47 protein-coding genes and 6 pseudogenes (2 of these 53 cut by a window edge) are annotated in these 57,671 nt (G+C 28.7%); 44 read left to right on the top strand and 9 right to left on the bottom strand.

Going from position 1 to position 57,671, the window contains the following annotated elements:
- Nucleotides 1–235: the 3' end of a DHA2 family efflux MFS transporter permease subunit gene (locus CDLVIII_RS26430; RefSeq protein WP_009172560.1), read on the top strand. 1,310 nt of this gene lie to the left of the window's left edge; only the last 235 of its 1,545 coding nucleotides appear in the window; the start codon falls outside the window, past its left edge; it ends in the stop codon at nt 233–235.
- 106 nt (nt 236–341) lie between these two features.
- Here the strand turns inward: CDLVIII_RS26430 and CDLVIII_RS26425 are convergent, their stop codons facing one another.
- Nucleotides 342–734, bottom strand: coding sequence for a MerR family transcriptional regulator (locus CDLVIII_RS26425; RefSeq protein ID WP_009172559.1), 393 nt, complete (start codon nt 732–734; stop codon nt 342–344).
- A gap of 379 nt (nt 735–1,113) precedes the next feature.
- Here CDLVIII_RS26425 and CDLVIII_RS31655 point away from each other — a divergent pair, with 379 nt between their 5' ends.
- From CDLVIII_RS31655 to CDLVIII_RS26415, 4 genes and pseudogenes are all read left to right on the top strand, one after another.
- Nucleotides 1,114–1,260: a hypothetical protein gene (locus CDLVIII_RS31655; RefSeq protein ID WP_009172558.1), complete on the top strand. Its 147-nt coding sequence runs from the start codon at nt 1,114–1,116 to the stop codon at nt 1,258–1,260.
- A gap of 222 nt (nt 1,261–1,482) precedes the next feature.
- Nucleotides 1,483–1,908, top strand: coding sequence for a hypothetical protein (locus CDLVIII_RS26420; protein WP_009172557.1), 426 nt, complete (start codon nt 1,483–1,485; stop codon nt 1,906–1,908).
- A 157-nt stretch (nt 1,909–2,065) separates the two neighbouring features.
- Nucleotides 2,066–2,203, top strand: coding sequence for a CPC_1213 family protein (locus CDLVIII_RS31650; RefSeq protein WP_009172556.1), 138 nt, complete (start codon nt 2,066–2,068; stop codon nt 2,201–2,203).
- Nucleotides 2,204–2,594: 391 nt separating this feature from the next.
- A pseudogene (locus tag CDLVIII_RS26415) lies at nt 2,595–3,266 on the top strand (serine protein kinase); the annotation flags it as partial.
- 321 nt (nt 3,267–3,587) lie between these two features.
- On the opposite strand, the gene CDLVIII_RS26410 reads toward CDLVIII_RS26415, so the two are convergent.
- The 4 genes from CDLVIII_RS26410 to CDLVIII_RS26395 all read right to left on the bottom strand — a co-directional run bounded on the left by CDLVIII_RS26410 (nt 3,588) and on the right by CDLVIII_RS26395 (nt 5,671).
- A complete protein-coding gene (locus tag CDLVIII_RS26410) occupies nt 3,588–3,932 on the bottom strand; it encodes a hypothetical protein (RefSeq protein WP_009172554.1) in 345 nt (114 codons plus the stop codon).
- Between the two features lie 190 nt (nt 3,933–4,122).
- Nucleotides 4,123–4,323 carry a hypothetical protein gene (locus CDLVIII_RS26405; RefSeq protein WP_035301936.1) on the bottom strand — a complete coding sequence of 67 codons (201 nt, stop codon included), beginning with the start codon at nt 4,321–4,323 and terminating at the stop codon, nt 4,123–4,125.
- A gap of 172 nt (nt 4,324–4,495) precedes the next feature.
- Nucleotides 4,496–4,864, bottom strand: a complete 369-nt coding sequence (locus CDLVIII_RS26400; protein WP_050816295.1) for a hypothetical protein — start codon at nt 4,862–4,864, stop codon at nt 4,496–4,498.
- A 384-nt stretch (nt 4,865–5,248) separates the two neighbouring features.
- Entirely contained in the window at nt 5,249–5,671 is a 423-nt protein-coding gene (locus CDLVIII_RS26395; protein ID WP_186005529.1) for a hypothetical protein, read from the bottom strand.
- A 1,104-nt stretch (nt 5,672–6,775) separates the two neighbouring features.
- On the opposite strand from CDLVIII_RS26395, the gene CDLVIII_RS26385 reads away from it, so the two are divergent.
- The 4 genes from CDLVIII_RS26385 (at nt 6,776) to CDLVIII_RS26375 (ending at nt 8,922) form a co-directional block, all read left to right on the top strand.
- Complete coding sequence (locus CDLVIII_RS26385; protein ID WP_009172552.1) at nt 6,776–8,077, top strand: tetratricopeptide repeat protein; 1,302 nt, start codon at nt 6,776–6,778, stop codon at nt 8,075–8,077.
- Nucleotides 8,078–8,162: 85 nt separating this feature from the next.
- Entirely contained in the window at nt 8,163–8,315 is a 153-nt protein-coding gene (locus CDLVIII_RS31645; RefSeq protein WP_009172551.1) for a hypothetical protein, read from the top strand.
- 193 nt (nt 8,316–8,508) lie between these two features.
- Entirely contained in the window at nt 8,509–8,649 is a 141-nt protein-coding gene (locus CDLVIII_RS26380) for an aspartyl-phosphate phosphatase Spo0E family protein (RefSeq protein ID WP_009172550.1), read from the top strand.
- A 69-nt stretch (nt 8,650–8,718) separates the two neighbouring features.
- Nucleotides 8,719–8,922, top strand: a complete 204-nt coding sequence (locus CDLVIII_RS26375) for a hypothetical protein (RefSeq protein WP_009172549.1) — start codon at nt 8,719–8,721, stop codon at nt 8,920–8,922.
- A 166-nt stretch (nt 8,923–9,088) separates the two neighbouring features.
- Here CDLVIII_RS26375 and CDLVIII_RS26370 read toward each other — a convergent pair.
- Nucleotides 9,089–10,328: pseudogene (locus CDLVIII_RS26370) on the bottom strand (site-specific integrase).
- An 898-nt stretch (nt 10,329–11,226) separates the two neighbouring features.
- Here CDLVIII_RS26370 and CDLVIII_RS30930 point away from each other — a divergent pair.
- The 20 genes and pseudogenes from CDLVIII_RS30930 to CDLVIII_RS26295 all read left to right on the top strand — a co-directional run.
- Nucleotides 11,227–11,343, top strand: a complete 117-nt coding sequence (locus tag CDLVIII_RS30930) for a transposase (protein ID WP_144005394.1) — start codon at nt 11,227–11,229, stop codon at nt 11,341–11,343.
- 408 nt (nt 11,344–11,751) lie between these two features.
- Nucleotides 11,752–12,105, top strand: a complete 354-nt coding sequence (locus tag CDLVIII_RS26365) for an IS3 family transposase (protein ID WP_050816294.1) — start codon at nt 11,752–11,754, stop codon at nt 12,103–12,105.
- A gap of 378 nt (nt 12,106–12,483) precedes the next feature.
- Entirely contained in the window at nt 12,484–12,612 is a 129-nt protein-coding gene (locus CDLVIII_RS32690; protein WP_278245884.1) for a hypothetical protein, read from the top strand.
- Nucleotides 12,613–12,829: 217 nt separating this feature from the next.
- A pseudogene (locus CDLVIII_RS32390) lies at nt 12,830–12,886 on the top strand (hypothetical protein); the annotation flags it as partial.
- Between the two features lie 39 nt (nt 12,887–12,925).
- Nucleotides 12,926–13,339, top strand: coding sequence for a reverse transcriptase domain-containing protein (locus tag CDLVIII_RS32385; RefSeq protein WP_242835806.1), 414 nt, complete (start codon nt 12,926–12,928; stop codon nt 13,337–13,339).
- Between the two features lie 45 nt (nt 13,340–13,384).
- Nucleotides 13,385–13,621, top strand: a complete 237-nt coding sequence (locus CDLVIII_RS32380; RefSeq protein ID WP_242835805.1) for a hypothetical protein — start codon at nt 13,385–13,387, stop codon at nt 13,619–13,621.
- Between the two features lie 316 nt (nt 13,622–13,937).
- Nucleotides 13,938–15,185, top strand: a complete 1,248-nt coding sequence (ltrA, locus tag CDLVIII_RS26355; RefSeq protein WP_009172547.1) for a group II intron reverse transcriptase/maturase — start codon at nt 13,938–13,940, stop codon at nt 15,183–15,185.
- Nucleotides 15,186–15,250: 65 nt separating this feature from the next.
- Nucleotides 15,251–15,712, top strand: coding sequence for a group II intron maturase-specific domain-containing protein (locus CDLVIII_RS26350; protein WP_242835804.1), 462 nt, complete (start codon nt 15,251–15,253; stop codon nt 15,710–15,712).
- Between the two features lie 253 nt (nt 15,713–15,965).
- Nucleotides 15,966–16,231, top strand: a pseudogene (locus CDLVIII_RS32375) (IS3 family transposase); the annotation flags it as partial.
- 211 nt (nt 16,232–16,442) lie between these two features.
- A complete protein-coding gene (locus CDLVIII_RS26345; RefSeq protein ID WP_009172546.1) occupies nt 16,443–17,969 on the top strand; it encodes a response regulator in 1,527 nt (508 codons plus the stop codon).
- On the top strand, nt 17,962–19,692 hold the full coding sequence (locus CDLVIII_RS26340) for a sensor histidine kinase (RefSeq protein ID WP_009172545.1): 1,731 nt from the start codon (nt 17,962–17,964) through the stop codon (nt 19,690–19,692). The genes CDLVIII_RS26345 and CDLVIII_RS26340 overlap by 8 nt, the downstream gene beginning before the upstream one ends.
- A gap of 218 nt (nt 19,693–19,910) precedes the next feature.
- The gene (locus CDLVIII_RS26335) at nt 19,911–21,587 is read left to right on the top strand and encodes an extracellular solute-binding protein (RefSeq protein ID WP_009172544.1); all 1,677 of its coding nucleotides are present in this window, start codon (nt 19,911–19,913) and stop codon (nt 21,585–21,587) included.
- Between the two features lie 169 nt (nt 21,588–21,756).
- Nucleotides 21,757–22,647, top strand: a complete 891-nt coding sequence (locus CDLVIII_RS26330; RefSeq protein ID WP_009172543.1) for an ABC transporter permease subunit — start codon at nt 21,757–21,759, stop codon at nt 22,645–22,647.
- A 12-nt stretch (nt 22,648–22,659) separates the two neighbouring features.
- Nucleotides 22,660–23,541 carry a carbohydrate ABC transporter permease gene (locus tag CDLVIII_RS26325; protein WP_009172542.1) on the top strand — a complete coding sequence of 294 codons (882 nt, stop codon included), beginning with the start codon at nt 22,660–22,662 and terminating at the stop codon, nt 23,539–23,541.
- Nucleotides 23,542–23,668: 127 nt separating this feature from the next.
- Nucleotides 23,669–26,062: a glycoside hydrolase family 31 protein gene (locus CDLVIII_RS26320; RefSeq protein WP_009172541.1), complete on the top strand. Its 2,394-nt coding sequence runs from the start codon at nt 23,669–23,671 to the stop codon at nt 26,060–26,062.
- Nucleotides 26,063–26,115: 53 nt separating this feature from the next.
- A complete protein-coding gene (locus tag CDLVIII_RS26315; RefSeq protein ID WP_009172540.1) occupies nt 26,116–27,759 on the top strand; it encodes an alpha-glucosidase in 1,644 nt (547 codons plus the stop codon).
- A 75-nt stretch (nt 27,760–27,834) separates the two neighbouring features.
- Complete coding sequence (locus tag CDLVIII_RS26310; protein ID WP_009172539.1) at nt 27,835–28,776, top strand: ROK family glucokinase; 942 nt, start codon at nt 27,835–27,837, stop codon at nt 28,774–28,776.
- A gap of 323 nt (nt 28,777–29,099) precedes the next feature.
- A complete protein-coding gene (locus CDLVIII_RS26305) occupies nt 29,100–32,525 on the top strand; it encodes an N-acetylmuramoyl-L-alanine amidase family protein (RefSeq protein ID WP_009172538.1) in 3,426 nt (1,141 codons plus the stop codon).
- 20 nt (nt 32,526–32,545) lie between these two features.
- On the top strand, nt 32,546–35,380 hold the full coding sequence (locus CDLVIII_RS26300) for a glycoside hydrolase family 66 protein (RefSeq protein ID WP_009172537.1): 2,835 nt from the start codon (nt 32,546–32,548) through the stop codon (nt 35,378–35,380).
- 438 nt (nt 35,381–35,818) lie between these two features.
- A pseudogene (locus CDLVIII_RS26295) lies at nt 35,819–37,159 on the top strand (alpha-glucosidase); the annotation flags it as partial.
- Here CDLVIII_RS26295 and CDLVIII_RS26290 read toward each other — a convergent pair.
- Nucleotides 37,158–38,432: a hypothetical protein gene (locus CDLVIII_RS26290; protein WP_009172535.1), complete on the bottom strand. Its 1,275-nt coding sequence runs from the start codon at nt 38,430–38,432 to the stop codon at nt 37,158–37,160. The pseudogene CDLVIII_RS26295 and the gene CDLVIII_RS26290 overlap by 2 nt on opposite strands.
- Nucleotides 38,433–39,052: 620 nt before the next feature.
- On the opposite strand from CDLVIII_RS26290, the gene CDLVIII_RS26285 reads away from it, so the two are divergent.
- The 12 genes and pseudogenes from CDLVIII_RS26285 to CDLVIII_RS26230 all read left to right on the top strand — a co-directional run bounded on the left by CDLVIII_RS26285 (nt 39,053) and on the right by CDLVIII_RS26230 (nt 51,885).
- On the top strand, nt 39,053–40,546 hold the full coding sequence (locus tag CDLVIII_RS26285; protein ID WP_009172533.1) for a hypothetical protein: 1,494 nt from the start codon (nt 39,053–39,055) through the stop codon (nt 40,544–40,546).
- A 102-nt stretch (nt 40,547–40,648) separates the two neighbouring features.
- Nucleotides 40,649–40,873, top strand: coding sequence for a hypothetical protein (locus CDLVIII_RS26280; RefSeq protein WP_009172532.1), 225 nt, complete (start codon nt 40,649–40,651; stop codon nt 40,871–40,873).
- 87 nt (nt 40,874–40,960) lie between these two features.
- Nucleotides 40,961–42,496 (top strand): recombinase family protein, encoded by a 1,536-nt coding sequence (locus CDLVIII_RS26275; RefSeq protein ID WP_009172531.1) that lies wholly within the window; start codon nt 40,961–40,963, stop codon nt 42,494–42,496.
- Between the two features lie 1,036 nt (nt 42,497–43,532).
- The gene (locus tag CDLVIII_RS26270) at nt 43,533–44,909 is read left to right on the top strand and encodes an AAA family ATPase (protein ID WP_009172530.1); all 1,377 of its coding nucleotides are present in this window, start codon (nt 43,533–43,535) and stop codon (nt 44,907–44,909) included.
- Between the two features lie 113 nt (nt 44,910–45,022).
- A complete protein-coding gene (locus CDLVIII_RS26265; protein ID WP_009172529.1) occupies nt 45,023–45,955 on the top strand; it encodes an AAA family ATPase in 933 nt (310 codons plus the stop codon).
- 2 nt (nt 45,956–45,957) lie between these two features.
- Nucleotides 45,958–46,476 (top strand): hypothetical protein, encoded by a 519-nt coding sequence (locus tag CDLVIII_RS26260; RefSeq protein WP_009172528.1) that lies wholly within the window; start codon nt 45,958–45,960, stop codon nt 46,474–46,476.
- A gap of 86 nt (nt 46,477–46,562) precedes the next feature.
- Nucleotides 46,563–47,828 (top strand): annotated as a pseudogene (locus CDLVIII_RS26255) (serine protein kinase); the annotation flags it as partial.
- A gap of 8 nt (nt 47,829–47,836) precedes the next feature.
- On the top strand, nt 47,837–49,009 hold the full coding sequence (locus CDLVIII_RS26250; RefSeq protein ID WP_009172526.1) for a YeaH/YhbH family protein: 1,173 nt from the start codon (nt 47,837–47,839) through the stop codon (nt 49,007–49,009).
- A 4-nt stretch (nt 49,010–49,013) separates the two neighbouring features.
- On the top strand, nt 49,014–50,384 hold the full coding sequence (locus CDLVIII_RS26245) for a SpoVR family protein (protein WP_009172525.1): 1,371 nt from the start codon (nt 49,014–49,016) through the stop codon (nt 50,382–50,384).
- Between the two features lie 166 nt (nt 50,385–50,550).
- Complete coding sequence (locus tag CDLVIII_RS26240) at nt 50,551–51,093, top strand: rubrerythrin family protein (RefSeq protein WP_009172524.1); 543 nt, start codon at nt 50,551–50,553, stop codon at nt 51,091–51,093.
- Nucleotides 51,094–51,107: 14 nt separating this feature from the next.
- A complete protein-coding gene (locus CDLVIII_RS26235; protein WP_009172523.1) occupies nt 51,108–51,461 on the top strand; it encodes a hypothetical protein in 354 nt (117 codons plus the stop codon).
- Nucleotides 51,462–51,540: 79 nt separating this feature from the next.
- On the top strand, nt 51,541–51,885 hold the full coding sequence (locus CDLVIII_RS26230) for a hypothetical protein (RefSeq protein WP_009172522.1): 345 nt from the start codon (nt 51,541–51,543) through the stop codon (nt 51,883–51,885).
- A gap of 96 nt (nt 51,886–51,981) precedes the next feature.
- Here CDLVIII_RS26230 and pssA read toward each other — a convergent pair whose 3' ends face one another.
- The gene (gene pssA / locus CDLVIII_RS26225) at nt 51,982–52,509 is read right to left on the bottom strand and encodes a CDP-diacylglycerol--serine O-phosphatidyltransferase (RefSeq protein ID WP_009172521.1); all 528 of its coding nucleotides are present in this window, start codon (nt 52,507–52,509) and stop codon (nt 51,982–51,984) included.
- Between the two features lie 315 nt (nt 52,510–52,824).
- Between pssA and CDLVIII_RS26220 the strand changes: the two genes are divergently transcribed.
- Nucleotides 52,825–53,703, top strand: a complete 879-nt coding sequence (locus CDLVIII_RS26220) for a YegS/Rv2252/BmrU family lipid kinase (protein WP_009172520.1) — start codon at nt 52,825–52,827, stop codon at nt 53,701–53,703.
- A gap of 51 nt (nt 53,704–53,754) precedes the next feature.
- On the top strand, nt 53,755–54,408 hold the full coding sequence (locus CDLVIII_RS26215; protein WP_009172519.1) for a hypothetical protein: 654 nt from the start codon (nt 53,755–53,757) through the stop codon (nt 54,406–54,408).
- Nucleotides 54,409–54,555: 147 nt separating this feature from the next.
- On the opposite strand, the gene CDLVIII_RS26210 is transcribed toward CDLVIII_RS26215, so the two are convergent.
- Nucleotides 54,556–56,565 carry a YgiQ family radical SAM protein gene (locus tag CDLVIII_RS26210; RefSeq protein ID WP_009172518.1) on the bottom strand — a complete coding sequence of 670 codons (2,010 nt, stop codon included), beginning with the start codon at nt 56,563–56,565 and terminating at the stop codon, nt 54,556–54,558.
- Between the two features lie 475 nt (nt 56,566–57,040).
- On the opposite strand from CDLVIII_RS26210, the gene CDLVIII_RS26205 reads away from it, so the two are divergent.
- Nucleotides 57,041–57,671, top strand: the 5' portion of a protein-coding gene (locus CDLVIII_RS26205) for a CBS domain-containing protein (RefSeq protein WP_009172516.1). Its footprint extends 620 nt past the window's final position; 631 of the gene's 1,251 nt are visible here — the first part of the coding sequence; the start codon lies at nt 57,041–57,043; the stop codon falls past the right edge of the window.

Genomic DNA, 57,671 nt, shown 5'->3' with positions numbered 1-57,671 from the left:
AGCAGCAAGTGGAGTTATTAATCAAATTATAGGCTTATATACTCAAAACGCATATTCACAAGTTGATGCAAATAGCACAACAATATATACAATTATTCAATTTATTTATAGGCAGGCTTATGTTGATGGGATAGATTATGCTATTTCAGGAGCAACTGTTGCAACTGGAATTGCATTGCTATTAGTTGTATTTATGAGAAGTAAACCAAAAGAAAAAATAGAAGCCACATTTTAGTGGGGGATTTTTACTGAAGCATATTATATTATATTATATTCTTTGAAAAATAACACAATATAATATGCTTCAATATATTTTTTTATTTTTAAAGGTGAAAAAAATTTTACTTAGCTGCTCTTTGGATGACTTGTCTGTATTTATTGTAAACAGAATCATAATGATCAATTTTACAGTTAATTTTATCAAGATTTTTCTGTAATTCAGCCATTTGATTTAAGACGTCTTCTCTATGTTTTAGAAATATCTCTCTACGAATTTCAACAGTACTATTACCTTGGATGCATAATTGAATATAGTCTTTAATTTTCTTTAATGGCATTCCTGTATTTTTTAGGCAGCAAATAAGTTCTAACATTTCTAAGTCTTCTTCTTTAAAATTTCTGTTACCTGAATCACTACGTTCTACAAAAGGTAATAAGCCTTCTTTTTCATAATATCTAAGTGTGTGTGGTGTTAGATGAGTCTTTTCAGAAACTTCAGCAATACTGTATCCCATGATTTATATTCCTTTCTTTCATTTTATATTTTATATGTTAGAGTATACTCTAATAGTTACGAATTGTAAATTCAAATTGAAGGTTATGTAAAAAGCAATTTTGTATTAACTTCAGAAGAATAAGGTATAAGGCACAATCAAATAAATAACAAGTCCATTTGCCAGCCTATTTTCCATCATCCTACGGCAGCAAATTGACCTAATAGGCCAATTATGAGGGCAATTTGCTTTCTTGCCTGATGAAAAATCCATGTCAACTTTGGACTTGTTATTTATTTTCATGTGCCTAAAACTAATTAAACGTATTTTCGTAAAAATAATAAGGAACATAAGTATAAAATAAGATGAAATGTATAACCTAATGAATGAGGTGATGCAAATGGATAATAACAAAAATAGAATGAAAGATAGACCTAAATCCAATGCAGAAAGAAGAAAAATGGATCCAAAAGGCAATTCTGATCTTGGAATTATTGATGGTAAAAAAATAGGTGCACCTCCACATAAGGAAAAAGATCACTTATAAAAAATAGAAGAGGATATATCAAAAAAATATTTGATATGTCCTTTTAATATATATTTAAATTTAATATTATTAATATTTTTAGTATTGATAATTAAAATTAATGATTTTATTATTTAAATTCGCTATGATAAATTAATGAGTGTATGAATATTGTGCAATATATTGATTATATGTAAATCTATTTATGATAAAATGAAATATATGCTAAATTAGGAGGTTAAGATGGAATTAGAATTAAATGTGTATGAATTAGGTAAAGCTTTAAAAAAATTAGAAGAAAGATATAAATTAACTGTATTGATTAAACTTAATTTGAGCGGTGGATGGATGACAATTACTGGTGAAACAAGCATATTAAAAGTTCCTGGTGATATAAAGGCTGGCTGCGGAGGAAAAGATAATATTATAGACATAAATATTAAAAACGAACTTAATGAAAACGGAACAATTGTAAAAATCACTGGAAGTAAGGATAAAAAATTTAGTGTAAATATATCAAGCACAAGATATAAGGAACTTCGTTCCAATAATTTAACTATTAATCAAATAAAGATAAATGAAAATGAAAGCAAATTAAAAATTGATGAAGATATTATTTTTACAATAAAAGCTCCAATAGATGAAATAAAAAAAATAATAGAAGATTAAATTTTAGAAGAGTATTATTTCGTATAAAATAATATTAAAAGTACATACTATTATTTAGATAGCTGATAAAGTCAACATAAAGAAGCTATAAATATGGTTATTTATAGATAGTATATAAGTTCATATTAAGATTTATAGGATTAGGAGTGTGATATAAATGGATAATGGTATGAAAAGAAAACATACAAATAAGCATAAAACATTAAATCATAATCCACAAGCTGAAAGTGTAAAAGCAGTTTTTGGGGAACCTAAGGCTAAAGATTCTGAATTCATTCCAAAAACTTTTGATTAAAATGATAATGGTATAAGTAAACTTATTATTAATAAAATCATTTTTTGTATAGTCCTATGCAGTGTGCATAGGACTTTTTGCGTTTAATAAGTTTCTTATATAATATTTAAGGTAATAAATAAGAAATAATAATTGGTTTGTTTTTAGTAGTCATCTATCGTGTACATAGACTATACGACAAAAAATTAACATTTGCATGCAATGCTTGAAATAAAATTATAATACAAATAAAGTGCTCAATGAAATAGATGCTGTAGATGTAAGAATATTCTATAGTTATTATTATTATACATATATATTTGATGCAATAAAAAGGAAGTATTTAAAAAAAGTAGTCATAATGACTCCGATTAAGTGAATATATTTTAGGTATAAAGGAGGAGGAGTGTTTATGAGTATGAACTTTAAAGAATTTATAGAAACAGATAGAGAAAAGTATAGCACCCAAAAGTTTGAAGGAAGTTTTCTCGATTATTTAGATATTGTTAAAGAAAATCCAGAAGTAGTTAAACTTGCTCATAAAAGGATTTATGACATGATTGTAAGCAAGGGAGTAGAAGAATTAAAAGCTGATGAAAATCCTAAAATTCGAAAAATCTACGGAAATGATTTAATAAGAAAATATGGATTTTTTAAGGATGATTTTTATGGTATTGATAAAGTTATAATGAAATTAGTTAGTTACTTTAAATCTGCAGCAATGAAAGGGGAAGAGTCAAGACAAGTTTTATATCTTGTAGGACCAGTTGGTGCTGGTAAGTCTTCAATAGTTGAAAGCTTAAAGTCTGCATTAGAAGAGTGTGAATCAGTATATTCATTAAAAGGCTGTCCAATGCATGAAGAACCCCTTCATCTTCTTCCAAAGCATTTGAGACCAAAATTTCAAGAAATGCTTGGAGTACAAATTGAAGGGGATTTATGCCCTATATGCAAATATAAACTTACCCATGAACTCAATGGTGTATATGAAGACTTTCCAGTTGAAAGAACAGAATTTTCTATTAGGTCACGAAAGGGAGTAGGAGTAGTACCACCAGTTGATCCTAATAATCAAGATACTTCTTAATTTACTATTTAGGTACTAATTATACAATTATATAAATGAGGGATACTCGGATTATAACATAGAATGATTATAATTCGAGTATTTTTATTATGTGCTTTAGCGTGAAAAAACCATCTGCTAAGCGTAACACCAACAACTTAGCATAATTGTAATTTTTTTTATTAACTCTAACAATAATTTATATTGTTAGAAAATTTGCACTACTCTATTAAGCAAAGAAAAGAATCAAAATTTTTTCTTTGCTTAATATTTAAATTTATAATATTTAAAAACTTGATTTCAAATTAAGACTATACTTATTTGATAGATTCTTAATCATTACGTTTGAAGGTTTTTCAGGACGACTTCAGAAATGTATTTTAACATCTCTGCAATTAGTTTTATATATTCATTACCCCGTATTGTATCATTTACTGTCATCATTATTTTTATTAACTTTTCTTTTAAAAGTCCTATTGAATTATTTTTATTTATATTCTTATTATTTTTATAATTCTTATTATGCATCACTTGTTTTTTATAAAGTATTTCTTTTAGCTTAGAATTAACTAAATGTAATGCATATTGCAAAATATTATATATGAACATTTGTGCAAAAAAATCTTGATAAACAAAACTAGGGAGAAATCCTGCAAATGATTCTATTTTAATTTTATTTTTCAAAGTATTATAAGATATTTCAATGCCCTATATTCTTCCATATAATTGCGAAATATCGTTAGTATTAAATTCTTCTTATAACAAATTTGTCAATAACACTTCATATGTTTTATCACTAATTTTTACCTTAACCATTCTTAATGTAATGCTTTTTTAGGTTTTATTCTAGAACAAAACTCTGGATATTTTCTTTTTAATTTACTAAGTCATCATCATTACTAAAGAAAAATTGTTCTTGTTTATAATCAGTTTTTTTGATTCTAACAACAAATTTAATATTATTATTTTCTAAGAAATCAAAGAGTTCTATAGATGGGTAATTACGATCTAACATAACTAGTATTTTTTTATAATCAATAATTTGTTTTAACTTTAAAATATTTTCTTTTGCCATTTCAATTTAACTTGTTTTATAAGGTTTAATTGAAATATCAACAAAAAAATCATTTTCTAAATAATGCATACCTGATGCAGTAGCTCGTGCTGTATTTTGCGTTCTCCCATTAGCACTTCTTCCAAAGTAATCGCTATTAATTTTAGTATTCGGAATTTCAAAATCAGTACCATCAATTGCAAAAAATTAGATATCCTTTAAATTTCTTTACTTCATTTTTGCAACAGTTATAAAAGTTTGAAATATAATAAGCGTTTAAAACTTTAAACATTTCTGGATTTAACTTTCTTCTTTGCTTTAAGTAAGCTTCTTTTGTTATATTTACTTCATTTAGACCTTTTTGAAATATAAAATATTTTCTTAATTCAAAATCAGTATTTAATCCTTGTTTATTCAAAGAATATAATAATATATCAGATAATGGCATAAGTCTTTTTCTTTGAAAAATATTAGGATTATTTCCTCTACTAATAGTCTTCATTTCTTCAGAAAAAATTAATTTATATGAAGTATCTAGTCTTTTTACAAAAGTATTAACCATAATCATATGCCTCCTTAAAATAAAATTAGGATATGCATGATTGTTACTTTTATTATAATTCGTTTCAAAAGGAATTTACTATTAATTTCTTAAATTGTTGGTGTTACGTTTTGCGGGTGGTACTGACTGTATTTAAAATAATGTATAAATCATACAATTTAGCTTGAAATTGAGTCTTAATGTACTAAAATAAGTGCCATATTATTTTAAAAATGATAGACTTTATCACTTATATATTTATGCTCCCACAGTCTAATTTAAATCTAGTAGTAACGCATCAATGCTTTTAAATTGCTTTGCTCGTGCATCACCTAAATATCTTCTGATTAAAGTTACACCAGTTTTTCCATCTTTGGTCCAGGTGTCTCTGCTTTTTGAGTATGATCATTCTAGAATAAATGCAATTTGAATTCCTATATCACTTAAGTCTAGCATTTTTGTAGTAATAGCAGTATCAGCAAATGCTTTCCTTAGGATCGATAGCCTATATAGTTTCATCACCCCAGAGTATAAAATTGGGTCTAAAGTGTGCGATATCTGCCTCATATATTGGTATAGGAATACTGTAGCCTTTAGATGTGCTTGGCTATACCATATGTTATCGGTTTTATCAAGTGCTTCAGCAACTTCAAATTCAAATAGATTCATATCATTATATTCAGTATATATAGAATTAATATATTTATGAACTTTATAACGTAATTCTTTTGACTCTACAACATCACAGGTATTAGGATTTACGAAATTATCAATTGCAGGTTCAAGTAACGTAATAGCAGGACTTCCCCACTGAACTTTTTCTAACATTTTAGAAGAAGTTTTAACTTCATGGGTGAATATGTTCCCATAATGGTTAACAATTCGAGAATCTATTCGTTGTAATCTCGACGACACAAAATCTCAAACTATAATGCTACCACTGGAATCTCTTTTTTCTTCTTTTTTAATGAAATATGTTCGCCTTTAGCAACATCATATACGCGTGTTTTAATACTGCCTTCAGCAGTACATTCAGATGGATCAAGGAGTCTAATGTATTTTAGTATTATATTACTATTATTTTCAGGCTTACCTCTTAGTAAATATACTATAGGTATTTCGTGTAGAGCATTTGCAGGAACTTCTCTGATACTAGGAACATTTATTTTACTACTAAGATTTATAACTTCATGTCCCTCTAGTTCCAGTTCTTCTTATCAGATTTGTGAATTGTTTTTGTGACAGTCAAACAGATATATCAATTTATAATAATTATTCATGGGATCAACTAGTTTATAGATTTTGTAATTCCATTGATCCAAATATACCGATTGAACCAACTACAGATAACTAAAAAGGTTACATAGTTACGAACTATTTACCGCCAGATTCATCAAATTATGATGGTGTTAATAAAATGTGTCTTGAAGTATTTTCTAGGGGTTACGTGTTACGTGAGGGCAATAATAAAGGTATGTGGATTGAGACTCAATTCTTACCATTAAGTAAATGTAATGAGTTAAAAAATACGTTAGGATCATGGTTTTTTGATACCAAAAAATAGTTATTTTATAGAGGAGTTATTGAATAGTAATCTCCAATAATGTAGTATACTTATATATAGAAATATATGTTAAATATTGAATTATATTTAAATGATGTTTTGTTAATTTACTCCATAGATATTTTCTAGCAATACGAATAATGAATTTAGTATGAAACAAGTTTTTAAAAAATAAATAATAAACTCTGCAATGTTAGACAACCAAATCAAGTCATTGCAGAGTATAAAGAGAACTAACAACTGAATGCTAGCAATGTAATTGTATTACATTTATGTAATAATGTCTACGATATAAAATAAAATTACATGATGTGTAAATTTTTCGTTTAGTTTTTAGCATCTCTGTAAAGAGAGAGGGGAAAACATAAATGTTTGATAATGAAATTCTATCACCTAATGAAAGAATAAAGAAATACAGAATAAATATACTTGGGGCAACTCAAGAGGAAATTTCACAAGGCATATGTACAACAACTTGGCTAAGCAAAATTGAAAATAATAAACGGAATCTAACAGTAGGCTTAGCTATAGGAATTGCTGAAAATTTTAATAAAATTGTGAAAAAGAAAGGAATAAATCTATCATTAATTACGCCAGAGGAACTTATGCAAGATGAATATCAACAAGCAAATCATATTTTGACTAATATTATTAATGAATTAAGAGAAATTAAAGAAATATATATATTTGACGAAAAGTTATTGAAAGCTGAAGAATTAATTGAAAATTATAACATTATGGATAATAATAAGATAGAGTTGTATAAATTATCTGCTGATTTTTACTATTATAAACATAGTTATGCTAAAAGTGATTATATGTGTGATATTGGATTAAAGATAAGTATTAATTCTCAAAATAGTTTCGAGGAAGTGACTTTTTATATATATAAATCCAGAAATAATATATTTACTGAGAATTACGGTAAAGCATTACAACAATTAGATTACGCAGAAAAACTAAATAATCTCATAATGGAAGATAAACTTTCTATAATGATACTGTATTATAAGTCAACTACATATAAAAAACTAGGTGAGTATGATAGCTCTTTAGAATATTTTAAAAGACTAAAGCAATTTGAAATTAATGATTGTAGCATGTTATTAAAAGTGAAAATGAATCATGCTAATTGTTTGAATGATTATCATAAGTTTGACGAAGCAGAAAAAGAATACAAGGAAGCACTAAATATAGCTATGAAATATGATGATAAAAACATTATATCTATGATTTATAGAAATTTATCTGAATTATACGTTAATAAAAAAAATTACAAGTCAGCTTTAATGTATATCAAAGAATCTTTGGAGTATAATCAAAATAATGAAGACCGTGGAGAATATCTATATTTTGCAAGCAAAATACTTCAAAAATTACATGAAGAGTTTGAAACGTATCTTTTACAGGCGTTAGAGATATGTGAACAAAAAGATAGAGAGAAATTAAATTTAATTGAAAAAATAATTTATGAGTTGGTGCTTATTTATATAAAAAAAGATGATAAAGAAAATTTAATGCTAATAGTAGATAGAGCAAAAGAATTAAATATAGATTATTCTTTAATTTATTCAGAGATTGGAGAATATTATAGAAGTCGAAATGAAGAAAAAAGTATATATTTTTATAAAAAATCAAGAGAAAAAATGAAAAATATTAAAAAAATTTAGAAAATATCGCAATTTATATTATTATACGACAATGTTAAACCAAGTGTTTGTCGGATTGATTCAACTTTTGAAGGGGGTGAATTTTGTGAAAAAAATTGTACTAGCAGTAATAGCAATGTCAATGTTATTAACAAATGTTGCATTTGCTTCAACAAAAACTACACATACTAAAAATAACACAGTGTCTAGCATGACACAAAACAATATGTATCATTTAGACACATACGATGCGCAGTAATAATAAGGTAAGTAACAAAAAAATACTACAAAGTTTAATGTAAAAAATGGAAAAAGTTTAACTGAATTCAAGTGGATTTGGTTAAACTTTTTTAAATTTGTGAAAAATTAAATATATCTATATAATTGACCTCGGAACAAGCATTTAAGAAAAATAAGGAGATAATATACGGGGAAAAATGAGGGAATTAAAATTGAAAAATGATGAAGATTTATCTAAGTTTGACCAAGCTATGGAAAAAGCTAGAGCAAATCTACATAAATCAATTGAAATATATGGACTGAGTTCTAACGAGGTGATAATTGCCAGTAAAAATTTAGATATATATATATAAACATGAGTATGAAAAAAGAACAATTCAATACAGATAATTAATAATATTTTATATAAAGGTGGGGCTTGGATGGTAATTAGAGAATCAATCGAAATATATCGCGAAGATACTTTAATTGAAGAGTTTAAAAAGGAAATTGAATTATTAAAAAGTGCTGGGTATAAAGTATTTGAGCAAACTAACGATTACGTACGTTTTTTACAATCTACTACGGTAGTCGATTCAAATTTACTTCATAATAAAAAATTACAAGTAAAAAATTATAAGCAATAATTAAACTATTTACTGTTTTACTAGTATTTTGTCGGAGCTAATTTTTTATTTTATAAGAATTAATAAAAGGGGACACTTTGCAAATATGAGGGGGAATTTAGATAATATTAAATCAATATTGAAATGTGCGTAAACCAAGTAAATATCACATGTAGAAAAACGTAAATCAATATAGATGAACATAGTTGAATATACTTAACGTATCCCGCTGAGAGTACCAATGCACAAGAGAGAATGGCTTAACCGCAAGGGTTAAGCCATTTATAATTTCTAAAAATGGTCTTATTTGGGGATTATATTTGAATATATTATCAAGCAATGAAGCAGTGTTATTTTTCATGTCATTCATTATGTGTGTATATGTGTCTACTGTTTCTGTTATGCTTTTATGACCAAGTCTTTCAGAGACTACTTTTATATTTTCACCATTAAATATTAATAATGTAGCGTGAGTATGTCTAAGAGCATGAAATGTTATTTGTTTTAATTGTCTATAGTTATTTATATTTTTATCTGGGTTAGATTTATTAAATTCTTCTAAAGATAATTTATATTTAGATACTGCACCAGAAAAATTCATTGATAAATTACAAGGATTACACAAAGTTCCATCTCTACTTAAAACTATAAAGTCGGTATCAGTACAATCACATTTGATCGATTTTAGATAATTAGTTAATATATTTGGCAAGCTTATGGTTCTGTAGCTTGTTGGAGTTTTTAATTTATCTGTAAAAATTAAAGTATTATTTACTCTATCATTTACAACTTGATGTTTTACAGTTAAATATCCAGTATTAAAATTAATATCGCACCATCTTAATCCGGTTAATAATTCTATAAAAATAGGAGTATAAATGTAAGTATCTTTAATTTCATTTAAGAAAAAATCAAGTTCATCTTTGTTCCAAAATTCAATTTTAGGTTTTTCAACTGAAACCAGTGGGTAGATTATATATTAATTTATTCTTTTTTGCATACTTAAGACAATTACTTAATGTCTCCATTATTTTTTTAGCACTAGAAGGTTTCTGTCCTTCATTTATAAGGCTATTATAAAAATCTTGAACAATCATATTAGTAATTTTATTCAGCTTGTAATGACCTAATTTGGGTATTATATGAGTATCTGTTCTAGATTTATAATTAGTTCTTGTATTAAGAGATATTGTGTTAATTTTATACTCTTTAAACCATTTATTTATAAAGTCTTTTAACAATATATTGGATTCAGTTGGAGAAATATATTCTTTATTTTTTTGACTCAAAGTTTCTATAACCCATTTTTCAGCTTCTTTTTTATTTTTAAAACCTTGTTTTCGTGTCTTTATTTGCCTTCCATTATCATATCCTAGACTTATGATTGCTTTCAAACTATATTTTGATAGTTGTTCATAACTAGCCATTTTATCAGCTACTTTTATTTACAGTTATATTTTGTAATTAAAATAGCTTTTTAGTAATTCTTCATACACTATATTATATATTGCATTATAATAATAGTAAAATATAATGCTGGGAGAAAGTGAATTTAGATAAGCAAGTCATTTTAAGTTAAATATTTCTAAAATTTAGAAGTACCTGGAGTCGTGGATTTGAATTTTAATGCATTTTATAGCCTCTTCGGAGGCTTTATTTTATGCGGTTTTAAGATTTATTTATTTTATTTCATCATGTAACATTTTAAAAAAATTTATCTGTGTTGTGTTACAGTTGCGTTATTTGTTTGACTAGCAAATTAAGAAGCAATTTGATTTACTAGTTAAGTACAAATTACATATACTGTAAAACTACTGTGTCTGCATTGTAAAATAGAGTAGTTACATAATAGTGTGGAGGCTGATTACGATTCGCCTCCACCATGAAATATGTTAAAATTTGGTAATTGTATTTGTACACTAATATTTACAAAAAAGTATAAAATATCTCCTACTAAGAGTAATAATAATTTTTGGCAATTACTTTGTAGTGTTTAAATAGATTACACTCTAAACAGAGAGTTCCAGCAGCTTTATTTGCATATAGAGCTATATATTAATATGATTAATCTCATATCATAGTATGATAGAATTTAAATTTTATAAACTATTGGATTGTTTTAGTTAATATTTATTCGAATACTATGTGAATGCATGTTATTTTGCATGAATTAGAGTATATTAATTTGATTATAAATGAAATAAGCGCAAATGATAATTACATTTCCTATTTAACAATACAGTGGAAGGTTATGGGTTAAATTACAGGTAAGGAAATTGAACTGGAAGTAGTAAAATAAAGTAGACACCAAGATAAGATAAAAATATGAAAAGGAGTTATGACAAACAATTTAAAATAGCAGCGGTTAAATTAGTTATGGAAGATAATACGTCTGTTACTGACGTGGCGGAAGCATTATTAATTCCTTATGCCGTCAGATAAGTGAATACGAGGAATACGGAGAGAGTGGATGAGACTGCACTCTATTCATGTCAGCATAAAATAAAGAAGCTGAAACAAGAAAATAACGGGTCAAAGAAAGAATTAGAACTATTAAAAAAATACCAAGCCTTCTTGAAGCGAAAGAACAAATAAGATTTCAATATCTAAAAGAAAACCAAGAAAAATATAACATCAAGAAGGCATATAAAACATTAAATGTATATAGAGCTGGATATTATAAATATCTAAATCATAAACCTTCAAACGGAGATATAGAAAATGAAGTATTAGGCAAAGGGATAAAACAAATTTTCGAGAAATACAAAGGTAAATATGGTTTAATAAAGAATAGCCAAAGTTTTAGATCAAAAAGGAATTCATATTAATAGAAAGGGAATATCCCGCTTAATGAGAAATATGAAGCTTTTCCCTAGAGGATGTCGTTATCGTTATAAAAATTACAATCAGAAAGTTAATGCAGTTGAAAGACCAAATTTACTAAATCAAGTGTTTGAATCTAGTGGGCACAATAAGATATGGGTTGGTGATATTACCTATATTTCAGCCAGAAAAGGCACTTTGTATCTTGCGGTATTTATTATATATTCCCGAAAAGTTGTTGGATGGTCTATGAACAATAAGATGAAAGATATTCTTGTAATGGATGCATTTATGCAAGTATACGGAAAAGAACGCCCTGAAAAAGGTTTAATTGTACTACATACAGATCAAGGATCTCAAGTGCGACAAGAAGTCGCGTAATACATTGTCGTTAGACTACCCCATCCATTCTGGGTAACTCTATTGTGACTATCGTAAAGGGTAACTTTTGGGTTAGAAAGCTCACGAGACAATGTGGAAGTTCGAGTAGCCTAAGCTGGTACAACTGCTAGAGTAAGAATGCTATGGAGAACGTAAAGTGAATCATTGTAGGAATCGTTACGCTGGAGAAAGCGAAATAGGCTGAAACGCTTTGAACAAAATGGTAAGGAGTCGAGCAAAGGCCAACTGTTAAACCAATGCGAATGGATAAAGAACTCCCGGTTTAAAGATGACTCTTAAGGCATTTACAATTATGCATTACATTGAACTTGGTAAACTCTATATGTTTCTCCGCCGAGAGGTATTTAACCGTAAGGGGTGAAAAGACATAGGGCAGAAGAAAAGGATAAAAAGCGGATGCTGGCTGATTTTGTAATGGAAACAGATAAAGGTTCAAAATTTGCATTAACTCGAAAGAGTGCCGACTTATCCTATGGTATTTCTTAGCAGGAAAGGATTATATATTTATGAATTTTAGTAATTCAACGACGGATAAAACCGAGAGAGTAAAAGACACGAAATCACTTAAATTTCAATGGGAAACAATTGACTGGACGTAAGTTGAATTCGATGTTAATAGACTACAAACCCGAATCGCTAAGGCACAAAAAATGGGGACAATAATAAATCCAAAAGATTACAATACTTATTAACGCACTCTTTTTCAGCTAAGGCTTATGCTGTAAGAAAAGTAACAACAAATAAAGGAAAGAATACATCTGGAGTAGACAAAAAACTATGGTCTACCTCTGCCTCAAAGATGAAAGCTGCGCTTTCACTTACTGACAAAAACTATAAATCAAAACCTTTAAAACGAGTATATATCGAAAAGAAAGGTAAGAAACAGAAACGTCCATTAGGTATACCAACAATGTATGATAGAGCAATGCAAACATTATATGCATTAGCGCTTGAGCCAATTGCAGAAACAAAAGGTTATTCCATTTCCTTTGGATTCCGCCGTGGACGAAGTGCAAAAGATGCCTGTGAGCAGATATTTTGTGTATTAGCCAGAAAATGTTCTCAAACATGGATACTTGAAGGTGATATTAAAGGTTGTTTTGATAATATTAACCATGAATGGTTACAAAACAATATACCAATGGATAAAACTATTATGAAACAGTTCCTAAAATCGGGATATATATATGAAGAAAAGCTGTTTTCAACGTAAACAGGCTCGCCACAAGGCGGTGCAATCTCAAGTATATATGGAAATATGACATTAGATGGACTTGAAAAAGTGATTCAAGACAAATATCATAGAAATTCAAAAGGTAAAATAGAAAATCACTACAGAGCCAAAACTAAAGTGAACTTGATTCGTTATGCTGATGACTGTGCGCCAAGAATGTGTAGATATGTTATACAGAAGATGATGGAAGGCTCATCGAAATTGCTGTACAGGCAGAGGTTTCAAACCACCTTAAGCTGCTTCAGTAAAAAGTTAAGGTAGTGAGCGTTAAGGAAAAGGCAAAACAAGATTTTGTCAGGTATGTACTATGGAGATGAACAAAAGTGAATCATTGATAAAGTGTCGAAAGCATAGGAATGTCATCAAAACCAAGGGGGAGTCGTTAACTTGGGAACCTACGACCTGATGTTAAGAAAGAAATTCAAGTGGAAATCCCATAAGAATGAGAGTACCAATGCAGGTATAGGGGCGGAACAACTTGTAGTAGCGATGAAGCTTTTGTAATAAAAGTGGAGTGAAGAAGATTGTATTATCTAGTTTTAAGAATTTAGTTAACCAATGAAATGGGAGGAACTATATGAATGAAACAAAGTCGTTTAAAATAAACAAACAGGCAGTATGGGATGCTTATAAGAAAGTGAAAGCAAATAAAGGTTCTGCAGGAGTGGATAATATAACTATAGAAGAAGTTGAAGAAAATCTTAAAAATAATCTATATAAGTTATGGAATAGATTATCTTCAGGAAGTTATTTTCCACCTCCGGTAAGGGCGGTAGAAATTCCTAAGAAAAATGGAGGAATTCGAATATTAGGAGTTCCAACAGTGGAAGATATAATTGCGCAGATGGTTGTAAGAATGTATTTTGAACTAAGTGTAGATAAAATTTTTCATGAAGATTCATATGGATATAGACCGAATAAAAGTGCAATAGGAGCAATTAAAGTAATAAGAGAAAGATGTTGGAGATATGATTGGGTTTTAGAATTTGACATCAAAGGATTGTTTGATAATATAGACCATGAATTATTAATGAAAGCAGTGAAAATGCATACTGATGAAAAATGGATACTTTTATATATAGAAAGATGGTTAAAGGCTCCATTTAAAATGAAAGATGGAACTATTGTAGAAAGAAAATCCGGAACCCCACAAGGCGATGTAATAAGTCCAGTTTTAGCAAACTTATTTTTGCATTATGCTTTTGATAGATGGATGGAAATAAATTTTCCACAAAATCCATGGGCAAGATATGCAGATGATGCAGTTGCACATTGTAGAACCAAAGCACAAGCAGAAATTCTACTAAAGAAACTAAATCAAAGATTTAAAGAATGTGGTTTAGAACTGCATCCAGATAAAACTAAAATAGTATATTGCAAAGATGATTTTAGAAAGCAAAACCAAGAAAATACAACTTTTGATTTCTTAGGATCTAATTTTAGACCAAGAAGGTCTAAAAGTAGAACTGGAAAACACTTTATAAATTTTTCACCAGCAGTCAGCAATAAAGCGTGTAAAGTTATGAGACAAACAATAAGAAATTGTAGAATACAACTAAAATCTGATAAAGAAATATTAGATATATCTAACATGTTCAATCCTATAATAAGAGGTTGGATAAACTATTACGGAAGCTTTTATAAATCAGAACTATATAAAGTTTTAAGACATATTAATAAAGCGTTAGTCCAATGGGCCAAAAGAAAATATAAAAAGCTAGCTAGAGGAAGGACAAAAGCCGAAAACTGGCTAGGAAGAATAGCAAGGAATATCCCAAAATTATTTGCGCACTGGCAAATGGGAATTTTACCAACGACTAGATAATGGGAGCCGGATGAGCTGAGAGGTTCAAGTCCGGTTCTGAGAAGAGCCTAAAGGTGAGGTTCCTTTTGGCTACTTACCTTGTTATTACTGCAAACTCAAAAGAAACTGCTGAAGAACTTAAAACTACGGTTAGTCAATTCCTCCAATCAAGAGGTCTAGTACTATCAGAAGAAAAGACTGCAATTACACATATCGATAAAGGGTTTGACTTTCTTGGCTGGACATTTAATAAATACAGCGGGAAATTAATAGTGAAACCTTCTAAAAGTTCTATTAAAAACATAATTAGGATATGCTCAACAATAATCCTTAAGGATGGCAAAGTTAGCACCCAATCTGACTTAATAAGAAGTCTTAATCAAGTCATAAAAGGCTGGACAAATTACCACAAACATGTTGTTACTAGCAAAGCCTTTTCAAATATTAACAACACCCTTTATCATTTACTACAGCAATGGGCAAAACATAGACACCCAAATAAGAACAAATGGTGGAGATTAAATAAATACTGGAATGAAAAAGGTTGAAAAAGATGGCTTTTCAAGACGGATGAGTACATTCTAATTAATCTGAGACGGATTAAAATCGCCAGACATCCAAAATTGCAGATTACAAAAACACCTTTCATAGATAATGACTATTTTGACAAAAGAAAGATAAAACTGCATACATTTGTTGCTGCCTGAAATGGCGAAGAAATGCTTGAGCCGTATGAGCGGGAAACTCTCACGTACGGTTCTTAGATGAGGGAAAGGGAGCAATCCATTTTTCTTAATCGATTTTACAGGCGGAAGATTCCAGACATTGTTGAAAAGGTATAGATGTTATTCATAGTGAAAGTAGAAAAGGAAATCCTTATAACAATGCGGTAATGGAATCATTTTATAGAACAATAAAGAGAGAACTCATTCAAGATGCTCATTGTGAGTCGCATGAACAAGCTCAAAAGGAAATCTTTAAATACATTGAAATTTATTATAACACTAAAAGAATGCATTCTTCATTGGGATATCTCTCCATCACAATTTGAAGAATTGAATTCATAAAAATTGCTTAACTTTGTGTCTACAAAACATTGACAATTCCAACAGATTTTTTAGATAGAAAGTGGACAAGAAAAAAAATATATGTTACATTAACAGTATAGATTAAACGATTACTGAAAGGTTTTGCTGTATAATATAAATAATGTATGATAGTTATGTACATAAGACAGATAGTTTATTAAAATTTTAAAAGACATATTGGAGTGGAGCTATGTTGAAAATTTTAATTGTGGACGATGAATTTATTGAGAGAGATGGAATTCTATTTCTAATTAATAAATTTTCTTTTAATTTTAGTATAAAAGAGTGTAATGACGGGGAAGAAGCACTAAAGTATTTAAAAGAAAATTCAGTTGATATTTTGTTTACTGATGTAAAAATGCCATTTATGGATGGACTTGAATTATCAAAAAATGCTAAGATAATATATCCAAATCTAAAAATAATAATTTTTAGTGGTTTTGGGGAATTTGAGTATGCAAAGAAGGCAATAAGTCTTGGAGCAAGTGATTATATCTTAAAACCAATAAACCAAATAGAATTTAAAAAGACAATGGAAAACGTTATTAAAGAAGTGAAACGAGAAAAGAAAGAAAAACAAAAAAGAGAAATAAGAAGTTTTACTGAAAAGGAACATGTTCTCTTAAAGATAATAAGCGGAACATCTATAGAAGATCTTAGAGAAAGATTTTCTTTGGATACTCATATAGATTTTATAAATAGGTATAAGAGAATGATTTTAATGGAATTTGATAATGATTTTTTTCATAATCATCAAGAATTTATAAAAGAAATTGAAAATAATATGCAAATTAAAACAGATTATCTAAATTTGAATCCACAACAAAGTATATTTTTTGTGTTGGATTCTATAAATGAAGCTATTTTGAAAAATATTTGTATGAAAATACACAATAAAATATTAGACCAATATGGAGTTGATTCATATTTCGCTATTAGTAATTTACTTACATCACCAGGTATGATTTCTGAGGAATTTTCTAATGTAGAATATATTATGGAACAACGTTTTTTTATATCAAATAAATATATTTTTTCTAAAGATTTAGAGGAAACATTAGAATCTACAGATGAAAAGTTTGATAATACTATGCTTAAGAATATTGAATATGATATAAAAGTTAAAGATTTCTATAGTTTAAGAAAACATGTTGACTTTCTAATAAAAAAATTTTCAGCAAAAAATGTTTTTTCTCAAATATATGTAAAATTTATTCTCTCAAGTATATATCAAAATATATATAAAGAAATGCGGAAGGTAAGTGGAATGGATTTAAATAGAAAAATAGATAAGATTTATTCCTGCAGAACAATACAGGAGATTAATGATGTATTGAACAATATTATAAACAGTATGGAAAAACGATTTTCTAAGGAAGGTATTAATGATAGACATGAGATAGAATTGGTAAAATCATATGTTTATGAAAATTATGGTAAAGATCTGTCTTTAGAAATATTGGCGGAATATGTATATATGACTCCTAGTTATCTCAGCAGTATATTTAAAAAGGAAACAGGAATAGGAATTAATAGTTTTATAAAAAATTATCGTATGGAAAAAGCAAAGGATATGTTAGAAAACACAAATATAAAAATTAAAGCGATTGGTAATATTGTAGGGTATAGTAATATATCTTATTTTTGTCAAAGTTTTAAAGAATTCTATGGATTAACACCTGAAAAACATAGACAAAGAGATGATGCCAATGAATAAATTAAAAAGATTTTTTTTAAACTTAAAATTTCGACATAAAATAATTTTAACTTATTTTTTAGTCAGTATTATTCCAATTACCATTTTAGGCGCATTTTGTTATGAACAAACTAGATATTTACTCTTAAATCAAGAAAAAGAGAATTTAAAAGAATCTTTTTCAGAAGCAGTTGCAGGAATCGAAAACTCGGCCAATGTGTATAATAATTTGGTAGATTACACCACATTTAATCCAATGGTATTAGATGTAATTAATTATAATTATAAGAGTTATTATGAAATGTATGATAAATTTCATAATATATTAGATCCATATATTGATATGTTAAGGTCCCTTCATAATGAGATACAGCAGATAACTGTTTATACTAGTAACAATATAGTAAAGCATTCAGACTATATAATTCCTATGGAAACCATTAAAGATACTAGCTGGTATCAAGAGGTATCAGGTAAATATCAACCACGTTGGTTTGTTACTGATAAAAAAAATGTTTTTGCAGCAGTTCAATTTATTAATAAAGATTATAATGATATAGAAAATATTCTCTATGTGAAAATAAATTTTGAAAGTTTTTTTAAATCTTTATATAATATTTCGAATTCTAATTGTGGAGTCTATGTTATAGATAAAAACAATGAAGTCATATTTGAAAATAGAAATTATGATGGTAAAATTGATTATTTATTGCCAAGTACTGAATTAAATAAAGCAAATGGAGATAGTATAACTTATAACAACACAAAATATATTTTAATAAAAACTGATATAAAAAATATAGGATGGACTGTTTACCTTTATAAACCTGTACACTTAATTGTTGAATCATCTAAAAATATTATTTATACTGTACTATCTATGGTTGGAATTTGCCTTTTTATACTTTTATTTGTAGGTTATTGGCTTTCATATATGATAGTAAATCGTATTGAAAAATTAACTAAGAACATGAAAGAAATGGATATGAATCATTTGGAAGTTACAGTAGAAAGCAATTCAGAAGATGAAATTGGTATTTTAATTAATAGTTTTGATAAACTTATTGTAAAGATAAAGACTCTTATACAAGAAGTGTATAAAAGTGAAATCTCTAAAAGAAAATATGAGATGAAAGCATTACAAGCTCAAATAAACCCACATTTTCTTTACAATAGTCTATCGTTAATTAATTGGAGAGCAATTAGATCAGGAGAAGATGAAATTAGCCAAATGGCTCAATTATTATCAACATTTTATCGTACGTCCTTAAATAAAGGGAGCAATGTAATAACAGTTGAGAATGAACTAAGCAATACAGAAGCTTATATTAAGATTCAAGCTATGATGCATAATTATAGTTTTGATGTAAATTTTGATGTTGATAACAATGTTAAAGAGTATTATATGATTAATCTACTACTTCAGCCTTTAGTTGAAAATGCAATATGTCATGGTATTGATCAAAAAAGAAACCATAAAGGAAAGCTGATGGTGTCTGCAAAACAAGAAGGAAAAGATATTATATTTAAAGTAGAAGATAATGGAATTGGAATGGAACCTGAAATTTGCAAAAAAATTCTTACTACTAAAACAAAAGGATATGGAGTAAAAAATGTCTATGATAGAATCAAACTTACTTATGGAGAAAATTGTGAACTAAATTATATAAGTGTACCAAATGAAAAAACTGTTGTTATAATGCGCATTCCAGCAGAAAGAGATAAAGATAAATTTAATGAATAACTGTAAATTGGCTGTTTTAAAATAGAAATGTGATTTCTATTTAGGACAGCTTATTTTTATGTATATGTTTTCATATTCATAAGAAATTTGTATAAATCTAAAATCTTTGGTATATACGCATAACTAAATAAATTTTATAATTACAATATAAATTAGTTAACCAAAAGCTATTTATAGTTAATATATTACTTATTCATAAAATTAGGAGGTTTAGGGGTATGTTAAAAAGAAATCTAATGAAAACTATGAAAAGGATAACATCTATTGGAATGGCTACTGTTATATTAGCTGTGTTTTTTGCAGGATGTGGAAAGGGAACAGATACAGCGACAACAGAAGCAAAAGATAAATCACAAGCAGCAACTACACCATATGGAAAATATGATAAATTAGTAACCTATACCATAGGCAAAAACACACCGGGAAGTCCACGATTTCCACAGGGGGATAGCTATGAAAATAACGCATATACAAGATATCTAAAAGACGTATTAAATGTTCAAAATCAAGATGCATTTGAAGCAGCTAATGGAGATGCTTATGATCAAAAAGTATCTATGTCAGTTGCAACTGGTGACATTCCGGATATTATGAAAGTCGATGCAACAACATTAAAACAATTAGTAGATGGTGATATGATAGCGGATTTAACTGATGTTTACAAAAATTGTGCTACGGATAAAATTAAACAAATGTATGATTCATATAATGGAAGAGCATTAGAAAGTGCTACATTTGATGGAAAACTTATGGCACTGCCATCTACTCAATGTGCAAATGTGCCTACAATGCTTTGGGTTAGACAAGACTGGATGGATAAGCTTGGTTTACAAGCACCTAAATCAATGGATGATGTGGAAAATATTTTACAACAGTTTGTGACAAAAGATCCAGGCAATAACGGAGCAGGAAAAACAATTGGTCTTGCAGCATCATCTAATATTGGAGGAATCTATGGCGCACTCTTCCAACTAGATAATGTTTTAAGTATTTATAATGCATTTCCAGGACAATGGATTAAGGAAGATGGAAAAGTAGTATATGGGTCTACAACTAATAACATGAAAAAGGGATTGGAAAAGGTTTCAGAAATGTTTAAAAAAGGTTTAATTGATCCACAAATGGCAGTAAGACAAGGTGATGATGTTACCTCACTTATTGTTAACGGACAAGCTGGAGCATTCTTTGGACCATGGTGGTCAGCTGATTATCCATTAAATGATGCTAAGAAGTTAAATCCAAATGCACAATGGGTTCCTTATATAATACCAACAAATGCAGATGGATCTTATACAACTTATACACAAAATCCAGCAAGTGACTTTTATGTTGTTAAAAAAGGATTTGAACATCCAGAACTATTAGTAAAAATAGCAAGTGTTATTAATGACAAGATGGTATATGAGGATTATGGAAAGCAAGAACTTATGGATTATATAAAGCAAGGCGTTGATTCAGGTGTAAGACCAGTGGGTATTCTTATTAATGATTATAATGCAACAATTGATATGTATAAAAATATTGATTTAGCACTTAAAGGAGAAAAAGATCCAGAATCTTTAGGGGCTGATAAAGGAAATTATGAAAAATGTAAGGATTACTTAGCTAATCCAAATTCTCCAAGTGCTGATGCATGGAGTGGTTATACTTCAAGAATGATTGCTCCAAAACTAATGAGTGAGACCAAGATAAATGAAGTTAATCCAGTATTTTTCGGTCAGACAAAGACTATGAAATTAAAATGGACGAATTTAAGGAAGTTACAAGATCAAGCTTTCTTAAAAATAGCAACAGGTGAAGCTTCAATAGACTCTTTCGATGACTTTATTTCAACTTGGAAGAGTACGGGTGGAGATGAAATTACAAAAGAAGTTGAAGAGGCTATAAAAAAATAAATACTAATTTGACAGTTTGGGTGCAAATAGTATTTGCATCCAACTTAGGCATTATCAAAAAAATAACAAGTCAATCCACCTGCCTATTTGAACTTGTTATTTTCTTTCATATGCCTTATTATCGAAGAATTAATATTTAACATTATAAATAAGGAAAGCAGGGGGATTCATGAAAAAAGGGAAAAAACAACTAAGTTATCATCTTATGATGGTACCCGGTATGATATTTTTACTCATATTTAGCTTTATTCCTATGTTTGGTATAATAATGGCTTTTCAAGAATATTTACCGGCAAAAGGAATACTAGGCTCTAAGTGGGTTGGACTTGATAATTTTAAATATATGCTTCAAATACCAGATAGTATGAATATTTTAAGAAATACATTAATTATTGCCATAGGAAAAATTATTTTAAGTACCATAATACCAATTACATTTGCATTACTTTTAAATGAAATAAGAAAAAAATGGGCTAAAAAAACAATTCAAACTATTGTATATTTACCACACTTTCTATCATGGGCAGTTTTAGCTGTAGTAGTAGCTAATATTTTCTCTTTTGATGGTCCGGTTAATGCATTCCTTAAAATGTTTGGATATCAACCAACATTATTTCTAGCAAGTAATACATGGTTTAGACCCATATTAATAGGAACAGATGTGTGGAAAGAATTCGGTTATGGATCAATTGTATACTTGGCGGCATTAACTGGTATTGATTCTGGGTTATATGAAGCAGCTTCTATGGATGGAGCTAATAGATTTAAACAACTGATACATGTAACATTGCCTGGAATAATGCCTATAATTATGTTAATGACAGCAATGAATTTAGGAAATATTTTAAATGCTGGTTTTGATCAAGTATTTAATTTATATAATCCAATTGTTTATCAAACAGCAGATATTATTGATACATATGTATATCGTGTAGGTTTAGTTGGAATGCAATATAGTTTTGCAACAGCAGTAGGACTATTAAAATCAGTTGTAGGATGTATATTATTATTGTCAGCAAACAAATTATCTCAAAAGCTTGCTAATATGCAGATTTTCTAAGGAGGAATAATTATGTTAAAGTCAAAAAGTTTCGGAAGCAGGTTTGCTGATGTTTGCATATGGAGTGTTATATTATTACTTACAGCAGCTTGTTTATTTCCACTTGTAAATATGGTCGCTATTTCTTTTAGTAATAAATCAGCAGCAGCAGGAAATTTGGTAGGATTGCTTCCAGTTGGTTTTACTTTGGACTCGTATAAGACACTATTGAAAGAAAGTCAATTTTGGCGCTCTTTTGGTATTTCTGTATTAAGAGTTGTTTTAGGAACAGCATTAAATTTGATACTGGTGGTATTAATGGCATACCCATTGTCTAAAAGTAAACGAGAGTTTCACTCAAGAAATATCTATATGAATTTTATGATATTTGCAATGTTGTTTTCAGGTGGTCTTGTTCCAATATTTATTACAGTAAAAAACTTACATTTACTAGATACTATTTGGGCATTAATTTTGCCAGGGGCTGTACCAATATTTAATGTAATTTTGTTAATGAATTTTTTTAAAAGTATTCCAAAATCATTAGAAGAGGCAGCAGAATTAGAAGGATGTAGTAAATGGCAAATATTATTTAAAATCTATATTCCAATATCACTTCCAGCATTAGCAACAATCTCATTATTTAGTATTGTAGGACACTGGAATGATTTTTTTAGTGGATTGCTATATATAAATAAAGCAGCAAATTATCCATTACAAACTTATATACAACAATTAACAGTAGATATTACAAAAGTAACAAATCCGGCACAACTACAAAGTATTGCCGATATTTCTAATAAAACACTAAATTCGGCCAAAATTGTTATATCAACTATTCCATTATTAGTTATTTACCCATTCTTACAAAAGTATTTTGTTACAGGAATGGTTGTGGGATCTGTTAAGGAATAGAGTATATCAAGAATTATTTTTAAAATGAATCTAATAATTCGGAGTTTTATAGATTAATAGTTTCCATGTGATAAAAATTTTTGAGATAAGTCATTGAAGTTAAGAGATGGAGAAAGGAAATAATATAATGAAGGAGATATATAAAATTGATACAAGTCCCTCGTGTAATAATAAAAATGTTGTAGAAGGAGATAAGTATAGGTTTACTGTGCTGACTCCTCAAATGATAAGGTTAGAATATAATGATAATGGATTATTTGAGAATAGACCGACCCAGAAAGTAATAAATAGAAATTTTGAAGTACAAGACTTTAAGGTAATTGATGAGGATGATAATTTAGAAATAATAACTGACTGTATTCATTTAATTTATGACAAGAAGAAGTTTTCCCAAAATGGACTAACTATAATGGTAAGAGGGAATATAAGCAATTATCATAGCATTTGGCATTATAGCGAAGAAATTAAGGATTTAAAAGGTACAGCAAGAACTTTGGATGGGGCTAACGGTGCAATTCCTTTAGAAAGAGGTTTAATCTCAAAAGATGGATTTTCTATTATAGATGATAGTGAATCTTTAATTTTAAAAGAAGATGGATGGATTGAAACAAGAGAAAAAAATATAACAGATATTTATTTTTTAGGATATGGTAGAGATTATCTTAAGTGCTTAAAAGACTTTTTTAAATTATGCGGAAATACTCCATTTCTTCCTAAATATGCATTAGGAAATTGGTGGAGCAGATATCATAAATATACTGAAGATGAGTACAAAGAATTAATAGAAAGATTTAAAAGAGAGAAAATACCATTTTCGGTAGCTGTAATTGATATGGATTGGCATCTGGTAGATATCGATCCTAAGTATGGTAGTGGATGGAGCGGATATACCTGGAATAAAGAGTTATTTCCAGATCCAAAAGAATTTATGGAATGGCTCCATGAAAATGGATTAAGGGTTACATTAAATGTCCATCCGGCTGATGGAATAAGAGCTCATGAAGAAATGTATATTGAGATGGCTAAATACTTAGATATAGATTATTTGAGTGAAAAAAATATTAAATTCGATATTTCAGATCCAAAATTTTTGGAGGCTTATTTTAAGTATGCTCATCACCCAAATGAAGAAAATGGAGTGGATTTTTGGTGGATTGATTGGCAGCAAGGCAATAATTCAAAGATAGAAGGTCTTGATCCATTGTGGATGCTTAATCATTATCATTTTTTGGATAATAAACGTAGTGGAAAGCGACCGCTTACTTTTTCTAGATATGCAGGAATAGGAAGTCATAGATATCCTGTTGGATTTTCGGGAGATAGTATTATAACTTGGGAGTCTTTGGATTTTCAGCCTTACTTTACAGCCAATGCATCTAATGCAGGATATGGATGGTGGAGCCATGATATTGGAGGACATATGCTTGGTATAAAAGATGATGAAATGGCATTAAGATGGCTTCAATTTGGTGTATTTTCTCCAATTATGAGGCTGCATAGTTCTTCAAGTGTCTTTAATGGAAAGGAACCTTGGAGGTACAACTCCATTGTTCATGAAACCATGAATGAATTTTTAAGATTTCGACACAGTTTAATACCATATATTTATACAATGAATAGAATTTTTAGTGAAGATGGAATTCCCTTAATACAACCTATGTATTATCATAATCCTGAAAATAATGAAGCTTATGAAGTTCCAAATCAATACTATTTTGGGTCAGAATTAATTGCATGTCCAATAACACATCCAATAAATAAGAAAATTGGCAGAGGAAAAGTAAAGGTATGGCTGCCAGATGGAATTTATATAGATATATTTAATGGAATGATTTACTCTGGAAATAGAAATATTAACTTATATAGAGATATTAAAAAAATACCAGTCCTTGCAAAAGCAGGAGCAATTATTCCAATGATAGATATGAAGAATTGTTACAATCAGATAGATAATCCAAAAGATATTGAAATAAGAATTTTTGCAGGGAATAATGGTACATTTACAATGTATGAGGATGATGGTCAGAGTTTAGAATATTTAAAAGGAAAATATGCGGAAACAGAAATGAGCCTGGAATGGGGAGAATCTATTATTAGATTTATAATAAAGCCTATAAAAGGAGAAAGTTCCATTGTTCCAAAAGAGAGAAATTATGTTCTTAAATATATAGGCTTTAATGATTGTGAAGAAATAACAGTTACATCAAATAATAAAGAAGCAGCATATGAAAAAGAATATAATAATTTAATGAATATGATTGTTATAAAAAGTAATGAAATAAACTCACTTGAGGGCTTAGTTGTTGAATTTAAAGGAAAGTCTCAATTAAGCTGCAATAATATTACTAAACATATATTTGACTTTTTAAATGAAGCACAAATAGAATTTGAAATAAAAGATAAAATTTATAATATCATAAATTCACATGAAACTTCAGTTAAAATTATAGGAGCTTTACAAACATTGGAATTAGATAAAGATTTATTTGGTGCAATTTGTGAGATTATTTTAGCTTATTAACTATATTAAGATGATTTTATTAATAAATAAAAGTATTTCAATTGGAGGTAATTATGAATAAAGAATGGTGGAAAGAAAGTGTAGTTTATCAAGTGTATCCAAGGAGTTTTAATGATTCAAATGGAGATGGCATTGGGGATTTAAGGGGGATAATAGAAAAGTTAGATTATTTAAAAGAATTAGGTATCGATGTGATTTGGCTATCTCCAGTATATAAATCACCAAATGATGATAATGGATATGATATAAGTGATTATGAAGATATAATGGATGATTTTGGAACAATGGAAGATATGGATGAGCTTATTAAAGAAGGAAATAAGAGAGGCATAAAAATCCTTATGGATTTAGTTGTTAATCATACTTCTGATGAACATAAATGGTTTATTGAATCTAAAAAATCAAAAGATAATTCATATAGAGATTATTATATTTGGAGAGATTCAGTAAATGGAGAAGAACCTAATGATTTAAGATCAACATTTAGTGGTAGTGCATGGCAATATGATGAGATTACAGGACAATATTATTTACATTTATTTAGTAAAAAACAACCAGATTTAAATTGGGAAAATGAAGAAATGCGAAATAAAGTTTACGATATGATGAATTTTTGGATTGATAAAGGTATTGGTGGATTCAGAATGGATGTTATTGAACTTATAGGTAAAATTCCAGATGAAAAGATAAAAGAAAATGGTCCAAAGCTTCATAGATATATAAAAGAAATGAATAAAAAAACATTTGGAGATAAGAATTTATTAACTGTTGGGGAAGCTTGGTGCTCTAATCCAGAAATAGCAAAACAGTATTCAAATCCAGATGGCAGCGAGCTTAGTATGATATTCCAATTTGAGCACATTTTATTAGATCAAGAACCAGGTAAAGAAAAATGGGATTTGAAGCCATTAGAACTGTTAGATTTAAAAAAAGCATTATCCAGATGGCAAATAGAATTAGAAGGAGCAGGCTGGAACAGTTTATTTTGGAATAATCATGATGTACCAAGAATAGTTTCAAGATGGGGAAATGATAAAGAATATAGAGTAGAAAGTGCAAAAATGCTTGCTACATTATTGCATGGAATGAAGGGAACTCCTTATATATATCAAGGGGAAGAACTTGGTATGACAAATATAAGATTTGAAGATTTAAGTGATTATAAAGATATAGAAACTATTAATATGTACAATGAAAGAAGAAAGCAAGGCTATAAGCATGAAGATATAATGAATTCCATATATGCAAAAGGTAGAGATAATGCACGTACACCAATTCAATGGGATGATAGCAAAAATGCAGGTTTTACAACAGGAGAGCCTTGGATAAAAGTAAATCCTAATTATAAAGAAATAAATGCTAAAGCACAACTAAATGATGAAAATTCTATATTTAATTATTATAGAAAGCTAATTAAAATTAGAAAAACAAATCCAGTAGTTGTGTATGGAAAATATGAATTGATTTTAGAAGAAAATAAAGAAATATTTGCATATACAAGAACTTTAGAAAATGAAAAGTTAGTAGTTATTTGTAATTTTACAGGTACTAAGACGAAGTTTGCTTTTGAGGATGAAATCGAGTTTAACTCTAAGGAACTTTTAATTTCGAATTATGATGTAGATACAAATAATTCCATAAATAATATAGATCTTAGACCTTATGAATCAAGAATTTATAAACTTACATTAAAGTAAAAAATATAACCTTAACTGACTTATTGTAAGCAGTTGAAATTAAGCAAGGTTATTATCATAGAAGGAGTAGTCCAAATGAAAGAGTATATATTCGGCGTAGATATTGGAGGGACAACCGTTAAGCTTGGTTTATTTGAAGTTGAAGGGAAGTTATTAGAGAAGTGGGAGATTGAAACAAGAAAAGAGAATGAGGGAAAATATATTCTGGAGGATATTGTAGAAACATTAGAAAATAAGCTTAAGGAAAAGAAAATTTTAAAGGATAATGTATTAGGCGTGGGAATTGGTGTGCCTGGGCCAGTTAAAGATGAAGGAATAGTACTTAAATGTGTGAATATCGGCTGGGAAATCTTTAACATAGTAGACGAAGTAAATAAATTAATAAAATTGCCTGTTAGGGCTGGAAATGATGCTAATGTTGCGGCACTTGGAGAAATATGGAAAGGTGGAGGAAAAGGTTATAAAAATATTGTAATGGTAACATTGGGAACTGGAGTTGGTGGTGGAATTGTTATTGATGGCAAGATAATATCTGGGTCTCAGGGAGCAGGCGGTGAAATTGGTCATATTAAAGTTTCTGATAATGAGGAAGAATGTTGCAGCTGTGGAAATAAAGGATGCTTAGAACAATATGCTTCCGCAACAGGAATTGTTAAGTTAGCCAATAAAGCGTTAACCACTACTAAAATAAAATCTAAATTGAGAGAATTTGAATGTTTATCAGCAAAAGATATTTTTGATTCGGCAAAAGACGGAGATGAATTAGCATTAACGTTAGTAGATGACTTTAGTGCTAACTTAGGTAAAGCTTTAGCAAACATTGCATGTGTTATTAATCCAGAAGCATTTGTTATCGGTGGAGGTATATCTAAAAATGGGGATATTCTAATTAAAAATATCATGAAGCATTTTAAAGATAATGCATTTCATGCAGTAAGAAATACTAAATTTGAACTTGCAAGGTTAGGGAATGATGCAGGAATATATGGAGCCGCAAAACTAATTTACAAATATTAAATGATTTTATGCTAATAAGGCATTATCAAAAAAATAATAAGTCAATCCGCCTGTCTATTTTCCATCGTCGTAGGAAACTCGACTTGCATACGCTCGCTGAGTACTCACAGAGTAAGCGACCATCATTAAATCATAGATTCGAGATGTCTGCTTAAGCGATTCACACAGAATCATAGATTGCACTGTGTGAAAGTTCGAGAACCCAAATGTGAAATTTGGACTTGTTATTTTTTTCATATGCCTAGATTAAATAATATAGGATTATTTCAATTCACTTGTAAACGATTAATACTTATTCACTTATAAATAAGGGAGGTAATATTGTGATTAAAAGAACTAATAAAATAATAGCACTAATTATGTGTGCAACAACTGCCTCAACATTAGATTCACCAATAAAAGTATTTGCAGATGATACATTACAGGATAAAGATGGAAGCTTTTATAATGCTGTTGCTTATTCAAATAACAAATATTTATATGATGGTTATAGAGGAAGTAGTGGAGATGAAAAAGCAACATATTATAACAACGGTAAATACACAGAATTAGAGGAGGTAGATGCTTCTGATGAAGCCATAAAATATGGAAGTACAGATGTACAAGTAGATAATGATGGAGTTGAAGAATTATTTAATTTGCAAAAAGGACAGTTTGAAGGTGAAAGTATAAAGGATCAGGAATCACTTATTAAAAACAAACTAATAAGCAAATTAAAAGGTACGAAAAGATACGGAAGTGATGTAGAAAATTACCTTAATTTAGATAAACAAATTGTTACTAATAAAAGTAGTTTTCAGGATGTATGGTATGAATATACAGCAGATTATAATGGCCAAGATATAAAATATGTAACAACAATCGATGTTTCAGCAAAATCAAATGATGATTGGGATAATATTACATTAAAGAAGGGAAGTGGAGTAACTTCAAGCTTTGGAGATAGTTATCAGTTTTGGTTTTCAGTAACAACAAATGATGCTGGTAATAAAGAAAGTGATGGACAGCCCAAAACGTATAATGGAGATGTACAAGCAGCATCAACATATATAGCTGGGAGAATAAAAGATTATTGTGGGTATGATGCAGAAGTTATACAAGAAAATGGAAGATGGGTAATTCAATTAGTATCTGATCAAAAATTAGATGGGGATGTAATAACAGGACATAATGGTGATATTTCAGTATCAACAGAAGAAGTGCCTTCAAGTCATATAAAATATGTAGATGATGGCGGAAATGATGGAAATATAGGAGGAAATACTAATAATACAGGAGGAACTAATACAACTGGTGCCGCAGTAACTCCGGGGGGAACCACTGATAATACAGGGGGAACTACTGGAAGTGATACTGATACAATTACTCAATATATAACAACAATTAATATAAATGCACAAACAGCACATGAGTGGAAAAATATTACATTAAAAGCAGGTGATGGTATAACATCAGACTTTGGCAGCAGTTATCAGTTTTGGTTCTCAATAACAGATAATGATGTTAATAATAAAGAAAGTGATGGACAGCCCAAAACATACAATGGAGATGTACAAGCAGCAACAGAATATATAGCTGAAAGAATAAAAGATTATTGCGGATATGATGCTAAAGTTGTTCAAGAAAATGGAAAACCAGTTATTCAAATAATATCTAATGCAAAATTAGATGAAAGTGTAATACTAGGATATGATGATAATATTTCAGTAACAACAAAAACGCAACAAGTAAGTTCTACATCAACTACAACTGGTGCTGCGGTAACTCCAGGAGGAACTGCTGATAACACAGGAGGAACTACCGGAAGTGATACAATTACTCAATATACAACAACAATTGATATAAATGCACAAACAGCACATGACTGGAGAAACATTACACTAAAAAAAGGCGATGGTATAACATCAGACTTTGGTGGCAGTTATCAATTTTGGTTTTCAATAACAGATAATGACCCTAATAATAAAGAAAGTGACGGACAACCAAAAACATATAATGGAGATGTACAAGCAGCAACAGAATATATAGCTGAAAGAATAAAAGATTATTGTGGATATTATGCTCAAGTTGTTCAAGAAAATGGAAAACCAGTTATTCAAATAATATCTAATACAAAATTGGATGAAAGTGTGATACTAGGATATGATGATAATATTTCAGTAAAGACAACAACACAACAAGTAAATTCTACATCAACTACAACTGGTGCTGCAGTAAATATAACTGGAGGAACTACTAATATTACTGGATCTGCGGGAATTTTACAACAAAGTTTTCCTGATGTTGAAAGTGTTATTGTAGATAATACAAAAGAACCAGTGTATTATGGCGTTGTAAATGATGAAGGAAAATATATGGATATATCGGTGTTTGCTAATATTAAACTTGGATATACAGTTAACGGCAAGACTAAAACAGTTTCCATAGAAAAGTTCGGGAAAAAATATGGTGATGAAAATATTGCAGCTAATTTAAACAGCTTGGAGGTATTGGCGCAAGATTCAAATTATATTTATGCTGAAATTAACGTAAAATTTACTTCAGATAGTGACATAAGCATATTGTATCCAGATGGTACAAACAGCAAAAACTATATCCTAAGGTTCTCTAAGGCTTTAGGAGAAAAAGTTGATGATGCATATACTCCGAAAGAAGCTATTGCATATGAAATGAATTCAGAATCAGATTTTCAATCTTGGCTTCAACCTAAAGTTAGTGATGACTGGTATAACTTGGATGTATTTGCTAAAGACGGGCAATTATATACTGTAAGATTCAACAAAAACAGTCCTAAGAATACTAACGAGATACAATGTCAGGAAATAGCATTTAAATCTTCGGTAGATACTGCTTACAATATTAATAGAAATTCTATAACTAAGGTTAATGACCCATCTGTTCAAACAAGAATGACACATAAAAAAATAGAAACCACAGATCCAGAACAAATTAGAAATTTAATGAAACCATATTATTCAATAGATTCGGAAGGAAATTTATGGGTACTTGGATTGCAAAAAATATATGAATTTAACGGTGGAGGATTTAGTGAAAAATATACAGTTGATTCAGGTATAAATAGTCTGGATGTATATAACAAAGATAATATAGTTGCGTGGGAAGATAGTAACGGTGATGATGACAGTATTTATGTAACCAATATTAATGAATATATAAATGATAATGCTAATCAAGCAAATAGTGCAAATGGTGATACAGATAGTAACGCAGATAATAATTCAGTTTCCAATAATAAAGTTGAAAATAGTAATGGTTGGGTTAAAACAAAATTGGGATGGGAATTTTTTGATGAATCAGGAAAACAAGTTAAAGATTCTTGGATTAAAGTAAATGATAAATGGTATTTAATTAATAAAGATGGAGTTATGCAAACCGGTTGGACCAATATAAATGAAACCTGGTACTACTTACAATCTGATGGAAGTATGGCAACAGGTTGGACCAAATCTGGTGATGATTGGTATTACTTACAATCTAATGGAAGCATGGCAACAGGTTGGTCAAATATAGATGGAAGTCATTATTATCTAAAAAAATCAGGAGAACTATCTGTAGGATGGGTTTATGATACTGGAAATTGGTATCATTTTGGCACAGATGGAGAAATGATTACAGGATGGTTAAAATATAACAAGAAATGGTACTATTTTGATGAAGATGGAAGAATGCTATCAAATACAACTATAAATGGCTACAATCTTGGAAGTGATGGTGCTTTAAGCAATTAATTAAAAAGGAAGGAAAAGTTATGAATAATTCAAGAAAAAAATTAAAGGTTTTATGGAGTATAGCGCTTATGGCAACTACAATTATATCAAATATACCTAGTATTGCATATGGGGACAGTAATTTTGTCAAAATTCCAATAGTAAATACTTCTGAAAAAGGAGCATTTAATCAGAAGCTCTTATTATATGATGTTTCAACAGATAAATCAATGTATAATCCAGGCTCAAATGTAATAGTAAACATAGAATTGGCTAATTACACAGGAAATAAAATATCAAATGGAACTATAGAATTATCAGTAAAACATCTAGATACACAAATTGGAGATACAATAACACAAAGTTTTTCAATTGAAGATGGTGAAGATCAGCAATTGTCTTTGAACTGGACAGCACCTAAGGAGGATTATAAAGGATATTTACTTGAAATTATGTGTAAAGATTCTGACGGGAAAGTTATAGAATCATCATCAACAGCTGTAGATGTATCATCAAATTGGCTTAAGTTTCCTAGATATGGGTATTTAACAAGGTATGGAAATGATGTAAATACAAAAGATGTAATAGACCAATTAAAAAAATTTCATTTAAATGGATTACAATACTACGATTGGCAGAACAAACATGATGATCCTATAGCAAAAGATGGCTCAAATGTTGCAGACAAGTGGCAGGATTTATCAAAACATGATGTATATAAGTCAACAATAGAGGGGTATATAAATAATGGTCATGAAGCAGGAATTGCATCAATGGAATATAATTTAATATATGGAGCATATAAAGGCTACGAAGCTTATGGTGCAAAGAAAGAATGGGGATTGTTCACTGATCCAAGTGGAATTAATTCACCACAATGGATTATGAAAATGCCTGATGGCTGGGAATCAGATCTTTATTTTATGGATCCATCAAACAAGGATTGGCAAAATTACATTTTTGGAAGAGAAAAAGAAGTTTTTGATGCATTCAATTTTGATGGATGGCATATGGATACTGTAGGTGATTTTGGGACAATGTATAAATCAGATGGAACACCAGTATCAATTACAACTACATTTAAAGATTTTTTAGATTCAGCTAAAGAGGCATTTCCTAATAAATATATATTGATGAATCCAGTTGGAGGTAAGGGACATGAACAAGTAAATAGTAGTAAAGTGGATGGTGCATATACAGAAGTTTGGCCATGGGACGGTACTGCAACATATAATTCACTAAAAGGTGTTGTTGATCAAACAAGGACTGAGACAAACGGAAGATCATTAATAGTACCGGCATATATGAATTATAATGTAGGAGACAAGCATAGTGAAGAGAAACCAGGAACATTTAATACTACATCAGTATTATTAACAGGCGCTTCAGTATTTGCAGCAGGTGGATCTAGGCTTGAGTTAGGTGACGATACAAGAATGCTTACTAAAGAGTACTTCCCCAATAGAAATGTTGTTATGAATGATGAGTTAAAAGCAAGAGAAAGAAAATATTATGACTTTATAGTTGCATATGAAAATTTATTAAGAGATGGGCAAATAAATACTAATAACGACATTGAAGTTGATGGATATGAAAGTAGTAATGTAGGAGAAGCAAATAAGATATGGACATATGGTAAAAAAGATGAGAATTATGATGTTATTCAAATGATAAATCTTTTAGGAGTTTATGATAATACCTGGAGAGCTGCTGATGGAATCAAATCTACACCAGCTAAAATACAAAACTTTAAAGTTAAATATTATGTAACACAAGATGTTCAAAGTGTTTTATTGGCATCACCTGATGCTAATGATTGTAAATCACAAAATTTACAATTTACAAAAGGAAGTGATGAAAAAGGAAATTATATAGAATTTACGGTACCATCATTAGAATATTGGAATATGATCTATCTAAAGAAATTAAAGAATGATAATATTGATAAAAATAATGATGCAATAGGTATTCCGGGTAAATTAACTAATCCGGGTTTTGAAGATGGATTAATGGGATGGAATATATCAGGAGGCAGTTATGGTATAGATTCAACAGATTCGGCATCAGGAAATAATAAGTTATTTTTCTATGATAAAAAACCTTATATTGAGAAGCTTGACCAAACAGTATCAGGATTAAAAAATGGAAAATATACAGTAACAGCTATGGTAAAACAAAATACAGGCGTTCCAGATTATGCAGCTATGGAATTAACATCAGGTAATGATACTGAAAAAGTTAATATTAAACATTCTGATGACTATGAGAAAATAGAAGGAACTGTAGAGGTTACAGATGGAAAGTTAAATATAGCATTTAATTATAAATCAAGTGTGAATGGCGAGGTTAATTTACAAATCGATGATATTCAATTATTAGATGAAAATGAAAATGTTGTATCAAAAGAAGCTAAAGTTCTTAAACCAGGTGATGAAGGATATATGGTTTATATACCTGAATCGGTTGGAAAAATAACAAATGGAGGTTTTGAATCAGGTGATGCAACAGGCTGGGCAGCTCTTAATAAAGATGGATTTGGAGTTAATCAGGATGATGCCTATGATGGAAATTACAAATGTTATTTCTGGGCACAAGGAAAACAATCATTACAACAAAAGGTAACTGAGTTGCCTAATGGAAGTTATACAGTAAAAGCAATGGTTAAACAAAATACTGGAACTCCTACATCATCTAAATTAGAATTATCTGGATTTGGAGGAGATACAGCTTCAGTTAAAATTCCTCATGGAGATTCATATGCTGAAATATCTGGGCAGGTTAATGTTACCAATGGTACTTTAATAATTTCATTTATGCAAGATAGTACAGATATGACAAATCTGGAAATTGATAATGTTGAATTGATAGCAAATTAAGGCATATGAAAGAAAATAACAAGCCAAAATATGCCGAGGATATTTGGACTTGTTATTTTTTTGATAATGCCTAAAGTATGTGAATATTAGAAATTGTTAGGGAACAATAAAAGAGACATAGCAATAATTAGTGTGAAAAATAAACTTTTTTACAGCTGAGAGAATATTGCTATGTTTCTGTTATTTATGTAGGTTTTGTTAATTAAGGCACAATCAAAAAAATAACAGACCAGTATGTTTGCCTATTTCGTGCCATACTGCGTCAGCAAATCCTACTAATAGGCCCTGCTATGAGCAGGATTTGCTTCCTTGCCTGACACGAAATATACGGCACATCTTTGGTCTATTATTTATTTTCATGTGCCTAAATTTATGAAAAATCACATCTAAAATATGTTTTGATTTGATAAAATTTATAGAAGATTTAGGAGGAAGTTTATGAATTGGCAAAGAGAATTAGTCGCATATCAAATATATCCTAGAAGTTTTAATGATTCTAATGGAGATGGAATAGGAGATTTGCAAGGTATAATTGAAAAATTAAATTATTTAAAAGATTTAGGAATTGATTTAATTTGGATAAGTCCAATATATAAATCACCAAATGATGATAATGGATATGATATTAGTGATTATAAAGATATACTTGAGGAATTTGGGACTATGAAGGATTTTGATAATTTATTGAGAGAAGTTCATAAGAGAGGGATGTACCTAATTATGGATTTAGTTATAAATCATACTTCAGATGAACATCCATGGTTTATAGAATCAAGAAGCTCAAAAGATAATCCAAAGAGAGAATGGTATATTTGGAAAAAAGGAAAACAATCTATAGATGATGAGGATAATTTTGAACCTAATAATTGGGCAAGTATATTTGGAGGTTCAGCTTGGGAATATGATTCTAAAAGTGATGAGTACTATTTGCATTTATTTAGTAAAAAGATGCCAGATCTTAATTGGGAAAATAAAAGTTTAAGAAATGCACTTTATGAAATGATTAATTGGTGGTTAGATAAGGGGATAGATGGATTTCGCGTAGATGCAATTAGTCATATTAAAAAGTGTGATTATGATGATATGCCCAATCCAGATAATTTGAAATATGTGCCATCTTTTAATAAACAAATGAAACAGCCTGGTATAGAACTTTTATTACAAGACTTAAAAGAACATACTTTTGATAAATATAATATATTTACAATAGCAGAAGCAAGTGGGGTAAAAATAGAGGATTTAGAAGAGTGGACAGGAAAGGAAAAAGGAAAATTCTCTATGATATTTCAGTTTGAGCATATGCATTTATGGAATATGGATGGTATTGAAAAATTTCCTTTAATAAATTTCAAGAAAACTTTATCTAGATGGCAAAATGCTATTTATAAAGACGGTTGGATTGCATTATTTTTAGAAAATCATGATTTAACAAGAAGCGTATCCAAACTTGGAGATGAAAGAAAATATTGGAAAGAAAGTGCTAAAGCATTGGCATTAATGTATTTTATGCAAATGGGAACTCCATTTATTTATCAAGGCCAAGAAATTGGAATGACCAATGTAGATTATAACAGTATTGATGATTTTGATGATGTTGCAACAAAACACAGTTATAAAGAAAGAATAGAGCATGGAATGCCAGAAGAGGAATCTCTTGCGATTGTAAAAGCAACTACAAGAGATAATTCAAGAACACCAATGCAATGGAATAACACAGACAATGGTGGTTTTACTACAGGTACTCCTTGGATAAAAGCAAATAAGAATTATAAAGAAATTATAGTTCTTTAATTAAATTGTACTTAGGATCAGAATTTACGTCTTTAAACAATTTATCCTTTTCGGCATACATATTTTTTTGTATATTAAATATTTCAGAAGCACATTTTTTTAATTCATCTCTTAAGTTCTTTTCAGAATTCAGTTTATCTAAACTATAATTGCCACTAATTAAATCTTTCTTTGAATCTTCAAGATCTTTCTTATGAGCTTCTAACAATCTTTCAAGATAATGATTAAGGCAAATGTTATCAATTTTCAAATTTGATATTTCATTCTTAAAATTAATTGGAATATTACTGCTTATATGAAAATCTTCAGAGCTCATTAAGTTATATGTAGTACAGTAATCATATAAAGTGTTTTCTATTTCAGGGAGTGAGAGTTTTGGATGAATAAGGTTAAAATTGGAAATTTTCTGAGCTTCATTATCGATATCACTAAGGATTTTAGAAAAATGTTCTTTGTTTAAAAATGTGTTTAGAAATTCATGGTACTCTTTTCTAATATAAAAAAGTTCATCTTCATTTGGCTTACGTTTTTTCTTTCCTTTCTTGGAGAGATTTAAGAGCTTGCTTTTCAAATCTTCTGGCAGATCTATTGGTAAATTTGTAGTGTCGTCTCTTAAATGCTCATCAAGACATTTAGAAAGAACAGAATCGATATCATAATTATATTTGTCGTGCAAATGTATATTTTGTAAATCATCAATGTCTAAAATTGGAATATCATAATTTTCATAAGATTTCATCATTTGATCATGCAAACAATAATTATTAATCCAATTATCTAACTGCTTTATTAATTCTTTTAATTGATTTCCAGCAGAAACATGACTTTTTGAAGCTATTAATACAAATAAAGCAGTAAATTTATCTATTAAAATGGGAATAAGTTCCTTTAAATTTTTATTAAACAAATAGCTTGGATTTTTCTTTATATTATATTTAAGATAATCAGGTAAATTTTCGATTTCAGATAGAATTTTATCTATATAATTTAGAGTAAAGTCTGTATTTTTAGTGTCGAGGTTATAGCGTTTGTCATAAAAAGGACTATTCTTAAAATTTTTAAACATTAATGACAAAAGGTCACTTATCTCATATGGAATTTCATAATTACCTTCTTTGTTTGAATCTCTCTTTAGTCGTTCTTTATCTAGGTAGAAATAGTCTAAAAATTTTTCTATGTCATTTTTAAAATCATATTCCTTTATATCGTATTTTTTTATAAATTCATCTTTTGTATAGTCTGCTTCAATATCTTTTCTCATAAAAAACCTCCAAATAGCATTTATTTTTAATTATATACTAGATAAATCTGTTTTTGGATAATTTATAGCAACATATGTTATCCCAATTAACAATTTTATTTGGATAAAAATAAAATAGATATATAAAGAATATACAGTTATTTAAGAGATTATATATTAGAAAGGTGGAAAGCAAATGTATAAATTTATGACAAGATGTGAAAAAGGTGAAAAACGTACTTTTATGAAAAGAATACCTTCAGGAGAAAAAATGAACTTTACGAAAAAATAATGAAAGCGGTGATGAGATATCATTAGTTAACAATATAGAACAGGAAACAGATATACAGATCAATAATAATTTAAAATCAAATTCAGATGATAGTATTCTACAGGTATCAGTTCCTGTTAAATATAATTATCTTATATCAAATAATAGAATTAATATTAATAATGCTATATGTTATGAAGACCATAATTATGGAGTAAAATTATTAATTGACAAAAAAGAAATTCTACTAACCAACTTTATTATTCAAGCTGAGAAAAAACAAATTAAAGATGATGGGATACATAAAGAAACTTTATACGTACTACAGTGTCGCCTAGTAGGACAATTTGGAATTTCAAAAATAATAAAAATGCATTCAAAAGATATAATTAATTCTGATTGGATAAAAAGGTTAGGCATAGAATATAGTATTTATGATAATCAATTATATAAATACTTGGAGATTTATATTGGAAGGCTATTTACTAATAAACAAACTGAGATTAAATATGAACATGTAGGATGGAGATTAATTAATAATAAATGGATTTATCTTCATGGTGGAGGCAACATTGGTGGAAATAATCTCAATATAAAAGGAAAAGAAGATAAAATACTTGAAGTTGACCATAAAATGAATAAAAGGCAAGCTTTAAATCAAGCTTTAAATATGCTGCAAATAGCAGATTATCATAAAACAATTCCTATGTTTTTATATACTCATTTAAGTGTACTAAAAGAACTATTTAATGTAGCTGGTGTAAATCCTAATTTTTTGCTATGGCTAGAAGGCTTAACTGGTAGCAGAAAAACAAGTACTGCAAAAGTATTCTTTAATATTTTTAACAGAAGTAAAGATTATTTATCTGCCACATTTAAAGATACGATAGGATCACTTGAAGAAAAATCATTTCAGTATAAGGACAGTTTATTAATCTTGGATGATTTTTTTCATTCTATATCTAAACAAGAATGGAATTATACACAGCAAGTGGCATCTGAAATGATTCGCAGATATGGAGATAACTTTGGAAAATCTAGATTAGATAAAAACATGGAAAGAGGAAAAGAGTATCCACCTAGGGGAATGTTAGTTATTACAGGGGAATTAACAATAAAAGGAGAATCAACAGTTTCAAGATATTTAAGCATAGGTATTGAGAAAAATGATATTAATTTAGAAGTACTAAAGTATCATCAAGAAAATCCTAAAATATTATCTACACATTTATATCACTTTATTAAATGGGTTAGTGATAATTCAGAGAAAATTATCAAATATATTAGAGATAATTTTAGAAACTTAAGGAATAAAAATCAAGGAAAATATGGACATGGACGATTTCCAGAAGTACAAGCTATTTACGAGATTATTTGCAATATATTTTTAGAATATGCCATAGAATTGGAAATTATAGATATAGAAAAGAAACAGGATATTTATCATCAATGGAACAAATTTATTTATGAAACAATTTCAATTCATGAAAAAGCGAATCTACAACAAGATCCAGCAATAATGTATTTACAAGCGTTGCAACAGTTAATTTGTGATGGAGAGATTAAACTAACTTTTAGAAGTAGACATACAGATAAAAACACTATTGGATATGAGGATGAGGAAAATTATTATTTAAGCTCAGAAAAAACGGTTCAAGAAACAATTAAATATTGGCGAAAATTTTCAATAGAATTTCCAGCAACTAGTGAAATGCTTAATAAAGCATTAGATGTCTTAGGAATAATAAAAACAAAACTTGATAAAGGGATAATACGAAGGACACATAAAATTTCAGGGGATTCAAGAAGATTTTTAATAATCAATAAATTAAAAATGGAAGAAGTACTAAGAAGGATAGATTAATACTTAAAATTAAATAAAGTTTAAGTTTAGATACATATATGTTAAAAAATTGGAATTAAGTCAATTATATGTGAATACATTAAAGTGAGGAGAGTGATGATTATGAATAATATTTTAATGTATATATCAAAAGAAGATTATCAGAAAGCTTGTGGTAGCTTGAAAAGTGGACAAACCATAAATATATACAAAGGAAATAATGTGGAAATAGATATAAAAAAAGTAGGGAGAAAGATATATAATTTTATCTCACATTACGGAGATAATGATGCGAAGGAATGTTTAGAAGATATGTATTTAAGAAAAAGTAATTTATTAGCACTATAGGCAACATAAGTTTAAATATAAACAAGGATTTGTTATTATCCTTGTTTATATTAATAAACTGGATACTGATGAATAGGAGGTTAAAGCATGAAGAGAGTAGCTTGTTTATCAAGGGTATCGACATTAGATCAACATTCATCTATAGACAATCAACAAGAAATATTTGAGAATTGGTTGAAGAGAAATAAAGGTTGCATTATTTATAGAACTTATACAGATGAAGGTATAAGTGGAGCAAAGGGATATAAAAGAAAACAGTGGTTGCAAATGTTAGAGGATGGCAGGAAGAAACAATTTGACATATTATTAGCAAAGTCATATTCAAGATTTGGAAGAAATCAGAGAGAAACTCTTGAAGCTATTGCAATGCTTAGGAGTAATGGCATTAGAGTAGTTTTGCTAGAAGATAGTTTAGATAGTGAAAAAGATGCAAGTAAATTTGGATTGTTTGCTTGGTTAGCGGAACAAGAAGCACAAAAGACAAGTGAGAGAATAAAAATGGTATGGGAAAATTATAATCAGGAAGGAAAGGTTCATGTAACTCTAGCCCCATATGGATATGATTATAGTAAAGAGATAAAAAATTTTATTATAAATCCAATTGAATCTAAAATAGTAAGAAAGATATTTATGCTATATATTCAAGGAAACGGATTTAATAAAATAGCGCAATTACTAAGAGAAGAAGGAATATCAACTAAACGAGGCGGCAAATGGGCAGGAGCTACAGTTAGTGCAATTCTACAAAACGATTTTTATTTAGGCATATTAACTCAAGGGAGAACCCAAACAATTGATGTAACAATGGATACACAAAAGAAAATACCAAAAGAAGAATGGATTAAACACTATGAAAATCATGAAGCTATAATATCTAAGGAACAATTTGAAAAGGTGCAAGAGGAAATAAATAAACGTTCTAATAAAGCTAAAAGGTTTTATACTAAAGAACATGCTAATTTAGCTACAGGAGGAACAAGGCAAAGTAATGCATCATTATTCAGTAATTTATTAGTTTGTGGTGAATGTGGGGCAGGACTTACCATTAAAAGAAAGAAGAGGTTGAAAAATTATAAGCCTCATTATAATTGCATATCTTATGATCTTAAGGGGACTGTAGAATGTGGACATACATCTAATTTTATATGGGAAGATATATTAACAGAATATATTAAAGATAAATTAGATAAGTTAGTTGCAAATAATTACGAAGAATTAAAACAAAGATTGAAGGAAAAAAATTCAGTCAATGATAATAAAGCTTTAGAAAAAGAGCTAAAAGTAATTAAATCAAAATTAGAGCAGCAAGTAACTATATCTACAGCATTGTTAACAAACTTCACAAATGGAATTATTGGAGAAATGCAATTCAAGCTGCAAAATGAAAGCATTGAAAAAAGCTTGAATCAATTAGTAAAAAGGAAGGATGAACTGGAAGAAGTATTGAATAGCAAAGATACTTCTAAAGAAGAAGAGAAAATATTAATAGGAGGAGTCAATGAACTTTTAGAAACGGATATGGAGCATTGGAATAATGCAATGATGAAAGCTATTATAGAAAAAATAACTGTATTTATAGATGGAACTATAAATGTACATTTTAAATATTTAAATTATAAGTAAACAAAATATAATTAGGTAAAGAGAATCAAATAGAGTTTACAACAAGTAATGATCATTGAAATAATGCGGTGTTGAAGGTTACTCATTGAAAATAAAACTGTATTTATAAGGCTTAGTCATGTTAATTAAAATAGGTTTAGAACACTAATTTTGTATTTATATAAAACGTGAAATATTATAAGAACGCAATTATAATACTAGAAGGATTGAAATAGAAAATATTATTAAAAGCAAAACAAAATATAAGATAATTAAGGATAAAGAGCTATAGTCAATATAGGTAGTAAGCAATGTAATAATAAAGAATGTTATTGGAAAAGGTGAATTTATAGGTTGAGAATATTGATATTTAATTATAATAATACTTAAATATTAGTTGTGTGGTATAGATTAAATTAATCTATACCATTAATTTTTGTACTAAATAAATCATTAAGAATCCAAAATACAGTAAAGGTTTGTAAATTGGAACGATATTGAAAATAAAATATAATTAATTAAAGAGAAGCAAATAGAAACAACAACAGGTAATAAGCATAGGAATAATGCGGTATAAAATGCTATTATTGAAAATAAGACTGTATTTATAGAGAAGACTTAGTATATTAAATAAAAATATTTAAAATAAAATTATTGTAGCATAGGTTAAATAAATGAATCTAGGATACTAATTTTTGTAATAAATAGATCATGAAGAATCCAAAATACAGTAAATGTTTGTAAGTAAAACAGTATCAAAAATAAAATATAATTAAGTAAAGAGAAGTAAATATAGATTACAACAAGTAATGATCATTGGAATAATGCGGTGTTGAAGGCTGTTATCATTATGCATGTAATAATAACTATTGAATTCAAGTTATAAATATATGAGCTTTAAACAATATCTATATCATTTATTTTGGGTAAAAGTTTGAAGGGAATTGCAAATTGGTTATAATAAATATATATAAACAAAATATAATTAACTAGAAAATTTAAATATAACATACTTAGCATATAAAAAACAAAATATATAATGATAGGAAGTGATGCTATGCAGGAAGGATCAATATATTTAAAACGTGATGCTTATAATAAATTATTAGAATGGAAAAATAATCATACTAATAAAGTATTATTAGTAGAAGGCGCAAGGCAAGTTGGGAAAACCTACTTAGTGAAAAAATTTGCTAACGAGAATTATAAAGATGTAATTTACATTAATTTATTAGAAGAAAGTGGAGAAGATTTACTTTCCATTTACGATAAAATAAAAGATGAACGCTCAAGTGGAATACTTGATAGAGAAAATACTAATTCTTTAAAGGAAATGTTTAAACGATTTTCAAAGAAATTCATAGACAACAAGGAATGTATAATAATAATTGATGAGATTCAAGAACAATATAAAATATATAATATGATACGACAATTTGCAAGGGAATTTGAAGCTCACTTTATTATGACAGGAAGTTATTTAGGCAGGGTTGTAATGAAAAAGGAATTTTGGTCTCCAATGGGGGATGTGGATTTCCTTGAAATAAAGCCATTATCTTTTATAGAATTTATTAATGCGGTTAATTTAAGCGAAGTATATGAAGCTTTAGACTTATATGGAAAATCTGAAAAGAATAACTATGAACTTATTTATAGTAAATATAAAGACTATTGTATTGTAGGTGGATATCCAGAAGTAGTCTGTGAATATTTAAATAGTGGTGTGGATAACTTAAAAGGATTATTTGAAAAGTTATTACGTATTTTTTGTGAAGAATCTGCAAGATATTTTGATGGAGATATATTAACAGCAAGAATGTTTGAAGATTGTATAAATGCAATAATTCAAATGCTTGCAAATAATAAAAAAGGTTTTAGTAGTGGAAGTTATGCTGAAGAATTGCAACAAATTATAGTAAAACAGTATTCAAGTAATATAAATAAAGAAAATTGTAATAGAATTTTGCAATGGTTTCATACTTCAAAATTTGTTAAAGATTGTGATAAATTAGTAGAATTTGATTTTACTAACATAAAAAAACGTCAAAGATATTTTCTATCAGATATAGGAATGGCAAATTATGTTTTGAATAAATCCAATATACTATTATCAGAATCTAATGGTGTATTGAACGAGACTTTTGTTTATCAATGTCTAGCAGATAAAATATCAACTGTTCCAATGTTTGCTGTATATGGTGATGGGGAATTAGATTTTGTTTATAGAGATAGAAAAAATGGTTATGTTTATGGTATAGAAGTTAAAGCAGGAAAGAACTCAGGAAAAACTATAACTAAGTCATTAAATAATGGAAAGATAAATTTTGCCATTTACCTTAAAGGATTAACAGAAGGTGGAGTAGCAAATAAAATATATACAATTCCAATATATTTATTCCCACGATTTGAGCTTAAAGATATTAAAAACATCTAAGTATCTGAGGAGTTGTAATTAATAATTTAAGTTATGATTAATGTATATGGAAAAGGAATTAAGGTTACGCTAGGTTAAAATTTGTTTCAAAATAATATTAAGGGAGTATGTATATGCCTATTAATAATGTAAAATTGACTAATATAACAGTATTTAAAAAATTAAACTTAGATATGTCACCAGGAATTAATATTATAATTGGTGAGAATGGTACAGGGAAAACACATTTATTGAAAATGATTTATTATATAGATAGTGAAAAATATTATCCACTTGAAGAAAAATATATAAGGAAATACAAGGAGGATAAAAAATGTAAACCAACAGCAGAAATTAAATATGATGACGGTTTAGTATATTGGATAGGAAATAATATGAAATCAGGAAAAGATAATGATGGGAAAGATCCAATATATATTCCAGTTTCAGAAATGTTATCTCATTCAAAAGGCTTTTTGGCTTTATATGATAAGTACGATGTTGCATTTGATTCTACTGAAAGAGATATAATTTCCAATGCAGAGCTGCCAGAAACAAGGGAAGTATCTGAGTTAAATAAAAAAGTATTAGATAAAATTAGTGATATCATTAATGGAAAAGTAGTTTATGAAAATGATACATTCTATATATTAAAAGATGAAGGATTTAAAGTAGAATTTTCAGTAGAAGCAGAAGGCTTAAGAAAGTTTGGATTATTATTCAAGCTAATACGTAATGGACTAATTGAAAAGGGAAGTGTATTATTGTGGGACGAACCAGAAGCTAATATAAATCCAGAGTTAATTCCAGTATTAGTTGATATATTATTAGAATTGCAAAGTGAAGGAGTGCAGATTTTTATATCTACTCACAGCTATAATTTAGCAAAATACTTTGAAGTTAAAAGAAAAGAAAATAACCAAGTTTTATTCCATAGTCTGTATAAGAAAGGAAATGAAGTTCTAGCTCAAACAGAAGAGTATTTCGGAAAATTAAGTAATAATAAAATAATTTCAGCAGATGAAAAATTACTTGATGAGGTTTTTGAGAAGAACTTGGAGGATTAACTATGGAGAAAATATTTTATGATGAGAATAGAAATTATAGTTTTGATTTCACAAAAGCGATAGAAGTTTTTGAACCACATGAATTAGCTCAAAAAACAACAATGCTTGCAGATGTTGATTTTGTTATAGATACAAAAGAAAAAATAATATTTTTAGAATATAAAAATGCCACAGGGAAAAGAGTAAGTAATCCAGATGCAATTAAGGAAAAAATTCTTGGAGATAAGAAGCTTAAATTTTATGAAAATATCTCAAAGAAGTTTTATAGCACGTTATTTATAGTATGGTCATGTGATAAAAATGAAGAAGAAAAGGACATAGAATATGTATTACTTATAGAGCATCCGGAAATTGATGGAAGAGTAAGAAGGAAGTTGAGAAATAAGATAGGTAAACAATTGCCATTTAAGCTTATGGAAGATGAAAGAATTAAACGAAAAATGCTATCTGAATTTAAATTTTTGAATATGGAAGAATGGCATAGTATGTATTGTGAATTTCCTATAAGTGAAATTGACTAATAAAAAAATATTGCTTAAAGTATAGAGTTTACAAGGTAGTCTAAAAAATGGACTACCTTATTTCGTGTACCTAAATTATAAAATAAGATACTTCAATTTTAACAGGGGCAATTGATATATCTAAAATGGACTTGTATTCAGAGGATGATCCAAGAATATTTTCATTAAATGGTGCTTTTGATGTTGGAAATCGTGGTCTTGTAGAGTTTATCGAGGTATTTAAAAATGATGTAGAATATCTTCATACAATAATTACGGCTACTCAAGAAAAGTCTATACCATCTCCAGGAAAAGGTTCTATGATCTATTTTGATGGAGTTATAGTTGCACATTCAAATGAAGCTGAATGGAATAAGTTTAAGTCAGATCATACAAACGAAGCAATATTGGATAGAATAGTAAAAGTAGAAGTTCCATATTGTTTAGAACTGGATGAAGAGGTTAAGATATATGAAAAGATATTAAAAAAGAGTAACTTTAAGGCACATATAGCACCTCATACTATTAAAGTAGCAGCGATGTTTGGAATACTTTCAAGAATAACACCTTCAGCTAAAGCTGATCCTATGACAAAACTCAAGATTTATAATGGAGAAGAAATTGTTGAAAAGGGAACTACTAAAAAGATTGATATTGGAGAACTTAGGGAAGAAGCTGGACAATATGAAGGCATGAAAGGAATAAGTACAAGATTTATTATAAAGGCTATAGATAATGCCCTTGCAGAATCAGAGTATGATTGTATTAATCCGCTTAGTATAATGGAAAGTATGATTAAGTCAGTTAAAGAGCTTGATATTGCAGCAGATGATAAGAAAAAATATTTGGGCTTTATTCAAGATACTATTAGAAAAGAATATAATAAAATTTTAGAGAGAGAAATTACAAAGGCATTTATACATTCATTTAGAGAGCAAGCTGAGAGTTTATTTAATAACTATATAGATAATGCAGAAGCCTATGTAAATAAAACTAAAATAAAAGATATTTCAACAGGTGAAGAACTTAATCCAGATGAAGAATTTATGAGGAGTATAGAAGAGCAAATAGGTGTATATGCTGCATCAGCTAAGGGATTTAGATCAGATGTCACTTCATATATGTTTTATATAGTTAGAAAAGGTGGGAAATTAGATTATACTTCCTACGAACCTTTAAAAGAGGCAATAGAAAAGAAATTAACTCTTTCAGTTAAAGATCTATCTAGAATAATAACTAAATCTAAAGTTAGAGATAAAGAACAAGCAGAAAAATATAATTCTATGGTTGAAGAAATGCAAAATAACGGATATTGCCTTCATTGTTGTGATGTAATCCTAAAATATGCTGCAAATAACTTATGGAGGGATTAGAATAAGTCATGGCGATATTTAGGGATTATACAAATAATCAAATTGATCACGACAGATCCATAGAAGATAGAAGAAGACATAGGCAGCTAGTAGAAAAATCAATAAAGGAAAATTTGGGAGATATATTATCAGAGGAAAGCATTGTTGGAGAAAGTAAAAATAAGAAGTTCAAAATACCCATTAAAGGGATTAAAGAATATCAATTTGTATATGGGAAAAATTCCAGGGGAGTAGCTACTGGAGTTGGAGATGAAAAAAGAGGCGAGAAGATAGGCAGTGGAAACAAGAAACTGGCTAAAGGTAATCAAGGACCAGGAAATGACGAAGGTGATGATGTTTATGAAACAGAAATCACTCTTGAAGAATTAATGGATTATATATCTGAGGATCTAAACCTGCCTAATTTAGATCAAAAAAAATATTCTGAAATAGTAACAGAGACGAGTGGCAAAAAGAGAGGATATCAAACTCATGGAATACGACCAAGACTTGCAAAAAAGAAGACTGTTATGTCAAAGATTGCAAGGAAGCAAGGTAAGAAGAGAGCTTTAAAAGAGTTAGAGAATGAAGAGGAAATAGATAGATTTCCATTTAGAGAGGAAGATTTAAGATATTATAGAGTTAAATTAAAACCTAGAAAAGATAGTAATGCTGTAATGATATTTATTATGGATGCTTCTGGATCAATGGATATAACAAAAAAATATTTGGCTAGATCGTACTTTTTTGTATTAGCTACTTTTCTAAAAAGAAAGTACAACAATATAGCGTTTGAATTTATATATCACACTACTGTTGCAAGACGAGTCGATGAATATGAATTTTTCCATAAATCAGAATCTGGTGGTACCTATATATCCAGTGGAATAAATGAAGCATTGCAATTAATTGAAGAAAAATATCCACCAGCAGCATGGAATATATACAGCATATATGCAAGTGATGGTGATAACTGGTCAGAAGATAATGAAAAGGCAGTTATAGCAGTTAAAAGTATATGTGAAATTAGCAATATGTTTGGTTATGCAGAATTATTACCATCAACATATACGACAACGATGTATCATAAGTTTAAAAAGGAAGTAACAAGTGAAAAATTTGTCCCTGTAATTATAAAAGAGAAGAAGGATTTATGGGAAGCACTTAAGATTATGCTTAGGAAGGAGTTAAAGGAGGAGTAGAGAATTGGAATATAGTTTAAGGGATATTGAAGCTTGGAATGAAAAAATAGAAAAGAAAGTTAAAGAATATGGATTAGATTTTTATCCTCAAGAATTTGAGATTATAAATTTTAATGAAATGATAGGATATGAAGCCTATGTTGGAATGCCATCAAGATATCCTCATTGGAGTTTCGGAAAATCTTACGAGAAAAATAAAACTCTTTATTCTTTTAATCTTACTGGCCTTCCTTATGAAATGGTAATTAATTCTGACCCCTGTTTAGCATATTTAATGAAAGATAATACATTACTGCTACAAATATTAACAATGGCTCATGTATATGGTCATAATGATTTCTTTAAAAATAATAGGTTATTTAAACAGGGAACCAATGCAAGGTACACTTTAGAAATGTTTAATTTAGATTCGAAAATAATAAGAGAATATATAGATGATCCGAGTATAGGATATTCAGAAGTTGAAAGAATATTAGATGCAGCTCATGCTATAAGATACCAATCCCAAAGAAATATTGGGGTTAAGGAGCTATCTAATGATGAAATTAAAGAGAATATATTAAAAGCGTATGAATGTAAAAAGGAAAATTGCGGCTTTCTTGATTCTTATCAGGAAATAAAGTTACCTGATTTAGAAAAATTTCCATTAGAACCAGTAGATGATCTCGTGGGATTTATAATAGAATATGGTCAGCTGAAAGAATGGGAAAAGAATATATTAAATATAGTCAAAAGAGAAACTGAATATTTTATACCTCAAATTGAAACTAAAATAATGAATGAAGGATGGGCGAGTTATACTCATTATAATATTTTAAAGCAATTAGAATTGCCGCAAGAACTGCATCTAGAGTTCTTAAAACGGCATAATGATGTAATAGCACCAGCTGTAGGAGGATTAAATCCATATTATATTGGCTTTAAGATATATGAAGATATAGAAAAGAGATATGGAAAAGAAAAAATATTTGAGGTCAGAGAAATAGAGAGAGATTCTTCTTTTTTAAGACGCTATCTAACCCGAGAATTATGTGAGGAATTAAATTTATTTCAGTATAATGAAAGAACTTTTGATATTGTTATAGAAGAAATCTCTGATAAAACTGGCTGGAAGACAATAAGAGATACATTAAGTTATACAGCAGGAATGGGAAACATACCTTATATTAGAGTTATAGATTTAAACAAGAAAAATTATACTTTGACATTAGAAAATGTATTTGATGGCAGGCCATTAGATCTTTCATATGCTAAAGAAACTTTAAAGTATATACAAGAACTATGGGGACATGATGTTAAATTAATGACTAAATCAAGTGATAAGCAGGATGTAGTTTTAATTTGTAATCAAGAAAAGAAGGTAATTATATCATAATATAATAAATAATGCACAATTCACAATGTTGAGTTGTGCATTGTCGCGCCTTAAAGCTGAGGTGTATTTGCTTAACCCTAATCAGCATTGGATAAAGAAGTAACCAAAAGTTCAGGAATGAATATCATATTTATGTAGGAAAATAATATTTTTGGAGATAATATTAATGAACCTAAAAGGTAGTGAAACTGAAAAAAATTTGTTTAAAACATTTGCAGGGGAGTCAAGAGCGAGAAATAAATATTCTTTTTATGCAGAAAAAGCTAGGTCTGAAGGCTTTATGTATGTTGCAGATGTGTTTGAGGAAACAGCAGGAAATGAGCATGCTCATGCTAGAGAAGTATTTAAAAGATACTTAGATATGATTGATAATACAAAAAATAATTTAACAGAAGCAGCACTTGCTGAGTCAGAAGAAAATAAAGTCATATATAAAGAATTCGAGGAAACAGCACGCTGTGAAGGGTTTGATGAAATTGCTAATTTCTATAAGGAGCTCCAAGAAGTAGAAGGGCATCACAAAGAAAGATTTTTAGAATTAGCTAAAAGAGTCAAAGATGGCAAAATGTTTAAAGCAGATAAGCAAACCGAATGGTTATGTCTAAATTGCGGATATATCTATGAAGGAAAAGAAGCACCAGCGAAATGCCCATTATGTAAATATCCTAAAGCATACTTTAAAGAATTAGAAAATGAAGATTGCTATTAATTGGGGGTAAATATATGATTTATGAATATCCAAAGGAGTTTGTGGTTCCTGTAGTTTATGCTGATGATTTAAGAGATAAACCAATCTATAGAGATTGGGAAGTTGAGTATATCCAATTAGGTGGATTAGGGTCGGAGCTGGAATTACATCAAGATGAAGGATTTATATTAAATGATTATGAAAATAATACTTATGAAAATAATGAAAAGAAATTTTATGAATTTAACATGGACTTGTTACAAGAGCCATATAAAGAAAATATGCTCAGTTATAGCATAGGAGAAGATAATCCAGATGGAAATCATGTGAAAGAAATACTTAAAGATATAGATAATGAATATGCTAAAAGCGAGACTTCAAGAAAATAATTTATAGTCGATAATTAAAAAATATGAAATATTAACTTATAAAAATAGTAATTTAGTAGAAATTTATAGAGGACCAGTTATGAAATTTGAGGATTTAGCAAAGAAACATTATCAAGATATTGATAACTTAAGTGCATTATTAAAAAATTATGTAGATGTTTATAGGTTATTAATTGCAGGGGCAGCAGAGCTATATAGTGTAAATCTAGCAAGTAAGGGTGAAGTTAAAAGTGCATTAGAAAGAGCTGAACAGGTTGGTGAATTAATAGATAAACTAGTAGGTACACTAAGTAAGTGTGAAGGCTCATATTTAAAGTATTGTAAGCTTCAAAATGATTATATCATGACAAGTACAGAGAAAGATAAGATATTTACTGAAATAGATAATGAACTAAAATTCCAAAATTCTGAAAGAGAAGATTAGAAAATGAAAATGAAGTTAAAAAACTCTGTCTTAGATTGAGAGACAGAGTTTTTTTATAAGAAAAAATTACTTCTTTCATTACAGTCTTCAATTCAACTAAAATTTCTTTAATTTAATCTTACTTACCATTAAATATGAACCAAGAGTCATTAAAAGAACAACAAGATAAGGTGAAGGCATCATATTTAAGTTAATCATAATTAATGAAAAAAGAGCCATGAAACACCCAACTATTGTTATAGGTACACCAGTAAAGGCACCATCAAAATTAGTAGTGTTAAATCTAGCTAATCTATATGCACCACAGATTGGAAATAATAATAAAATTACAAATCCCACTAATCCTCTTGGGTGTAAAGTATAAAGATTAAAATATATAAATACTAGTATAGATGGCGCTACTCCGAAAGAAACCAAATCAGCCAAAGAGTCTAACTCTTTACCTAATTCACTAGAAACATTTAAAAAACGAGCTATCCTTCCATCATATCTATCTACCAATCCTGCTAATAGTATGAATGCACCTGCTATCGCATATTTTTCACTCATTACTGATAATATAGATATAATTCCGCAAGATAAATTAATAAAGGTAAATACATTAGGAATACAACTTTTCCTCATAAAATCACTCCTAAAATTATAAAAAATACTTACAAAGAATTATTATAGCATATAAATCAAAATAATATAAGGCATAAATGAATTTTTAGTTTTATTAATGGTTATAGTATGTACATGAAATATGGAAAATGATATAATAAAAGTTATGGCATGGTGAATGCGAAAAGTAATTAGTTAAAAATTTAATGGACAAATAAGTTTTAGAAATCTAGTTTTAGATAAGATTATTTTATTTATATAGAAAACTTTTTATAAGTTGATTTTATATGACGCTGGAATTATAAAGAAAAAGATTTATTGGAGGCAGGTTAATTTATGAAAAAGGTAAGATTCATATACAACCCATACTCAGGAGAAAGTAGTATAAGAAATGAATTAGATACTGTAATAAATTTGCATCAGGAAGCTGGTTTAACAATTGTTCCGTATAGAATTCAAAAAGGAAGAGATTTATCTGAAGCACTAGATATAGTAGATCATACATATAGCTATATTTTAGTGGCTGGTGGAGATGGAACTGTAGATTCTGTTGTAAATGCTATGAAGAATAAAGATATAAATGTACCTATAGGAATATTACCAGTTGGAACTGCAAATGATTTTGGAAAGTTCATAAATATGCCAAATGATGTTAAAGAGGCATGCAGGCAGATATTGGATTCAAAGCCAGTGGCTGTTGATGTTGGTAAGATAAATGATAAGTATTTTATTAATGTAGCGAGTTCAGGACTTTTTACTGATATATCTCAAAAAATAGATACTAACTTGAAAAATACAATGGGAAAAGTAGCGTATTACTTAAAGGGAATTGAGGAAATTCCTAATTTTAGAAAGTTAAAAGTAAAAATATCTTCTAAGGAATGCAGTTATGATGGAGAAATGTATTTACTCTTGGTTTTTAATGGTAAGAGTGCTGGAAATCTTAACCTAGCGACAGAGGCAGAAATTACAGATGGTAAGTTAGATGTAATAGTATTTAAAGCTGTACAATTAATAGAGCTTTTACCATTACTAATAAAACTCTTGAGAGGAGAACATTTAGATTCAGATAAGGTTGTATATTTTAGGACTGATGATGTATATATTGAATCTTCAGAAGATATTGTTACAGACATAGATGGAGAAAGAGGACCAGATTTCCCATTAAGAATTCAATGTATTAAAGGTGGAATTAAACTTTTAGGTATAAAATAATATATCCAATAATAAATATAAGTAACAGGAATATGGATTGGAGCGTAGTTTGTGAACTTTGCATATTATTTATTTTTGTTACTTATAATTTTTTTATCTATTTCTACAATAAGAAAAAATTTAGAAGTTTCACCAAAGAAAATAAAGATATATTTAACCTTGGTAATTACATTATTTTTATTAAGACATATAGCTTTATTCCTTTTATGCATACTTAAAAATAGTACTATAATATACTACTTAAAACCAATAATATTTTTAGACCATTTATCAATTCCTCTTATAGTTTTAGCCATAACTTACGTTTATTTAAGAGCAGAAAAATTGGGCTTTGGTGGCAGTTATATTATTGCAGCGATTGCAACTGCTATCTATGGTTTTATAATACACATTTCTAAAGTAGCAGTTCAAGTAAGTTATTCGTATGGATTCATATTAGAGATAGATAAAAGTATAATTCTATTTTTATTTTCACTAATTTTGCTTGGGATACTTCTAGTTTTGAATGTGATATTATTAGATAAACCTTTTGTAAATAGAAAAGGAATATGTTTTATAATCATAGCAATTTCAATAGTAATGTTAGAAAATATTATTATTTTAGGTGGAATTAAACTTTTCCCATATTCAGTCGTAGGAGATATGGTATTTTTAGTCATCTTAAATTTTGTTCTAAATGGCTTTAAAGTTTCTTTAAAAAAATGATGAGTGCAAAAAACATTAATATTATCTTTTATTATTGGATTAAAAAAACAGATGGCATTATAAGAGTGGAAGTTAATCTAAAATCTTATAATGCCATTTGTTGTAATGTGTTATGGAATTACTGATTAATAAGTTAAAGAATATTTATTAATGAACTCTTTTTTTTACATTATCACTTTTGCGAGAGGAATTCTTTGCATTTTTGTGAGCTGCATTAGAGGTACTTTTTAGTTTGGAAATATCTTTTTGATTTTTATCATTAAGAGATTTTTTATTATAAGTTCCATTACTAGTTCTATTTGTATTACTAGATGATTTGCCGGTATTCTTATTTTTACCTTGATATCCAAGCTTTCCAGGCTCAAAACCAATTAAACAATTTTTACCGTTTCCAATTAAATCCTCTCTGTGAGCCTTAATTAAAGCTTTTTTTACTTTTTGATAGTTCTTTGGTACAGCAAATTGTATTAGAGCTCTCTGCATTTCTTTTTCTTCTGGAGTTTTAGGAATATAAACTTCCTCACCAGTTATAGGATTAAAACCGGTATAATACATTGTAGTTGATAAGCTGCCTGGTGTTGGATAAAAATCTTGCACTTGCTCTGGGGTATATCCCATTTCTTTAATATATAAGGCAAGATCTATAGCAGCACTTAAATCAGAACCTGGATGGGAAGACATTAAATAAGGAACTAAAAATTGTTTTTTATCTAGTTTCTTGTTTATTTGAAAATATTTATTAACAAACTTATCATAAACTTCTCGTGTTGGTTTTCCCATTTGATTTAAAACTTTAGGAACAACATGCTCAGGAGCAACTTTTAATTGACCACTGATGTGATGCTCGCATAAGTCCTTAAAGAATGCATCATTTTTATCATGAATTAGGTAATCATATCTAATTCCAGAACGGATGAATACTTTTTTGATGCCAGGAAGTTTTCTTACCTTCTTTAGTAAAGAAAGATATTCAGTATGATCTATTATTAAATTTTTACAAGGCGCTGGAAACATACATTGCTTATTTTTGCAAGTACCATGCTCTATTTGTTTTTTACATGCTCTATGTCTAAAATTTGCTGTAGGGCCGCCGATATCATGAATATATCCTTTAAAATCAGGTAAAGTTGTTAAGAGCTTTGCTTCATCAATTATTGACTCCTGTCCTCTATTTTGAATAACTCGTCCTTGATGGAAAGTTAATGCACAAAATGAACACGAACCAAAACAACCTCTATGGCTTGTTATAGAAAATTTCACTTCTTGTATTGCAGGGATTCCACCTTTTTCTTCATACACTGGATGATATGTCCTTGTATATGGTAAGTCATAAGTTAAATCCATCTCCTCTTGAGTTAAATTTTCCTGAGGTGGATTTTGAACTAAGTATCTATCACCATGTTTTTGAATTATAGTTCTTCCGTTTATTGAGTCTTGCTCATAATACTCTGATTTATAAGCTTCTCCATAAGCTTTTTTATCAGTTGATACATCTTCAAAAGATTGAACTATAACAGCATTTTTAATATTTGATATATCTTTAGTTAAATAGCAGGTTCCGCGTACAGTTGTGACATTTTTGATATCGGCACCATATCTTAATAAATCTGCTATTTGAATTACGGTTTTTTCACCCATACCGTACATTAATAAATCAGCTTTTGAATCTACAAGAATGCTGCGTCGTACTTTATTATCCCAGTAATCATAATGAGCAAAACGTCTAAGACTTGCTTCTATTCCACCAATTGCGATAGCGGCATCTTTATAGGCTTCCCGTATTCTATTACAATAAACTATAAGTGCTCTATCTGGTCTATGTCCAGCTTCACCGCCTGGAGAATATAAATCTTCATGTCTTGTTCTCTTAGCAGCAGTATAATGATTAACCATGGAATCTATATTACCTGAATTAACTAAGAAACCGTACTTAGGTTTACCAAGTTTCTTAAAGTCTTCACAGTCATGCCAATTTGGCTGTGCAATAATACCTACAGTAAAGCCCTGAGCTTCAAGGGTTCTACCTATAATTGAAGTACCAAAGGAAGGGTGATCAACATAAGCATCACCAGAAACAATAATAAAATCTAACTGTTCAATTTTTCTTTTTTCTAAGTCCTCTTTACTAATAGGCAAAAATTCCTTGCAAAGTTTCATATATTATTAACTCCAATTCTTTAAATTATTCAAAAATTATTATTTTATTACTAAAGTATATTAACATAACGCTAATTAGTTTACAAATATAGATGGTATGATAAGAAATAGTTAATTATTTTAATGTTAGAAATAGATGAAAATAATAAAAATATAAAAATACATTTTACAAAAAAATAACATAGATATATACCATTTTAATGACAAAAACTTGTTGCCTTTTCACTGCTATGTAATATAATAAGTAAGGATACAACTATATTTTATATAGAAAAGATAAAATTTATTACTTTTTTAAGGGATGTGAAAAAGATGGAGGATGGACCTCAGAATATAAACTGCGATACGACAAAAACTAAATATGTTCAGAAGGAAAATCGTTTATCTATGTGTGATTTCTTTATATTAGTTATGAATAATTAATGTAGATTCCTCATAAAGATTTTTCTTCTAAGTGAGATAGGAGGAAATAGTTATGCTGGAATTACCTATTTTTCTATATACAAGTATTCTAGGCAAGAATGTTTATGATGAATTTGGTGATGTTTTAGGCACATTAAAAGATGTTTATGTAACAACCGAAGAAGGATATCCTAGAGTAATTGGTTATAAACTAAAGAAAAGTGGAATTACATTTCATTATGAATTTAGATATATAGAGTTTGCCAATAAAGATGGTAAATTTAAAATTAAAACCAGGGGAAGCAAGGAAATACTTCCAATGAGGTATAGTTATCTTCTATCAGAAAATTTATTGGATAAAAAGATAGTAGATATCAATGGAAAACAAGTAGTTAGAGTAAACGACTTAAGAATTGCAAAAATTGCAGGTGAATATAGAGTCATTGGAGTTGAAACAGGAACATTAGCTAGATATAGAAGACTTAAAATCGCAGGAGTTATGAAATTTTTCTATAAGCTAATGAGAAAAAAATTAGAAGATAAAGTATTACGATGGGATGATGTTGAATCTTTAGAAATGGTAGATAATAATCTGAAATTAGCTGTACCATATAAAAAGTTGTCAACTTTACATCCAGCAGATCTTGCAGATATATTAGAGAACTTGGATACAAACTCAAGAAAACAAGTATTAGAGTCTTTAG

It is taken from the genome of Clostridium sp. DL-VIII, from assembly GCF_000230835.1.
Lineage (GTDB): Bacteria > Bacillota > Clostridia > Clostridiales > Clostridiaceae > Clostridium.
This window is presented reverse-complemented; position numbering and strand designations above follow the sequence as displayed.

Bases quoted from the DNA above. Each gene is read 5' to 3' on its own strand.
- CDLVIII_RS26425 (WP_009172559.1), bottom strand. From the start codon at position 734: ATGGGATACAGTATTGCTGAAGTTTCTGAAAAGACTCATCTAACACCA.
- CDLVIII_RS31655 (WP_009172558.1), top strand. From the start codon at position 1,114: ATGGATAATAACAAAAATAGAATGAAAGATAGACCTAAATCCAATGCA.
- CDLVIII_RS26420 (WP_009172557.1), top strand. From the start codon at position 1,483: ATGGAATTAGAATTAAATGTGTATGAATTAGGTAAAGCTTTAAAAAAA.
- CDLVIII_RS31650 (WP_009172556.1), top strand. From the start codon at position 2,066: ATGGATAATGGTATGAAAAGAAAACATACAAATAAGCATAAAACATTA.
- CDLVIII_RS26405 (WP_035301936.1), bottom strand. From the start codon at position 4,323: ATGGCAAAAGAAAATATTTTAAAGTTAAAACAAATTATTGATTATAAA.
- CDLVIII_RS26400 (WP_050816295.1), bottom strand. From the start codon at position 4,864: ATGGTTAATACTTTTGTAAAAAGACTAGATACTTCATATAAATTAATT.
- CDLVIII_RS26395 (WP_186005529.1), bottom strand. From the start codon at position 5,671: ATGTTAGAAAAAGTTCAGTGGGGAAGTCCTGCTATTACGTTACTTGAA.
- CDLVIII_RS26385 (WP_009172552.1), top strand. From the start codon at position 6,776: ATGTTTGATAATGAAATTCTATCACCTAATGAAAGAATAAAGAAATAC.
- CDLVIII_RS26375 (WP_009172549.1), top strand. From the start codon at position 8,719: ATGGTAATTAGAGAATCAATCGAAATATATCGCGAAGATACTTTAATT.
- CDLVIII_RS30930 (WP_144005394.1), top strand. From the start codon at position 11,227: ATGAAAAGGAGTTATGACAAACAATTTAAAATAGCAGCGGTTAAATTA.
- CDLVIII_RS26365 (WP_050816294.1), top strand. From the start codon at position 11,752: ATGAGAAATATGAAGCTTTTCCCTAGAGGATGTCGTTATCGTTATAAA.
- CDLVIII_RS32385 (WP_242835806.1), top strand. From the start codon at position 12,926: ATGAAAGCTGCGCTTTCACTTACTGACAAAAACTATAAATCAAAACCT.
- CDLVIII_RS32380 (WP_242835805.1), top strand. From the start codon at position 13,385: ATGACATTAGATGGACTTGAAAAAGTGATTCAAGACAAATATCATAGA.
- ltrA (WP_009172547.1), top strand. From the start codon at position 13,938: ATGAATGAAACAAAGTCGTTTAAAATAAACAAACAGGCAGTATGGGAT.
- CDLVIII_RS26345 (WP_009172546.1), top strand. From the start codon at position 16,443: ATGTTGAAAATTTTAATTGTGGACGATGAATTTATTGAGAGAGATGGA.
- CDLVIII_RS26340 (WP_009172545.1), top strand. From the start codon at position 17,962: ATGAATAAATTAAAAAGATTTTTTTTAAACTTAAAATTTCGACATAAA.
- CDLVIII_RS26335 (WP_009172544.1), top strand. From the start codon at position 19,911: ATGTTAAAAAGAAATCTAATGAAAACTATGAAAAGGATAACATCTATT.
- CDLVIII_RS26330 (WP_009172543.1), top strand. From the start codon at position 21,757: ATGAAAAAAGGGAAAAAACAACTAAGTTATCATCTTATGATGGTACCC.
- CDLVIII_RS26325 (WP_009172542.1), top strand. From the start codon at position 22,660: ATGTTAAAGTCAAAAAGTTTCGGAAGCAGGTTTGCTGATGTTTGCATA.
- CDLVIII_RS26320 (WP_009172541.1), top strand. From the start codon at position 23,669: ATGAAGGAGATATATAAAATTGATACAAGTCCCTCGTGTAATAATAAA.
- CDLVIII_RS26315 (WP_009172540.1), top strand. From the start codon at position 26,116: ATGAATAAAGAATGGTGGAAAGAAAGTGTAGTTTATCAAGTGTATCCA.
- CDLVIII_RS26310 (WP_009172539.1), top strand. From the start codon at position 27,835: ATGAAAGAGTATATATTCGGCGTAGATATTGGAGGGACAACCGTTAAG.
- CDLVIII_RS26300 (WP_009172537.1), top strand. From the start codon at position 32,546: ATGAATAATTCAAGAAAAAAATTAAAGGTTTTATGGAGTATAGCGCTT.
- CDLVIII_RS26290 (WP_009172535.1), bottom strand. From the start codon at position 38,432: ATGAGAAAAGATATTGAAGCAGACTATACAAAAGATGAATTTATAAAA.
- CDLVIII_RS26285 (WP_009172533.1), top strand. From the start codon at position 39,053: ATGCATTCAAAAGATATAATTAATTCTGATTGGATAAAAAGGTTAGGC.
- CDLVIII_RS26280 (WP_009172532.1), top strand. From the start codon at position 40,649: ATGAATAATATTTTAATGTATATATCAAAAGAAGATTATCAGAAAGCT.
- CDLVIII_RS26275 (WP_009172531.1), top strand. From the start codon at position 40,961: ATGAAGAGAGTAGCTTGTTTATCAAGGGTATCGACATTAGATCAACAT.
- CDLVIII_RS26270 (WP_009172530.1), top strand. From the start codon at position 43,533: ATGCAGGAAGGATCAATATATTTAAAACGTGATGCTTATAATAAATTA.
- CDLVIII_RS26265 (WP_009172529.1), top strand. From the start codon at position 45,023: ATGCCTATTAATAATGTAAAATTGACTAATATAACAGTATTTAAAAAA.
- CDLVIII_RS26260 (WP_009172528.1), top strand. From the start codon at position 45,958: ATGGAGAAAATATTTTATGATGAGAATAGAAATTATAGTTTTGATTTC.
- CDLVIII_RS26250 (WP_009172526.1), top strand. From the start codon at position 47,837: ATGGCGATATTTAGGGATTATACAAATAATCAAATTGATCACGACAGA.
- CDLVIII_RS26240 (WP_009172524.1), top strand. From the start codon at position 50,551: ATGAACCTAAAAGGTAGTGAAACTGAAAAAAATTTGTTTAAAACATTT.
- CDLVIII_RS26235 (WP_009172523.1), top strand. From the start codon at position 51,108: ATGATTTATGAATATCCAAAGGAGTTTGTGGTTCCTGTAGTTTATGCT.
- CDLVIII_RS26230 (WP_009172522.1), top strand. From the start codon at position 51,541: ATGAAATTTGAGGATTTAGCAAAGAAACATTATCAAGATATTGATAAC.
- pssA (WP_009172521.1), bottom strand. From the start codon at position 52,509: ATGAGGAAAAGTTGTATTCCTAATGTATTTACCTTTATTAATTTATCT.
- CDLVIII_RS26220 (WP_009172520.1), top strand. From the start codon at position 52,825: ATGAAAAAGGTAAGATTCATATACAACCCATACTCAGGAGAAAGTAGT.
- CDLVIII_RS26210 (WP_009172518.1), bottom strand. From the start codon at position 56,565: ATGAAACTTTGCAAGGAATTTTTGCCTATTAGTAAAGAGGACTTAGAA.